This window comes from Brevibacillus sp. LEMMJ03 (genome assembly GCF_007197875.1).
GTDB classification, from domain to species: Bacteria; Bacillota; Bacilli; order Brevibacillales; family Brevibacillaceae; genus Brevibacillus; species Brevibacillus thermoruber.
Genome location: NZ_VKJN01000008.1, coordinates 112997 through 167823 on the forward strand (window position 1 = coordinate 112997; position 54827 = coordinate 167823).

61 protein-coding genes, 1 other RNA gene and 2 pseudogenes (1 of these 64 cut by a window edge) are annotated in these 54827 nt (G+C 59.6%); 15 read left to right on the plus strand and 49 right to left on the minus strand.

All coding sequences use genetic code 11. From position 1 onward, the window contains the following. Nucleotides 1–130: 130 nt before the first annotated feature. The 6 genes and pseudogenes from FOI68_RS12100 to FOI68_RS12125 form a co-directional block, all read right to left on the minus strand. Entirely contained in the window at nucleotides 131–625 is a 495-nt protein-coding gene (locus FOI68_RS12100; RefSeq protein ID WP_143863327.1) for a hypothetical protein, read from the minus strand. 271 nt (nucleotides 626–896) lie between these two features. Continuing rightward, entirely contained in the window at nucleotides 897–1148 is a 252-nt protein-coding gene (locus FOI68_RS12105; protein ID WP_035294930.1) for a spore coat associated protein CotJA, read from the minus strand. 18 nt (nucleotides 1149–1166) lie between these two features. After that, nucleotides 1167–1670, minus strand: coding sequence for a manganese catalase family protein (locus FOI68_RS12110; RefSeq protein WP_035295585.1), 504 nt, complete (start codon nucleotides 1668–1670; stop codon nucleotides 1167–1169). An 87-nt stretch (nucleotides 1671–1757) separates the two neighbouring features. Further along, nucleotides 1758–2160 (minus strand): annotated as a pseudogene (locus FOI68_RS12115) (NUDIX domain-containing protein); the annotation flags it as partial. Between the two features lie 41 nt (nucleotides 2161–2201). Continuing rightward, nucleotides 2202–2681 carry a DUF4188 domain-containing protein gene (locus FOI68_RS12120; RefSeq protein ID WP_143863328.1) on the minus strand — a complete coding sequence of 160 codons (480 nt, stop codon included), beginning with the start codon at nucleotides 2679–2681 and terminating at the stop codon, nucleotides 2202–2204. A gap of 196 nt (nucleotides 2682–2877) precedes the next feature. Next, on the minus strand, nucleotides 2878–3075 hold the full coding sequence (locus FOI68_RS12125; protein ID WP_065066759.1) for a hypothetical protein: 198 nt from the start codon (nucleotides 3073–3075) through the stop codon (nucleotides 2878–2880). Nucleotides 3076–3290: 215 nt separating this feature from the next. Between FOI68_RS12125 and FOI68_RS12130 the strand changes: the two genes are divergently transcribed. Beyond that, the gene (locus FOI68_RS12130) at nucleotides 3291–3836 is read left to right on the plus strand and encodes a YdcF family protein (protein ID WP_143863329.1); all 546 of its coding nucleotides are present in this window, start codon (nucleotides 3291–3293) and stop codon (nucleotides 3834–3836) included. Nucleotides 3837–4097: 261 nt separating this feature from the next. On the opposite strand, the gene FOI68_RS12135 is transcribed toward FOI68_RS12130, so the two are convergent. From FOI68_RS12135 to FOI68_RS23465, 4 genes are all read right to left on the minus strand, one after another. After that, entirely contained in the window at nucleotides 4098–4697 is a 600-nt protein-coding gene (locus FOI68_RS12135) for a hypothetical protein (protein ID WP_143863330.1), read from the minus strand. Next, entirely contained in the window at nucleotides 4679–5269 is a 591-nt protein-coding gene (locus FOI68_RS12140) for an RNA polymerase sigma factor (RefSeq protein ID WP_143863331.1), read from the minus strand. The genes FOI68_RS12135 and FOI68_RS12140 overlap by 19 nt, the downstream gene beginning before the upstream one ends. A gap of 286 nt (nucleotides 5270–5555) precedes the next feature. Then, the gene (locus FOI68_RS12145) at nucleotides 5556–5771 is read right to left on the minus strand and encodes a hypothetical protein (RefSeq protein WP_029100086.1); all 216 of its coding nucleotides are present in this window, start codon (nucleotides 5769–5771) and stop codon (nucleotides 5556–5558) included. A 230-nt stretch (nucleotides 5772–6001) separates the two neighbouring features. After that, complete coding sequence (locus FOI68_RS23465) at nucleotides 6002–6175, minus strand: hypothetical protein (RefSeq protein WP_185973935.1); 174 nt, start codon at nucleotides 6173–6175, stop codon at nucleotides 6002–6004. A gap of 272 nt (nucleotides 6176–6447) precedes the next feature. Between FOI68_RS23465 and FOI68_RS12150 the strand changes: the two genes are divergently transcribed. After that, the gene (locus FOI68_RS12150) at nucleotides 6448–7917 is read left to right on the plus strand and encodes a recombinase family protein (RefSeq protein ID WP_044899498.1); all 1470 of its coding nucleotides are present in this window, start codon (nucleotides 6448–6450) and stop codon (nucleotides 7915–7917) included. Between the two features lie 16 nt (nucleotides 7918–7933). Here FOI68_RS12150 and FOI68_RS12155 read toward each other — a convergent pair. The 7 genes and pseudogenes from FOI68_RS12155 to FOI68_RS12185 form a co-directional block, all read right to left on the minus strand. Further along, nucleotides 7934–8032 (minus strand): annotated as a pseudogene (locus FOI68_RS12155) (manganese catalase family protein); the annotation flags it as partial. Between the two features lie 11 nt (nucleotides 8033–8043). Continuing rightward, a complete protein-coding gene (locus FOI68_RS12160) occupies nucleotides 8044–8295 on the minus strand; it encodes a spore coat protein CotJB (RefSeq protein ID WP_029100084.1) in 252 nt (83 codons plus the stop codon). A 231-nt stretch (nucleotides 8296–8526) separates the two neighbouring features. Then, the gene (locus FOI68_RS12165; RefSeq protein ID WP_029100083.1) at nucleotides 8527–8808 is read right to left on the minus strand and encodes a hypothetical protein; all 282 of its coding nucleotides are present in this window, start codon (nucleotides 8806–8808) and stop codon (nucleotides 8527–8529) included. A gap of 223 nt (nucleotides 8809–9031) precedes the next feature. Beyond that, complete coding sequence (locus FOI68_RS12170; RefSeq protein WP_029100082.1) at nucleotides 9032–9799, minus strand: C39 family peptidase; 768 nt, start codon at nucleotides 9797–9799, stop codon at nucleotides 9032–9034. 66 nt (nucleotides 9800–9865) lie between these two features. Next, the gene (locus FOI68_RS12175; protein WP_143863332.1) at nucleotides 9866–10216 is read right to left on the minus strand and encodes a YolD-like family protein; all 351 of its coding nucleotides are present in this window, start codon (nucleotides 10214–10216) and stop codon (nucleotides 9866–9868) included. Then, nucleotides 10213–10656, minus strand: a complete 444-nt coding sequence (locus FOI68_RS12180; protein WP_143863333.1) for a YhjD family protein — start codon at nucleotides 10654–10656, stop codon at nucleotides 10213–10215. Before FOI68_RS12180 ends, FOI68_RS12175 begins: the two co-directional genes overlap by 4 nt. Beyond that, nucleotides 10653–11894 carry a DNA polymerase IV gene (locus FOI68_RS12185; RefSeq protein ID WP_044899495.1) on the minus strand — a complete coding sequence of 414 codons (1242 nt, stop codon included), beginning with the start codon at nucleotides 11892–11894 and terminating at the stop codon, nucleotides 10653–10655. The genes FOI68_RS12180 and FOI68_RS12185 overlap by 4 nt, the downstream gene beginning before the upstream one ends. Nucleotides 11895–12253: 359 nt before the next feature. Here FOI68_RS12185 and FOI68_RS12190 point away from each other — a divergent pair, with 359 nt between their 5' ends. Continuing rightward, nucleotides 12254–12739 carry a GNAT family N-acetyltransferase gene (locus FOI68_RS12190; RefSeq protein WP_143863334.1) on the plus strand — a complete coding sequence of 162 codons (486 nt, stop codon included), beginning with the start codon at nucleotides 12254–12256 and terminating at the stop codon, nucleotides 12737–12739. Between the two features lie 36 nt (nucleotides 12740–12775). Here the strand turns inward: FOI68_RS12190 and FOI68_RS12195 are convergent, their stop codons facing one another. Further along, nucleotides 12776–13093, minus strand: coding sequence for a hypothetical protein (locus tag FOI68_RS12195; RefSeq protein ID WP_143863335.1), 318 nt, complete (start codon nucleotides 13091–13093; stop codon nucleotides 12776–12778). Between the two features lie 866 nt (nucleotides 13094–13959). Between FOI68_RS12195 and FOI68_RS12200 the strand changes: the two genes are divergently transcribed. Further along, a complete protein-coding gene (locus tag FOI68_RS12200) occupies nucleotides 13960–16491 on the plus strand; it encodes a cadherin-like beta sandwich domain-containing protein (protein WP_143863336.1) in 2532 nt (843 codons plus the stop codon). Nucleotides 16492–16678: 187 nt separating this feature from the next. On the opposite strand, the gene recG is transcribed toward FOI68_RS12200, so the two are convergent. From recG to FOI68_RS12230, 6 genes are all read right to left on the minus strand, one after another. After that, on the minus strand, nucleotides 16679–18733 hold the full coding sequence (gene recG, locus FOI68_RS12205) for an ATP-dependent DNA helicase RecG (protein ID WP_029100077.1): 2055 nt from the start codon (nucleotides 18731–18733) through the stop codon (nucleotides 16679–16681). After that, a complete protein-coding gene (gene sdaAA / locus FOI68_RS12210) occupies nucleotides 18730–19617 on the minus strand; it encodes an L-serine ammonia-lyase, iron-sulfur-dependent, subunit alpha (protein WP_044899490.1) in 888 nt (295 codons plus the stop codon). Before sdaAA ends, recG begins: the two co-directional genes overlap by 4 nt. A 30-nt stretch (nucleotides 19618–19647) precedes the next feature. Further along, nucleotides 19648–20313: an L-serine ammonia-lyase, iron-sulfur-dependent subunit beta gene (gene sdaAB, locus FOI68_RS12215; protein WP_143863337.1), complete on the minus strand. Its 666-nt coding sequence runs from the start codon at nucleotides 20311–20313 to the stop codon at nucleotides 19648–19650. 131 nt (nucleotides 20314–20444) lie between these two features. Continuing rightward, a complete protein-coding gene (locus FOI68_RS12220; RefSeq protein WP_035294950.1) occupies nucleotides 20445–21299 on the minus strand; it encodes a DegV family protein in 855 nt (284 codons plus the stop codon). Nucleotides 21300–21335: 36 nt separating this feature from the next. Further along, nucleotides 21336–23030, minus strand: a complete 1695-nt coding sequence (locus tag FOI68_RS12225; RefSeq protein WP_029100073.1) for a DAK2 domain-containing protein — start codon at nucleotides 23028–23030, stop codon at nucleotides 21336–21338. A 13-nt stretch (nucleotides 23031–23043) separates the two neighbouring features. Further along, entirely contained in the window at nucleotides 23044–23409 is a 366-nt protein-coding gene (locus tag FOI68_RS12230) for an Asp23/Gls24 family envelope stress response protein (RefSeq protein WP_029100072.1), read from the minus strand. A 250-nt stretch (nucleotides 23410–23659) separates the two neighbouring features. Here FOI68_RS12230 and rpmB point away from each other — a divergent pair, with 250 nt between their 5' ends. Continuing rightward, nucleotides 23660–23848, plus strand: coding sequence for a 50S ribosomal protein L28 (gene rpmB, locus FOI68_RS12235; RefSeq protein ID WP_081656570.1), 189 nt, complete (start codon nucleotides 23660–23662; stop codon nucleotides 23846–23848). Nucleotides 23849–24092: 244 nt separating this feature from the next. On the opposite strand, the gene spoVM is transcribed toward rpmB, so the two are convergent. From spoVM to FOI68_RS23790, 5 genes are all read right to left on the minus strand, one after another. Beyond that, nucleotides 24093–24176, minus strand: coding sequence for a stage V sporulation protein SpoVM (gene spoVM, locus FOI68_RS12240; protein WP_035286689.1), 84 nt, complete (start codon nucleotides 24174–24176; stop codon nucleotides 24093–24095). 447 nt (nucleotides 24177–24623) lie between these two features. Beyond that, nucleotides 24624–25190 (minus strand): energy-coupled thiamine transporter ThiT, encoded by a 567-nt coding sequence (gene thiT / locus FOI68_RS12245; RefSeq protein WP_035294954.1) that lies wholly within the window; start codon nucleotides 25188–25190, stop codon nucleotides 24624–24626. 238 nt (nucleotides 25191–25428) lie between these two features. Continuing rightward, nucleotides 25429–26151, minus strand: a complete 723-nt coding sequence (locus FOI68_RS12250) for an amino acid ABC transporter ATP-binding protein (protein WP_029100069.1) — start codon at nucleotides 26149–26151, stop codon at nucleotides 25429–25431. Further along, a complete protein-coding gene (locus FOI68_RS23785) occupies nucleotides 26144–26800 on the minus strand; it encodes an amino acid ABC transporter permease (protein WP_029100068.1) in 657 nt (218 codons plus the stop codon). The genes FOI68_RS12250 and FOI68_RS23785 overlap by 8 nt, the downstream gene beginning before the upstream one ends. A gap of 30 nt (nucleotides 26801–26830) precedes the next feature. Continuing rightward, entirely contained in the window at nucleotides 26831–27649 is an 819-nt protein-coding gene (locus FOI68_RS23790; protein ID WP_221935120.1) for a transporter substrate-binding domain-containing protein, read from the minus strand. A 309-nt stretch (nucleotides 27650–27958) separates the two neighbouring features. Between FOI68_RS23790 and FOI68_RS12260 the strand changes: the two genes are divergently transcribed. The 3 genes from FOI68_RS12260 (at nucleotide 27959) to FOI68_RS12270 (ending at nucleotide 31063) form a co-directional block, all read left to right on the plus strand. Then, a complete protein-coding gene (locus FOI68_RS12260) occupies nucleotides 27959–29089 on the plus strand; it encodes a M20 family metallopeptidase (protein ID WP_143863338.1) in 1131 nt (376 codons plus the stop codon). A gap of 54 nt (nucleotides 29090–29143) precedes the next feature. Then, nucleotides 29144–29578, plus strand: a complete 435-nt coding sequence (locus FOI68_RS12265; RefSeq protein WP_143863339.1) for an RDD family protein — start codon at nucleotides 29144–29146, stop codon at nucleotides 29576–29578. Nucleotides 29579–29704: 126 nt separating this feature from the next. Further along, complete coding sequence (locus FOI68_RS12270; RefSeq protein ID WP_143863340.1) at nucleotides 29705–31063, plus strand: TrkH family potassium uptake protein; 1359 nt, start codon at nucleotides 29705–29707, stop codon at nucleotides 31061–31063. Between the two features lie 54 nt (nucleotides 31064–31117). On the opposite strand, the gene rpe is transcribed toward FOI68_RS12270, so the two are convergent. The 14 genes from rpe to FOI68_RS12340 all read right to left on the minus strand — a co-directional run bounded on the left by rpe (nucleotide 31118) and on the right by FOI68_RS12340 (nucleotide 45297). Next, entirely contained in the window at nucleotides 31118–31765 is a 648-nt protein-coding gene (rpe, locus tag FOI68_RS12275; RefSeq protein ID WP_143863341.1) for a ribulose-phosphate 3-epimerase, read from the minus strand. Next, nucleotides 31759–32649, minus strand: a complete 891-nt coding sequence (gene rsgA, locus FOI68_RS12280) for a ribosome small subunit-dependent GTPase A (RefSeq protein WP_143863342.1) — start codon at nucleotides 32647–32649, stop codon at nucleotides 31759–31761. Before rsgA ends, rpe begins: the two co-directional genes overlap by 7 nt. A gap of 18 nt (nucleotides 32650–32667) precedes the next feature. Then, complete coding sequence (gene pknB, locus FOI68_RS12285; protein WP_143863343.1) at nucleotides 32668–34623, minus strand: Stk1 family PASTA domain-containing Ser/Thr kinase; 1956 nt, start codon at nucleotides 34621–34623, stop codon at nucleotides 32668–32670. A 5-nt stretch (nucleotides 34624–34628) separates the two neighbouring features. Next, on the minus strand, nucleotides 34629–35390 hold the full coding sequence (locus FOI68_RS12290) for a Stp1/IreP family PP2C-type Ser/Thr phosphatase (protein ID WP_029100060.1): 762 nt from the start codon (nucleotides 35388–35390) through the stop codon (nucleotides 34629–34631). Between the two features lie 4 nt (nucleotides 35391–35394). Beyond that, entirely contained in the window at nucleotides 35395–36465 is a 1071-nt protein-coding gene (rlmN, locus tag FOI68_RS12295) for a dual-specificity RNA methyltransferase RlmN (protein ID WP_044899481.1), read from the minus strand. A gap of 199 nt (nucleotides 36466–36664) precedes the next feature. Further along, a complete protein-coding gene (gene rsmB / locus FOI68_RS12300) occupies nucleotides 36665–38011 on the minus strand; it encodes a 16S rRNA (cytosine(967)-C(5))-methyltransferase RsmB (RefSeq protein WP_035294969.1) in 1347 nt (448 codons plus the stop codon). A 3-nt stretch (nucleotides 38012–38014) separates the two neighbouring features. Continuing rightward, the gene (gene fmt / locus FOI68_RS12305) at nucleotides 38015–38965 is read right to left on the minus strand and encodes a methionyl-tRNA formyltransferase (protein ID WP_029100057.1); all 951 of its coding nucleotides are present in this window, start codon (nucleotides 38963–38965) and stop codon (nucleotides 38015–38017) included. 6 nt (nucleotides 38966–38971) lie between these two features. After that, the gene (gene def / locus FOI68_RS12310) at nucleotides 38972–39448 is read right to left on the minus strand and encodes a peptide deformylase (RefSeq protein WP_029100056.1); all 477 of its coding nucleotides are present in this window, start codon (nucleotides 39446–39448) and stop codon (nucleotides 38972–38974) included. Nucleotides 39449–39463: 15 nt separating this feature from the next. Next, nucleotides 39464–41899 (minus strand): primosomal protein N', encoded by a 2436-nt coding sequence (gene priA / locus FOI68_RS12315; RefSeq protein WP_143863344.1) that lies wholly within the window; start codon nucleotides 41897–41899, stop codon nucleotides 39464–39466. After that, nucleotides 41896–43131: a bifunctional phosphopantothenoylcysteine decarboxylase/phosphopantothenate--cysteine ligase CoaBC gene (coaBC, locus tag FOI68_RS12320; RefSeq protein ID WP_143863345.1), complete on the minus strand. Its 1236-nt coding sequence runs from the start codon at nucleotides 43129–43131 to the stop codon at nucleotides 41896–41898. The genes priA and coaBC overlap by 4 nt, the downstream gene beginning before the upstream one ends. A gap of 148 nt (nucleotides 43132–43279) precedes the next feature. Beyond that, complete coding sequence (rpoZ, locus tag FOI68_RS12325) at nucleotides 43280–43486, minus strand: DNA-directed RNA polymerase subunit omega (RefSeq protein ID WP_029100053.1); 207 nt, start codon at nucleotides 43484–43486, stop codon at nucleotides 43280–43282. Nucleotides 43487–43489: 3 nt separating this feature from the next. Continuing rightward, nucleotides 43490–44104 carry a guanylate kinase gene (gene gmk / locus FOI68_RS12330; RefSeq protein ID WP_029100052.1) on the minus strand — a complete coding sequence of 205 codons (615 nt, stop codon included), beginning with the start codon at nucleotides 44102–44104 and terminating at the stop codon, nucleotides 43490–43492. Nucleotides 44105–44123: 19 nt separating this feature from the next. Beyond that, complete coding sequence (remA, locus tag FOI68_RS12335) at nucleotides 44124–44384, minus strand: extracellular matrix/biofilm regulator RemA (RefSeq protein ID WP_015891999.1); 261 nt, start codon at nucleotides 44382–44384, stop codon at nucleotides 44124–44126. Nucleotides 44385–44409: 25 nt separating this feature from the next. Continuing rightward, nucleotides 44410–45297 carry a YicC/YloC family endoribonuclease gene (locus FOI68_RS12340; RefSeq protein WP_029100051.1) on the minus strand — a complete coding sequence of 296 codons (888 nt, stop codon included), beginning with the start codon at nucleotides 45295–45297 and terminating at the stop codon, nucleotides 44410–44412. 192 nt (nucleotides 45298–45489) lie between these two features. On the opposite strand from FOI68_RS12340, the gene FOI68_RS12345 reads away from it, so the two are divergent. Genes FOI68_RS12345 through FOI68_RS12355 form a run of 3 tightly spaced genes read left to right on the plus strand, consistent with a single transcriptional unit; the run spans nucleotide 45490 to nucleotide 48052 of the window. Next, nucleotides 45490–47229, plus strand: a complete 1740-nt coding sequence (locus FOI68_RS12345) for an Rqc2 family fibronectin-binding protein (protein WP_143863346.1) — start codon at nucleotides 45490–45492, stop codon at nucleotides 47227–47229. Between the two features lie 34 nt (nucleotides 47230–47263). After that, nucleotides 47264–47608 (plus strand): DUF2512 family protein, encoded by a 345-nt coding sequence (locus tag FOI68_RS12350; RefSeq protein WP_044899476.1) that lies wholly within the window; start codon nucleotides 47264–47266, stop codon nucleotides 47606–47608. Between the two features lie 33 nt (nucleotides 47609–47641). Beyond that, nucleotides 47642–48052: a hypothetical protein gene (locus FOI68_RS12355; RefSeq protein WP_143863347.1), complete on the plus strand. Its 411-nt coding sequence runs from the start codon at nucleotides 47642–47644 to the stop codon at nucleotides 48050–48052. Between the two features lie 229 nt (nucleotides 48053–48281). Here FOI68_RS12355 and ssrS read toward each other — a convergent pair. After that, nucleotides 48282–48476, minus strand: a non-coding RNA gene (gene ssrS, locus FOI68_RS12360) — 6S RNA. A gap of 237 nt (nucleotides 48477–48713) precedes the next feature. Between ssrS and FOI68_RS12365 the strand changes: the two genes are divergently transcribed. Both FOI68_RS12365 and FOI68_RS12370 read left to right on the plus strand, forming a co-directional pair. Further along, nucleotides 48714–49148 (plus strand): hypothetical protein, encoded by a 435-nt coding sequence (locus FOI68_RS12365; protein ID WP_255433455.1) that lies wholly within the window; start codon nucleotides 48714–48716, stop codon nucleotides 49146–49148. Nucleotides 49149–49356: 208 nt separating this feature from the next. Continuing rightward, nucleotides 49357–49764 (plus strand): Gmad2 immunoglobulin-like domain-containing protein, encoded by a 408-nt coding sequence (locus FOI68_RS12370; RefSeq protein WP_081904117.1) that lies wholly within the window; start codon nucleotides 49357–49359, stop codon nucleotides 49762–49764. Nucleotides 49765–49794: 30 nt separating this feature from the next. Here FOI68_RS12370 and FOI68_RS12375 read toward each other — a convergent pair whose 3' ends face one another. The 4 genes from FOI68_RS12375 to FOI68_RS12390 all read right to left on the minus strand — a co-directional run bounded on the left by FOI68_RS12375 (nucleotide 49795) and on the right by FOI68_RS12390 (nucleotide 53598). Then, nucleotides 49795–50565: an enoyl-CoA hydratase/isomerase family protein gene (locus FOI68_RS12375; RefSeq protein ID WP_143863348.1), complete on the minus strand. Its 771-nt coding sequence runs from the start codon at nucleotides 50563–50565 to the stop codon at nucleotides 49795–49797. Nucleotides 50566–50584: 19 nt separating this feature from the next. After that, a complete protein-coding gene (locus FOI68_RS12380) occupies nucleotides 50585–51751 on the minus strand; it encodes a CaiB/BaiF CoA transferase family protein (RefSeq protein WP_143863349.1) in 1167 nt (388 codons plus the stop codon). Nucleotides 51752–51873: 122 nt separating this feature from the next. Next, nucleotides 51874–52227: a DUF4870 domain-containing protein gene (locus FOI68_RS12385; protein ID WP_044899471.1), complete on the minus strand. Its 354-nt coding sequence runs from the start codon at nucleotides 52225–52227 to the stop codon at nucleotides 51874–51876. Nucleotides 52228–52653: 426 nt separating this feature from the next. After that, nucleotides 52654–53598: a GntR family transcriptional regulator gene (locus tag FOI68_RS12390; protein WP_035294989.1), complete on the minus strand. Its 945-nt coding sequence runs from the start codon at nucleotides 53596–53598 to the stop codon at nucleotides 52654–52656. A 139-nt stretch (nucleotides 53599–53737) separates the two neighbouring features. On the opposite strand from FOI68_RS12390, the gene FOI68_RS12395 reads away from it, so the two are divergent. Continuing rightward, complete coding sequence (locus FOI68_RS12395; protein ID WP_065066786.1) at nucleotides 53738–53908, plus strand: YjzC family protein; 171 nt, start codon at nucleotides 53738–53740, stop codon at nucleotides 53906–53908. A gap of 111 nt (nucleotides 53909–54019) precedes the next feature. Here the strand turns inward: FOI68_RS12395 and FOI68_RS12400 are convergent, their stop codons facing one another. Next, on the minus strand, nucleotides 54020–54253 hold the full coding sequence (locus FOI68_RS12400; protein WP_029100041.1) for a hypothetical protein: 234 nt from the start codon (nucleotides 54251–54253) through the stop codon (nucleotides 54020–54022). Between the two features lie 88 nt (nucleotides 54254–54341). On the opposite strand from FOI68_RS12400, the gene FOI68_RS12405 reads away from it, so the two are divergent. Continuing rightward, nucleotides 54342–54827, plus strand: the 5' portion of a protein-coding gene (locus FOI68_RS12405; RefSeq protein ID WP_143863350.1) for a DUF309 domain-containing protein. Its footprint extends 42 nt past the window's final position; only the first 486 of its 528 coding nucleotides appear in the window; the start codon lies at nucleotides 54342–54344; its stop codon lies off the right edge, out of view.

Below are 54827 nucleotides of genomic sequence, written 5' to 3' on the forward strand. Positions count from 1 at the left end.
AATGAGAAAGATCATCGGAACCAAACCGCTGATGAAACCGTTTCTAAAGATTTTGCCGCTATCTTTAAGGAATCCCAGGATACTCACGGCCTTCATTTTCAGCATCGCCGCACATAATAGCGCTGAGGTCTCAGTAAGGAGGTTGCTCGACTTTATACCAATCCGTTTTCCCAAGCAGGGCAATCAGTCTCTCCGCATCTTCCTGCTTGTACGCGTCACGGTCAAAAGCTGGCTTCATGTCGAACGGCTTGATGTAGTACTCCCCTTCTTTTGTCTGTACGTACATGAGGTATTTCCGCTGTGTGACGACCTCGTTCGTTCCGTATTCCACAATCCATACGGAAAGGGAGTTTACCGTTCCGACAAGGTTTGTTTTGGTTCCTTTGTTCACCCCATCCACCAATTGATTTCGTTTCGATTCTTCGGAAATGGTTGAAATCAGTTCCGGTTGAGCTTTTTCCGAGCCTTCTCTATACATGAGAATCGAAACCGCTGTCAGGTTTTCGTGCGGCAGCACGGATTCCGGCCGGCTCTCTGATAACGGCGATACCAGTTTTCCGGAGCATCCCGTCATTACCACCAAACAAGAGATCAACAGCAAAAAAACAGGTAGATTTCGAATCATGTACGTTTGTCCTCCTCTTTTCGGAAGAAGCAACCTTCACAAGCAGGGACGGCTGCTTTGGAATCTTTTCGCCAAAACCGCACCGGCTCCTACTAATTGTACGCTACGTTCACGCCTGGCCTTTGCCTCATCGATTGGTCCATCCTCTTCACAAACCGGGGAGAAAGTAACGAACCCCTCAGACATGGCGGTCACAAGCTCCCCCCTGCAAAAGCAAAAAGCCATCCGCTGCCTGAACGTGGATGGCTCTCCGATATGCCCAAACGCTTTTCTACTCCCGGTACGGATTCTCATACGGATCATACAGCCACCGAAACAGCGTGCCCGCTACCAGCGCTTCCGGCAGCGAAAACTGGTCCATGTACGGGTCGGGCGGGTACGGTTTGACCGGAGGCAGGTTCACGGGCGGATAGCCCCCCGTCCCCGGCGGGTAAAAGCCGACCCGCGGGGGAAAGTGGCCTGCCCGGGTGACCGGATGCGGGCTGCCTTTGGCGGCGGCTTCGCGGGATTGTTCCTTCTTCATGCGCGCATCCCTCCTTCGTCAAAAATACTTTTTCGTCTTGTAGTGTTCTTCCACGATGCACAGCGCTTCGCGGAAGCGTTGGGAGTGGACCACTTCCCGCTCGCGCAGGTATTTTAAGACCTGGATCACATCCGGGTCGTCCGTCAGGTTGATCAGCCATTGGTAGGTGGCGCGGGCCTTTTCCTCGGCGGCGATGTCCTCCGCCAGGTCGGCGATCGGGTCGCCCTTGGCCTGGATGTACGCCGCAGTCCAGGGATTGCCGTTGGCGTCCGTATAGAACAGCGCCTTTTCGTGATCGGCATACATCGATCCCAACCCGGCCGCCCGCATCTGCTCCGGCGTGGCGTCTTTGACCAGCTTGTGGACCAGCGTGGCGATCACTTCCAGGTGCCCCAGCTCTTCCGTGCCGATGTCCGTCAGCAGCGCCTTGGCCCGCTCGTTCGGCATCGTGTAGCGCTGGTTCAGGTAGCGGAGCGCCGCAGACAGTTCGCCGTCCGGCCCGCCGTATTGTCGCAAAGGGATGAGTTTCCCGGAGACAGCATGAGCGCCCTCTTTGAAGCGAAGGGTTTCGTCGTTTGCGCATGTGCTTGTCCCGTTTTGCTGTACAACTCAATCGCCCACTCGTCCGAGGAGTTCATGGGGATTCACGGTCCATGACTCATATGGCACCATACTCTTCTTTCGCCATCGCGTCCAGCGTTCGGGATCGAAAATGAGGTCGTGTGATGTACGCGTCTATGTTTGATTCGTGCAACGCTACAAATTTGGCTTCTTGGATTTCTTCCGGTTGAATCTGGATCGTACCGCTTACATATTCGCCGTAGAACACAACGGTAAGAATATGACTGGCAGCATTATAGTAAACACCTGTGATGCCTTTGGGCTGTATGGTTACATTCGTTTCCTCCAAACATTCCCGAACAACCGCTTTGTCCAAAGGTTCTCCTTCTTCCACCTGGCCTCCCGGAAGCTCCCACGTATCCGAACGCCGATGGGTCTTCACCAATAGTACGTGCCCTTACACCTTCATCCGAATGAATGATCGATTTCCGTTCACTCAAAAAATGAAGTACGCTCCATACGTTTTCTTGCGGTATTAAGTTCATTGGTAATTCGCACATGCGAGAATGCTTTAGCCAAACCATATATTGGCATGTTAATATAAAGGGATTCATTTTTTTCAACTTTGTAGGTTTCATGATATAAACCTACCGCTCCGCTTTTCTCCATTTTTTGGTAAAACATTTTCATCGCTTTTGAGTGTGTGGTTCCATATGTATATGCTTCCAAGTGTTCATACGACTTCCAGTATTGAATCGTCGTTACTGTACGCCAGCCAATGACAGTTGTCTCTCGAAGGAATCCTAACTCTGGATTTTGATAAAGTTCCTTAAGCATTGGTGTCATTGCCTGTATGGCTGATATCCATTTAAAAAAACCAGAAAGTTTATTTAATCGCACACCGATAATAAATACTACAAATCCATCTTCGGTTTTTGCGGTGAACGCACCCTTATGTATACTTGTCGACATAGTTGGTCATCCCCATTTCTAAGAAATTTTGGATATATCATAGCATAAAAATCAGATAAAATTTTAAATATTACTTATTTTTATACCACTCTCTCCTTAAACAAGATTGACCGTTAGCGAAATGAAAAAACGGCTGCCACAGCAACCGCTATCCCGCTATCGGTCTCCGTTCGTGAGAAATGTTAGGTGGCGCCTATTACGATTTGTCTTTCTCGTCGTCTTTCTGTTCCAGAAACGGCTGCAGCGGATCTCCGCCAACACGCCCGGACATCATATCGTCGAAAGGGGTGTAATTGGTTCTGTTTGGCAGCCTATTTTGTCGGATCGAGGTAAAAATCACCCAAAACAAGCCAGCTGCCATAACAACGGCAACTATGATAACGATTGCGCTCATCCGCATCACCACGTTTCGTATTTATTGATAAGAATTTTTCCATAGCATCCATATCCCGTTCTTTCTTGATTGTTTTCCAATCCCCTCCCCTTTTTATTGCGAGAAGAGATACTTTGCAAAAAAAATCCTATCACTCAGAAGGGTTCCACTCGTTTCATCCGTAATACTAATCGCACAGACTTGCTTGAAACGGTAAAAATTGGAGTGACGAAAACATGATCACGTATCAAGCGTTGTCCGATTTCATTTTTGCGGATCGCCGTCATCTCTTCTCCTGTCCTGATCTCGTGATTTACCATCCAGGTCACTATACCGAATGCAACAACGCGATCATCAAGCTGTACCAAGAGGAGGGGTTCGCAAAGATTACGCTATCCGCGGCCCCCAATCGCTTCATGGATGGACAATCGGAGTATGACGTACATAAACCGATTCTTATCGAAGGGGGCATCCCGGAACACGACATTATCCGCATCTCAGAGGGAACCACGATTGAGGAGATCATCAAACACTCATTTCAAATTCCTCAGCAGCAGGGATTCCCCATCCATAAGGTCCTGTTGGTGGGAAAGACCTTTTTTGCGAGACGGTTTCTCCTTTTGGGCGAACGGTATGCTCCTCAGGGTACCGTGGTCGACGTACTGGGACTTGTCGATCATCGAGGTATCACGAAGGACAATTGGATGAATTCCCCCCAAGGAAAGCAGAGGGTCATTGGCGAACTGGAGAAAATAGCCAAAATGTTGGGCAGCAGCCACTAATCTTCTGACACATTTCGTATATACACGTCTCGATGATTCGTACATTTGTTTGCGTTGATTTAACTTTTGATTCGCATGTGATGGAAAAACAAAAGACGGGAGATATTGGGCCTACTGTTTTCTAAATGCCTCCGAAGGCAAGGGTTCTATCCCAGAAAAAAAATCGGATGGCACTCGGGTGATTTTCCTGCTTAACTCTGATGAAGACGGTTTGTGGAAAGCAAAATATACTTGTAACGAGTGGCAATACCTCTCCAACATTTATTGAATTGGCTTTATTACCTTTCCCTTCCCAGACCGTATGTCTGTGATCACCCATCTCCCCTCCTGATCTAACTCTAAAAAATAAACATGGTTGGAACCATCCGAATGCTTTACAAACACGTAACCTCGCTTATGATCTTCATGTAAATATACACTTGGTTTAAAACTGCCGACCTCTTGGGCCCCAAGGATCGCCCCGTAGATTGATGTTAGGGGATCATGATCCAACTTTCTTCTACGTTCTACCATGTCAATCTGTTTAAACCCCTTCATATTAACAGGGAGCGATTCGACAATATCTTCGTCGATCATGTTTTGTTGTTCCGCAAGTTGCAGCTCTATCTCCTTTTGTGCTTGCCGTTGTTCTTCATTTATCGGTATTTTAAAGAAGGGAAACGCGTTCGTAGCATAGCCCACGCCCCCCAGGCCGAGAACGAACAGCATGCATCCCATTATGACAGCCACTTTCCTCTTCGGAAGCAAAATCGACTTTGGTTTCCTTTCCTTGTCTTTTATCGTTTGTAGAAACACAGATGTATCGTCCTCTATCATGCTCGCCTGTTGACGTAGAAACATTTTCAGTAATTTGTCTGGCATTCGTTTTTCCTCCTCTTGAAGTAATCAATTGATCGGGAGAGGGCGTCTGATTGCCGCAAAACGATTTCCAGTTTTTTACGAGCATGAAACATCTTGGATTTTACAGTTCCCTCCCGGCACGCCAGTACCGTCGCTATTTCTGATAATGGCATATCGTTAAAGTAATACAGGATGACAACAGTTCGTAATGCCGGACGAAGTTGATTGATTGCCTCATAAAGAGCTAGATACAGTTCATTTTGGTTGTTCGCCATTTCCTCATAGTTGAAACCGTTTATTTCCAAGTCGTCACGGAAGCTAAGGAACGTCAGCCACTTTTCCTTCTGTAATGCTTTTTTACTCATCCTTACCAGGATTTTGTAAAACCATGTTTGAAAACACGCTGGATTTCGTAATAAGTGAAGCTTTTGATAACAAATCAGAAAAGCATCTTGCACGATCTCTTCAGCCAATTCCTTATTCTGTGTAATCAGGTATGCCGTTTGTTTGGCTTTGTAGTAGTGCGTTGAAACCAACTGATCAAATGCGGAGAGATCGCCCTCTTGAAATCGTTGAATCAACTCACTGTCCATCTTTGCCTCCCCCCTCCAGTTCTTCAGCTTACACTATATATAGAGGCAAAGAGGCTGCCATCCGGTTCACTTTTTGAAAAAATATTCCATGAATGGTTGATGTTATGGAGGAAAATAAGTTGAACGCTACTAACAATTTTTTCGGGACATTTAGTGGGCAGGCGATGAACCAGGGACACTTAGGATAAGAATCAATTTGCACGGATCGATTACGATGACTCTTAAACGAAAATCGTCGTACGCAAATGCGAGAAAAACCATGACACGAAATCGCCTATGTGACTCATTACTCGTCTCCACGTCTGTTTATTTTTTTGCTTAGGAATTGGACACTCCTGTGGAGTCTGCCCACTTCCTCGTAAAACAACTGGGTGAGAAAGAGTAATGTCCCGATGATGATCCCACCGGCGATGATGACCCCAACCATTCCTGCAAAGGTTAACACAACGCAAACGAACGTACTGAGCAGGACAAAACCAAACCATTTTCCAAATACACGCATCGAATCCCCTCCTACCAACATGGTAACATTCACCAGAAACAAGCGGTATTACCAATTTGGTTGCTTTCCCCATCCCGATACGACCGTCGATCGGAGGGCGATGCGCGATCAAACGCATGGTGTTTTCCAACATTCCGCTTCAACCAAATCCGCGTTTTTTCCTGTATCCGCCATCCTGGTGCCGCCTCTCCCATCCCCCTCCTGCCAGGGGTTGTCCCATCCGGCATCGGTCACCCGATGCCCAGTTCCTCCATCACGGAGGCTTTTGCCCATCGCAACAGGACGTCTGCACACTTCTTGCTGACTTGTTTTCGAAGGTCAGGGGTCATGTCCACCGTTTCACCTGCTGCCCGGATATAGACCTTGTGCGGCAAGACCACAAGCGGTTTTGGCTTTCTTGCCACACCATCACCCCCTCTCCGTACTCTTTGTATGCGGGGTGGACACGTGGACGGGACTGTTTGCTGCGAACACCTCGACGAGGCGCAGATCGCCCGACGTCCCGGCATATACCTGTTCTATGAGGCCGCTTTGCGTATGGCGTACGCGTCTGGCCGTTTCAAAAGCATCACGATCGTTGGCATGCTTCCAGTGAAAAGACGGCGCGAACGCCCCTTGTCTTTGTGTTGATCGCGGCGGCCGAGGAGGAACCGACTGGCGAGGGGGGATTGCACCCATGACGATTGCTCTTTACATCCGCGTTTCCACGGAGGAACAGGCCCGCGAAGGGTTTTCCATCCCGGAACAGCAGGAACGCCTGCGTGCCTTTTGCACCGCGCATGGATGGACGGATTACGCGTTCTACATCGATGACGGTTACTCCGCCAAAGACACCAACCGACCGGCCTTCCGACGGATGACGGATGACATTCGGGCCGGCCGCATCCACATGGTCATCACGACCAAAATCGACCGGCTGACGCGGCGACTCATCGATCTCCTTACGTTCGTCGATGAACTGGACATGTACGAGTGCACCTACAAGTCGGCATCCGAGACGTTTGACACCGGCACCGCCGTCGGCCGGATGGTGCTGCAGCTCCTCGGCGTCTTCGCCGAATTTGAACGGGAACGGATCGCGGAGCGCGTTCGTGAAAACATGTACCACGCTGCCAAACAGGGCAGGCCGGTCACCGCTCCCTGCTTTGGGTACGACGTGGCGGACGGTCAATTCGTCATCAACGAGGAAGAGGCGCACTGGGTACGAAAAATGGTAGACATGACGCTAAACGGCCACGGCACCTGGAGCGTAGCCAAGATGTTGAACGAAAACGGTGTACGGACCAAACGGGGACGGGAGTGGACATTGAAGGCCGTCCGGGTCTTCCTCTGGAAAAACGAAATGCTGCGGGGCAATACGGTGTGGAATCAGCATGCGCGGAAAAACGGCAGGCTGATCCAACGCCCTCCGGACGAGTGGCTGCTGGTTGAGGGAACCCACGAGCCCATCCTTGACCAGGAGACGTACCGGAAACTCCAAGACGTCCTCGACCGCAGCCAGCGTGCCGCCCCGCGCTCCAAAGGGAGCCGCTATCTCCTCTCCGGGCTCGTGTTTTGCGGCCACTGTGGAGCGAAAATGTACGGCATGGACACCACCTGCAAAAAGAACGGCAAGGAGTACCGTCCACCGGCCCGATACCTGTGCGCGGGCTACACCAAGAAAGGCCAATGCTTTTACCACTACATCCCGTGTTCCGCTCTGGACCAACAGGTCATTCGGGAAATCGTCAGCCTGAGCCAGACTGACCTGGACGTTCCGCTGCATGCCGTCTCCGTGCAAGAAAACCACATCCGCGGGGAGCTTTCCCAGTCCAAACGGCAGCTCGCCTTCATGGACGAAAGGTTCCAGCGGCAGATTCGCGCATTCGAGCTCGGGATTCTGGACGAGGCCGACCTGCTGGAAGCCAAGACAAGGCTGAACGAGGAAAAACGGGCATTGCGTGAAAAGATTCGGACGCTGGAGGAACGTGTGGAGGCCGAGGTATCCCCGGAGGCGGTACAGGCGAAGATACGAAACAAGATCACCACCCTCCAAGAGGCCGTGGAAAACGACGACCGGGAACGGCTGAAAAATGGAATCCGGGAGATCGTTCACCAGGTCACCGTATACGACGGCAGCCGGATCGAGATCAGCTTTTGGGTGTAGTCATACCTTTGCGCCGGTCCGGCCCGCCGTACTGGGTGATCAGAAATTTGGCCATTTGCAGGTCCGGCCTGCTTACGCGGACGGGGATTTCCAGCTTCTTTTCATAAATCCACATCGCCGTTCACCTCAATACTCGATTTCCCACGGCCACGGCGTGGCGGTCCACACCCAGCGGCTGGGGGAAGACGAAAAACCGTACTGCATCAGCGGGCCGCACTTCGTTTCATACTCCGCTTTCAAGACCATCAGCTCTTTGGACAAGCAGTTGTATTGATGAACGGCGCGCTGGTCTCCCGGGTTCACGTCCAGATATAATTGCAGCTCGACGAGCGCAAACTGCACCTCCTGCAATTTGCGAAGCGCATTGCTGGGCTCCATGAGACTCCTCCTTTTGCTTCCCGCTGCCTCTGCCGGTGACGGGGCGAGCTTGTTTGCTCCGCACGTGCCCGGCGGGCGCTTTTTCTTCTCGTTACCACCGTATGCATCTAGGCGTTTGTCGGTCCCTCCCGCCGCGGCACAAACAAAAAACCTTTCGTCGTCCCGCTTCCGGGATGAGAAAGGTTTGCGTGTGCGTATTCGTCTCTGTACAGCGGCCGTGCGGTCTGCCCGCTAGGTGGTGACGGCCTTGGCCTTGGGTTTGGTGATAATGTGATGGCCGCGCGGCAGGCCCCGCTGCTGCAGTTCTTCTTCCGTCAGGATATGGAGCGTCTCGTCCTTGCACGGCATCGGCACCAATCCGCCAAACGGGCTCATGACCCGCCCGTTCGTGTCCGTTTCGATGACCACGTACAGTCCCTTGTTCTCCAACTGCTGAATGAACTCCGTCCAGCGTTTGGCGGTCATCTGCTCCGCGTGCCTGGTAAAAATGACACCCATTTCTTGTGCTAACATGTACAATCTCCTTTAACGTACGCATCAGGTCTTGATCGGAAAGATATCCTAACGATACTCTGAAACGTCCTGTTCTGGCAAAAAGCATTTCGCGCAAAAAACAGCGAAAAAATGCTGATTTTCCCCGCCTACCGTTTCAGGAACAGCACGTCACCACCGCGCACGGCATTTCACCGTGCCACGCTGTTTTTTGCGGCTTGCCTTTTCCTGGCTGCCCGTGCTGCTAGCGATAGGTAATGGCCTGTCTCCCCAGGGCTTCCCAGCTTCTTTTCAGGGCCTGGTGGGAGACGCGCCGCTGCTTGTCGCCGGACAGCGGATCGTTGACGTAAGCGTACCGCTGGTCATAGCCGACCAACAGCACGACATGTTCGTCAAAAGGGGCGGCGATTGGCCTGCCGTCCTTGTGCCATCTCTCCCATTCGGTCGGCAGGGTAAAATCGCCGGTCGTCCATATGACCACCGGCCGCCTCGCAGCCACGCTGTCCAGCAGCGCCTGATAGGTCCGCCCCGTCAAGTTCACCGTCCGTTCTCCCATGTAGCGGCGCAGCAGTTCTTCCAGGGGCTTGTTGTAGACCGCAAATCCCTTTCGTTTGCCGGTCATATCCCCGACGAATCCTTTGTTGGGATCGCCCCATTCCTTGATGTCGCCGTTTTTCTGCACCAGCGGCTCGGGGTCCTTTTTCACCTGGCGGGCCAGTGTCAGTTTATCCACATCGCGGCCGGCATACCGCAGCAGCATCGCCAGGCTGGTCACCTCACAGCCGTTCTTCAGCTCCGGCTTTTGGCTGATGATCGGGACATCGAGGATCATGTTGGACGGCCGGGGAGGCTGGGGAGCGGCAGGAGATGCCCCTGCGTACGGGGATTGTTCCGGAGCCGGCGCGCTCTGCACCCGGGGCGGCGGTGTACGCTCCCCGGCCTGGGGAGCCGTACAGCCCGCTGCGAAGGCGAGGGCTGCTGCGATCACAATCGGCCTGATGCGTTGGTTCACGCTGAATGCCTCCTTTGGTTTTATCCAAAGGGTGCCCCGCCAGCCGGCCGGCCATGTCCCCTCCGCTCAGGAGATTGCTGTCAGTTCCGCGTCCAGCAGGCGGGCAAACGGAATCCGCAGCGTCTTCTCCCCGCTCTTCAGCTTCAACTGCCGGCTGGCCGGATCGATGTGAACCACCCGGCCGCTCAGGCGGCGGGCCGCCTCACCGTCGTAGTAGGTCAGGCTCACGACGCCGCCCGTCTGGATCGCTTCCCAGATCCGCTCGCTCACGGCCGCCAGTTGTTCCTCGTCCAGTTCCGGGGGGATGTAGCGTCGCTCTTCCGCCTTGATCCGCAGGTACATCTCCCGATGCTCGGGCAGCACAAAACGGCTGGCCGCAAACAAATTGTCCTTCTTCGACACGCGTTTTTCCCTCATGTTGCCTTCTCTCCTTCTTCGCGGCCGATCCGCCGCGCATGACGTTCCGGCACCATCGCGCCCGGGTCCTGGCGGGGGGCTTGCTGCCGCATGATCCACAGCCGGGCCAGTTCCTGGCATTCGGCGCGCAGCACCTCAATGGAGTAGACCGCCTCCCGCACGTACCCGCGCTGCCGGTACTGCACCACGTAGACGCCTCGCTCCCGGCGGGCGCTCAGCAGGACGCATCCCCGCTGCCGCAAATGGCGGCGCAGTCTGTGATGCTGCCGCTCCGCCCAGCGGGACAGTTCCTCGAAAAACCAGTGGTACGACAGCTTCAAGGGAACCTGCCGCACCCGCCCCCAATCCGCCATGGCGGCGCGAAACAGCAAACCGAACAGGATGTACAGGCGCAGCAGCTCCTGTTCTCCCTCCGCCGCCTGCCCGTCCCGCTCCGTCACTTGTAGTGCCCCCCGATCTTGCGGGCACGCTCCCGCGCCTGCCCCGCTCCCAGCAGGGAAACGGCCCGCAAAATGGCATCCTGTCCGTAGCGGGCGCGGATGTCGTCCATGGCGCGGGCGAGCGAACGCTGCCTGTGCGTGTCGGTAAACAGGTTGAGCTGAACCACATTGTCGGGCACCAACTGTTCCAGGCTGACACCGACGCTGCGCACCGGCGTCTGCTGCCAGTGCCGGTCAAACAGGCGGCAGGCCGCTTCGTACAGCGTCATCGCGTCATGGGTCGGCTCCGGCAGCTTCAACTGCCGCCCAAAGCCGGCAGGGGCATCAAAATCGGCCCCGCGGCATCCGACCGAGACGACCGATCCCATCAGCCGCTTGCTCCGCGCCCGGCGGCATACCTCCTCGCACAGCTCCAGGAGCACCACCTTGATCTCGGCGGCGGTGTGATAGTCGCGCGGCAGCGTCATGTGATGGCCGATGCCCTTTTGCGTCTCGTGGGTCTGAAGCGACACCGGCGAATTGTCCAGGCCGTGAGCCGTGCGCCAAAGCACCTCGCCGTTTACGCCCCAGCGGCGGGCGAGCACCGCCGGAGACATGCGGGCGAGCTGCCCGATCTGGTAGATGCCCATGCGGTGAAAATGGCGCTTCATCCGCGAGCCCACCCCGAACAGCTTTTCGATCGGCAGCTTCCAGAGCGTGTCGGCCAGCTCTTCCCGCTTCAGCCAAAAGATCCCCTCCTCCCGTTTTTTGGCGAAGTTGTCGCAGGCCATCTTGGCGAGCACCTTGTTCTCCCCGATGCCGATCCGGGAGTTGATCCCCGTCTCCAGCCGGACGCGGCGGCGGATTTCCTCGGCGATCCGCCAGGGGTCGCCGAACAGCCGGACGCTTCCCGTCACGTCCAGAAACTGCTCGTCGATGGAATACGGCTCCACCAGATCGGTAAACGACTCAAAGATGCGGGTAATCTGCACGGAGACGCGGAGGTACGTCTCCATCCGCGGGCGAACGACCACCAGATGCCGGCACTTTTGCTGCGCCTGCCACAGCGCCTCCGCCGTGGTGACACCGTACGACTTGGCAATCGGGCAGGCGGCCAGAACCACACCGCTGCGCCGTTCGGGATCGCCGGCCACGACGACCGGTTTGTCCCGCAGCTGCGGATGGGCCGCCTTTTCAATACTGGCGTAAAAGCTCTGCATGTCAGCCAGGAAGATGATCCGCTTGCTGTCCTTGGTCATGATGTTCATCCCCCAACAGGAACATTTGTTCTCATCTTAAATCTGTTCTTAGTATAGCAAACAGATGTTCGCTTTTATACTCCCTGCTTGCAAAAAAGGCGCTGGTAATTTTTTCTTCCGCTTTCTGCCGAACGGCAGGGAGGACGGCGACCGGCAGAGAATCCCGATAAGCAGGAAGCCGAGAGGATAGCTTCGTCCACACGGCTGTAAAAGGCGCCCCAGGAGCAGGCGGCGGGCGGCGCGGGACGGAACCCCTTCGCCCGAGGCGAACACGATCCGGCATGCGTATCCGATCCCGAATGCCCCCACGCTGCAGCGAGCCGGTGGAAACCCCGACCGATCAGAAAGGAGAATCGCCCATGAGCGTTCAGCTTCGGCCAACCCGTCCGGCCGACATACCGTTTGTGTACGAGACCGAACACGCGGCGGAAAATCGCCCGTTTCTCCTTCCATGGACGGAGGAACGGCACCGGCAGGCCCTCGCCCATCCAGACATCCGCCACCTGATCGTGGAGGAAACGGAGAGCGGCAGAGCGGTCGGCTACGTTATCATCGCCGGGCTGACCAACCCGCACGGCAGCATCGAGCTGATGCGCATTACGATCTCCGCGAAAGGGAAAGGATACGGCCGCCGGGTCCTGCGGCAGGTCAAGCGCTGGGCGTTTGAGGAACAGCAGGCTCACCGCCTCTGGCTGGACGTGAAGGAGGAAAACGAACGGGCCCTGAACCTGTACCTGTCCGAGGGATTTGTCATCGAAGGCAAACTGCGGGAATGCCTGAAAACCGGCGAACGGTACGAGTCGCTGCTCGTCCTGTCGATGCTTTCGTCCGAGTACAGGGACTGACGCTGGGAAGCAGCCATCCGCCTTTTCCCTGCCTGATCAAGCATGCGAAGCGGCCAGGACCCCGAAACCATCATCCGCCCTTCGCTCCTTGCCGGACAAACGGGACAAACGGGAATTACACGCGCAAAAGAGACGTGAAAAGCCGTACTGAAAATCGTTCTGAAACATTACAATGTTGGTAACGATCAAGGCTTTGGCTTTGGCCCGTCCTTGGTCGCGCAGCACATCCAGAAAGGAGTTGACATGACGTTGCGACACATCAGGATGACCGCAGGTTTGCCTCCTTTCGCCCGTGTTTTTCTCGTTTCCCTGTTGGCCTTGTTTCCCTTTTTCAGCGCTCCTCCGCCCGCTCATGCCCAAGCCTCGATCACGATCGACTCGCACGCGAACGGAGATCAAATCAAAGCGGGAACCATCCGGGTGTCCGGCACATACGTGGACGGTGCGCGACGTTCCTGGACAATCCGCTTAGAAATGGGCGGCAAAACCAGGGGGCTCCCCGCTTCGGGAGTCTAACTCTGTATCCGATTCGGCGGGGGAAGCGCCCGCCCGGAATGAAAGTCGGCATTCCTGCCTGATCCTCCGACATGCGCGGCCGATTTGCCTCGGACGCGTATGAAGCTCGGTGAAGCGCGGCGTCTTTGCTTCGGACAAAGGTGCCGGGGGGCCATAAAGCTGCTATGCCCAGGAGAACGCCTCGGCGTTGGCACGAATCCTCGGAAGAACGACCCGTCCGGCGGGGACATGTCGATCCCCTCCTCCCCGCGTTGCGCGGGGCAGTCGCGGAAGGAACTTCGTCCGCGTTCCTTCTGTTCCACTCCGGTAAGGGAATGGAGTTCCCCCGCCCTTCCGACTGCGGGCGGGTGAACGGCTGACGGGTCAGAGAGGAGGGCTACGGCAGCAGATGCAAGGCTAGGGTACAGGGAACGTCGGAACTTCGGACGAAGATGCCAAGCGGGGCAAACCGCGATGCTTCGAAACGGCAGGAAATGGCCGTTGCATCCGAAGGACAGCAGCCCGTAGTAGCGAGGAAGCAGGGTAATGCCTGTGGAGCGAAGGGGCATAGCCATGCGCTCCGCTGGGGAGAACATGGCGGAACGCCGTGTGCGGTGAAAGCCGCATGCACGGTGTGACGTGGGGGAAAAGGGGATCCGCACGATGCGCGCCCCGCGCAGGCGAGGACGCACCCTTACCTATCACGGTCGTACGAGCTAATGCTCGTGATCAACGCCGAGACACTCGCAGACGTTCACACGGACGATCCTGACGGAGACGGATCCGGCACGTGGTACTGCGACATCGACGCCAGCCGGTACGACGGACCCGTCGAGATCGCCGTGAAAGGCTGGGACGCGGGGACCCGCTACGGGGTCTGGTCCCCATTTGTCACGCTGCAGGTGGAGAATCCCGCGGCCAGCAAACCGGTCGTCACCATCGACAGCCCGGCGGATGGCACACAGGTGGACGGGGCGGTGATGATCGAAATGTCGGTGCAGGCGAAAAACCCGCTCTCCTCCGTGGAAGTGAGGATCGACGGAGGGAGATGGCTCAAGGCCAAGGCAGACGGTTCCAGCGGCCGCTACAAGTACCTCTGGAAGCCGCCGGCCGGAGCCTCCGGAACGAGCCGGATCGAAGCGCGGGCCAGCGACCGCCGGGGAAATGTCGGCACCAGCCTGACCACGTACGTCCGCCTTGGCGGCGCCGCAGCCGAACCCGTCACCGTGGAACCGCAGGACCGGGCCATCTGGATCTGGGAAAAAGCGTCGTACAACCTGTTTTACAACGACGGCTCCAAGGAGGTGCTGGACGCCCTGGCGCAGGACACCGCCACCTTCCAGTCGGATCCCGTCACGACGTTTTACCTCGGCATCGACCAATTGTACGGAACGCACGTGATGCGGGAAGCGCCCGAGAAGGTGCGGGCGTTCGTCTCCTGGGCCCACTCCAGGGGGTACAAGGTGCACGCGACCATCGCGGGCGGAACGATCCTGCCCTACATGGGCGCGTACAGCCGCTACCACGAGATCGCCGTCCGCACGATGGAAGACGTGATCAACTACAACCTCTCCGCCGCTCCCGACGAACGCTTTGACGGCGTCAACGTGGACATCGAGCCATACATTCTGCCCGATTTCAAAACCGCCCAGCCTTCCGTCCAGATTCAGTACCTGGACGGTCTCTCCAAGATGATTCAGCGAAGAGACGCTGCCGGGATCAACCTGCCGTTTGGCACCGTGATCCCCAGATGGTACGATTCAGCCGCCCAAGCGCAGAACATCCCCTGGAGGGGAACGGCGACATGGCTGTCCGAACACGTCCAGAACATCAGCGACTACGTTGCCATCATGGACTACCGGGACACGGCCGACGGATCGGCCGGCATCATTCAGGGAGCGCTGGGAGAACTGGCCTACGCCAATGCCATTGGCAAGCCCGGGTCCGTCGTGATCGCGGTGGAGACGCTGGACATCGCCGACGGGGGCGATCCCGAGACGATCACCTTCCGCGAAGAAGGGCGCACGCACATGGAAAGCGAACTGGACAAAGTGTACGCGGCAGTCGGGAGCGATCCGGCTTTCGCCGGCATCGCCATGCACCACTACGATCCGCTGCGCCAGCTCCCCTCCGACTGGGGGCCGGACCGGATCACGTGGGAGCCGCCGGCCGACGACAGCCCGCCTTCCGCTGTGAGCGTCCGGCCGACCGCCGCCGCGTTTGATCACCAGCGGATCGACGTCACCTTTGGCCGCGCCTTTGACAACACGGAAGTGGAGGAATACTACGTCTACCGCAGTACCGACAGCGGGTTTGAACCCGACGAGTCCAACCTGGCGGGCAGTACGAGAGGCCTCCTCTTCTCCGATACGGGGCTGTTGCCCAACACCACCTACTACTACAAGGTGGCCGCCGTCGACGTGAGGGGCAACCAGGGCCCCGCCTCGGACGAAACGTCGGCCGTCACCGGCGACACGCCGCTCGCGCCGATGGTCGTGCGCGGCATGGAGATCACCCATACCGGCACCAGCGCCAAGGTCAGCCTGCGGGTCGTCGACAGGGAGACGAACGCTCCGATCCCGGCCGCCATTGTCCACGGCCGGTTCGCGTACGGAGCCGGAAAGTTTGTGGACATCGTGACGGATGCGGACGGCATGGCGTCGGCCACCTCCGAAGCGGTCGCCGCCGACCGGCAGGTGGACTTTATCGTGCAGCGGATCACCGCCCCCGGATACTACTGGGCGAAAGCCTACGACGTGCGGGAGCCGCTGTCGGCATACGACCAGCAGGCGGAGACGCCGTCGGTACTGCCGGAGGAGGAGCATGCCGTCGACGGGCCGCATCAGGAGGGCAGCGCCGTCGACGGGCCGCATCAGGAGGGCAGCGCCGCCGACGGCTCGCGTCAGGAAGGCAGCGCCGCCGACGGGCAGCCTGGGCATTCCCTCGCCGGACTCCTCGCGCTGACGTTCGGCCAGGGCGAGTTAAGTCCCGTTTTTTCTCCGGACATCACCCGCTACACGCTCACCGTCGAGCGAGATGTAAGCGCTGTCAACATGACGGCTGCCGCTGCCCCGGAGACGGCGGTCGCCGTAAACGACGTGCCGCTGTCCGCCGAGCAGCCGTCCGTGGAAATTCCGCTGGACACCGACGACACGACGGTCGTGATCGCGGTCACCCCGCCGGGCGGCCAGACCGTCACCTACACGGTCACCGTCGTGCGCCAGGGGGCAGAGGCGGCCGCTCCCGCGGGTCCATAAATCCGCCGGTCCGTAAATCCACCGGTCCTCCTAAAAGAGAAAAAGCCTGCCGAGGGCAGACTGGGCAGGCTGCTGCGAGCGGCGCACTTCCCGGGTGAACGCCGCGGGACTGGCGCAACCACGGGCGGACAACGCCAACCCACCTGACCGCTTGCAGGCAGGTGGGTTGTGTGCCGCGCAGCCCGATCTAATCGAACACGATTCCGTCCAGCACGCCCTCGCGCTTCAAGTAGCCGCGCAGCCACGCGTACTGGTCGTCCCGCCAGAACCGCTCGTCCTCCACCAGGCGGGCCGTTTCCTGGCGGGCCACCTCCAGCGCCTTGTAGTCACTCAACAGATCAGCCACCTTGAACTCCGGCAGGCCGCTCTGCTTGGTGCCGAAAAAGTCGCCGGGACCGCGCAGCTCCAAATCGCGCCGGGACAGCTCAAAGCCGTCCGTGGTTTCGCACATGACGCGCATCCGCTCTTTGCCGATCTCCGTCTTGGGGTCGGCGATCAGGACGCAGTAGGACTGCTCGGAGCCGCGGCCGACACGCCCGCGAAGCTGGTGCAGTTGGGCGAGGCCAAACCGCTCGGCGTCGTAGACGATCATGAAGGTGGCGTTGGGCACGTTTACCCCTACCTCCACCACTGTCGTGGAGACGAGCACGGCGTACTCGCCGGCGAGAAACGCCTGCATCACGGCGTCCTTTTCCTTGGCGGGCAGGCGGCCGTGCATCAGGCCGATGCGGTATTCGGGAAAATACTGCGTGAGTTGGGCGTGAACGTCAATCGCGTTTTGCACGTCCAGCTTTTCCGACTCTTCGATCAGCGGGCAGATCACGTACGCCTGCCGCCCCTTGCGCAGCTCGCCGCGCATCTGCTCCAGCACGAGGTGAAACTGCTCGTGCTTGCGCCAGGTGGTTTCGATCGGCTTGCGGCCGGCCGGCATCTGATCGATCGTGGAGACGTCCATATCGCCAAAGGCCGTGATCGCCAGCGTCCGCGGAATGGGCGTCGCCGTCATGAAGAGCACATCCGGGGACAAGCCCTTGCTGCGCAGGATGCGCCGCTGCTCCACGCCGAAGCGGTGCTGCTCGTCGGTGATGACCAGCCCCAGGTTGCGGAAAAAGACGTCTTCCTGGATCAGCGCGTGCGTGCCCACGACGACGTCGATCAAGCCCATCTGCAGGGCGGAAATCACGTCCCGCCGCCGCTTGGTCCCAAGCGAGCCGGACAAAAGCGCCACCTGGATGCCGTGCGGGGAAAGCAGTCCCGTGAGCGACTGCAGATGCTGCTCGGCGAGAATCTCCGTCGGCACCATCAGCGCTCCCTGATAGCCCGCCTTGACAGCGGCAAACAGGGCGATGGCGGCCACCACCGTTTTCCCCGAGCCGACATCCCCCTGCAGCAGCCGGTTCATCGCGTAGGGGGAGCGCATGTCGGCAAGGATCTCCCTGACGACCCGCTTCTGTGCGTCGGTCAGCGGAAACGGCAGGGAGGCGACGAACCGGCGCACTTCGTCCATCGGCACGTCCAGCGCCCTGCCCTCCGTCTGCTGCCGGGTGATGCGTCGCAGCGCCTGCATTTTCAACTGGAATAAAAAGAGTTCTTCAAACATGATCCGGCGACGCGCCTGCCGTCCGTCCTCGGCGCTCCTCGGAAAGTGAATCGCGTGAAACGCCTCCGCCCGCGGCATGAGCCGGTAGCGGGCGATGATGTCGGCGGGCAGGATCTCCGGAATCTCGGTCCCGTACTGCTTGAGCGCCTGCTGGATCGCCCTGCGCAGGAGCGAATGCGTGACGTCGCCGCCAAGCGGGTAGATCGGTGCCAGTTCGCCCCGCTTTTGCGCCCGGTCGGAATCCGCCTCCGTCATTTCGCTCACCGTGATCTGCAGCTTGTGCCTGTCCCATTTGCCGGTAACGAGAATCTCCTTTCCGGGAGACAGCCGGCTTTTGACAAACGTCTGGTTGAACCAGACGGCGGTCACCACCACTTTGTCGATGACCAGCTTGACCGCGATGCGAGACTTTCGCCTGCCGTAAAAACGAACAGAGGGTTCGCCGTACACCGTCCCCTGCAGCGTCACCCTCTCCCCGTCCTTTGCTTCTGTCACGTCGCGCACGCGGTAATCTTCATAGCGGGAAGGGAAATACTCCAGCAGGTCGCCCACGCTGTGTATGCCCAAACCGGCCAGCGCTTTTGCCCGTTCCTCGCCTACCCCGTGCAGAAGCGAGACGGGCGTTTGATACACGTCCGTCATTTTGCATCCAACCGCACGCCGAAAATCTTGGCTTCGATTTGCCGGCCCGTCTGGGTGGCGGCCAGACCGCCCTGCGCCGTCTCCTTCAGCGCGGTCGGCATGGAACAGCCGATGCGGTACATCGCTTCGATCACCTCATCCGTGGGCACGACGCTCTTGATCCCGGCCAAGGCCATGTCCGCCGCCACGGTCGCGATGGCCGCTCCCATCGCGTTGCGCTTGACACAGGGGACCTCCACCAGTCCGGCCACGGGGTCGCACACCAGACCGAGCATGTTTTTGAGCGCGATCGCGACAGCCTGAGCCGACTGCTCCGGCGTGCCGCCCGCCATTTCCACGATCGCCGCCGCCGCCATCGCCGTCGCCGATCCTACCTCCGCCTGACAGCCGCCGGCGGCGCCGGAGATGAAGGCGTTGTTGGCGATACAGTAGCCGATCGCTCCCGCCGTAAACAGGAAGTTGACCATTTCTTCGCGGCTCGGCTTCAGCCTGTCGGAGACGGCAAACAGCGTCCCCGGCACAATCCCGCACGCCCCCGCCGTCGGCGTCGCCACGATCGTGCCCATCGCCGCGTTTACTTCGTTTACGGCCACCGACATCGACACTGCGTTCAAGAGGGTCGGGCCGGAGAGAAACGGCTTGGTCTTCATGTATTCCTGCAGCTTCTTGGCGTCGCCGCCGGTCAACCCGCTGTGGGAGCGGATATCTTCCGTCAGGCCGCGCCGCACTGCCTTTTCCATCACGTCCAAATTGGCGTACATGTCGTTTAAGATCGCCTCCCGGCTGCGCTGGGAGACTTCCATTTCCGCCTCGATCATCACCTGGGAGATCTTTTTCCCTTGGGATTCCGCCAATTCCACCAGTTCGGCCACATTGCGAAACATGTTGTCGGGTTCACTCCTCTTCATCCCGCTTCAGCCAAGCGAAAGCAGGGAGACGTCAAAGATGTGGGGAATCTGCCTGATCTCGTCCAGCACCTGCGGCGATACCACCGCGTCGGTCTCGATCGCCATCAGGGCCCGCGAACCGCGGTCGTGCCGGGAGACTTCCATGTGGCCCACGTTGATGCGGTGCTGCGTCAGCACCTTGGCCACGCCGGCAATCATGCCGAAACGATCCTCGTGAAGCACCATCAAGGTCGGGGTGTCAAAGCCAAGCTGAAAGGAAAAGCCATTGATCTCCGAGACTTCGATTTTACCGCCGCCGATGGAAATGCCGACTACTTCGATCTCCTGATCGTCGTCGGCCAGCCGGATGCGGGAGGTGTTGGGATGGCCGGTCAGCTCGTCAGACGTCTTCACCTGTACGTCGACGCCCAGGTCTTTGGCAATCCTGAGCGAATCCTTCAGGCGCAGGTCGGACGTCTCGAAGTCGAGAATGCCGGCCACCGTCGCCACGTCCGATCCGTGTCCCTTGTACGTCTTGGCAAACGAGCCGTAAAAGGTGATCTCCGCCCGCTTCGGCTGACGGCCGAACAGCTTCCGGGCCACGCGGCCGATGCGGGCCGCGCCGGCTGTATGGGAACTGGACGGTCCGACCATGATCGGACCGATAATGTCAAACACGCTTTTGTATTTCACCCGGTTCTCCTCCTGAATGGCAAGGGGTCACATCAGCAAGATTCACTCTCATTGTATCGTACCACTTTCGAAAGCGCTACATGAAGGGAAAGTGAAAAACCTCCCTGAACTGCTCAGGGAGGCTGTCGCCTTTACGCTTTTATCATCATGACGGCTAATAGACCCGGTCCCGCGTGGGTGCCGACGATCGGGCCAATTTGCTGCAGGTAGGCATCGGCCACGTTGAACTCCTGCTTGATCCGCGCCAACTGCTCCGCCGCTTCGTCGGGGATCGCGCTGTGCAGCACGGCCACCTTGACCGGATCGTCGCCGGCGTACTCCTTCAGCGTCTCCATGACGCGCGCCAGCGCCTTTTTCGTCCCCCGCACCTTGTCGTACGGTGCGACGTACCCGGCCGGGTCCAGCGTGAGGATCGGCTTGATGTTCAACAGCGAGCCGATCAGCGCCGACGCCTTGCCGATCCGGCCGCCTTTTTGCAGGTATTCCAGCGTGTCGACGATGAAGAAGACCCGGACCTCATCCAAAAAGTGGTCGATCATGTCCAGGATCTGCTGCTTGGACTTCCCTTCCCGGGCCGCCCGGGCCGCCTCCACGCAGATCATGCCGTAGACGAACGACGCCTTGCGGGAGTCGATCACCGTGATGTCCGCCTGTTCCTCCAGCATCGACCGGGCAATCAGCGCGGACTGGTACGTGCCGGACATCGCTCCGGACAGCATGATGGCAATAATCTGGACGTCTTTGCCGTGCGTGTCGATGATCGCCTTGTACGCCTCCACAAAATCGAGCGGCGACGGCTGCGACGTGGTCGGCAGCGTCTCGGACTGCTTCAGCTTTTCGTAAAAAGCGGAAGCGGTAATGGTGACCCCGTCCGCGTAGGTCTCCTCGCCAAACATCACCTTGAGCGGCACGGACACGATACCGAGAGACTCGCGCAGCGATTGATCGATGTCCGATGCGCTGTCGGTCAAAATCACGATAGACATTTCGCGCAAAACTCCTCTCACAGCACACGGCTGCGGTTATTCCACGGAGAAGATGAACGGGTAGAGCGGCTGGCCGCCGACGAGGATTTCCACTTCCACGTCCGGATGCGCTTCAGCCAGCGCCTGCTGCAGTTCTTCGGCCTGCTCCTCCCCGGCCCCTTCGCCCAGAAAAACGGTCACGATGCCCGTCTCTTCGTCGACGAGACGGTCCAAAAGCGCCTTGGCGCTCTCCAGCAGATCGGTGCCGGCGGTGACGATTTCCTTTTCGGCAATGCCGATAAAATCGCCTTCCTTGATCTCCACATCCCCCATCCGGGTGTCGCGCACGGCGCGGGTGACCAAGCCGGTCTTGACCTGGCCGATGGCGGCGGTCATCGCCTGGGTGTTGGTTTCCAGGTCCGCTCCCGCGTTGAACGCCACCAGTGCGGCCATCCCTTGGGGAATGCTCTTGCTCGGAATCACGGCCACCGGCTTATCCGCCAGCGCGGCAGCCTGCTGGGCGGCCATGACGATATTGCTGTTGTTCGGCAGGATGATCACCTGCTTGGCGTGCAGTCCCTCCACCGCCTTGACGAAGTCTTCCGTGCTGGGGTTCATCGTCTGGCCGCCTTCCACCACGACGTGGACGCCCATGCTGCGGTAAATCTCGGCGATGCCGTCTCCGGCGGCGACGGCGACCAGGCCGTAGGGAAGGGGCTCCGCCGGTTGGGCTTTCGCTTCACTCACCTTTTTCTCCTCTTCACGGAGGATGTTGGCGTGCTGCTCCCGCATGTTTTCGATCTTGATCCGATGCAGGCTGCCAAACTGCTGGGCGTACTGCAGCACGCTGCCCGGGTGTTCGGCGTGTATATGTACCTTGACGATTTCGTCGTCGGAGATGACCAGCAGGGAATCGCCCATCTGGTCCAGTTGATGGCGGAAGACCGTTTCCGAAAACGGCTTTTTGTTCGGTTCCGTGCTGTTGACCAGCCGGATCATGAACTCCGTGCAGTAGCCGAACGTGATGTCCTCCGTTTTCAGGTGCACCTGCGCGCTGTGCTGCTCGTGCACCAGTTCGTCCAGATTGACCTGTGCAGCGGATCGTTTGGACTCTGCCTCACGCTCTTCCGCCGTCTCGCCGCGCAGGGCGCGGAGAAAGCCCTCGTAGACGAACAGCAACCCTTGGCCGCCCGAGTCGACGACCCCCACTTCCTTTAGCACCGGCAGCATGTCCGGTGTGCGCAGCAGCGCAGCCTGCGCCTGTTCGTAGGTTTTTTCCATGACCAGCAATACGTCGTCTGTGGCGCGCGCCGTGCGAACGGCCATCTCCGCCGCCTCGCGGGCAACGGTCAAAATGGTGCCTTCCACCGGCTTCATGACTGCCTGATAGGCGGAATCCACCCCGGCCTTCAACGCCTCGGCGAACTGGCGGGCGCTGATCACGTCTTTTCCGCTGACCGCTTTGCTGAAGCCGCGGAACAACTGGGACAGAATGACCCCGGAGTTCCCCCGAGCGCCCATCAGAAGCCCCCTCGCCAGCGCGGCGGCCGCCTCTCCGATCGACGCCGATTCCCTGCGCGACAGCTCCTCCACTCCTGACGTGAGCGTCAAATTCATGTTTGTCCCCGTATCGCCGTCCGGCACCGGAAAGACGTTTAATCCATCCACCACTTTGGCGTTGCTTGACAGCAGCCTGGCCCCCAGATGAACCATCCGGCTAAACAGCACGCCATCGAGACGCGTATGTACCAACTGATGTTCCTCCTTACGAATCCCTGTCTGTACGGACTCCCTGTACATAGATATTAACCGCAGCCAAATCGACGCCAACCAACTGTTCCAGCGTGTACCGGACGCGCCGCTGCACGTTCCCGGCCACCTCGGAAATCTTCACGCCGTAGCTGACGATGATATGCATGTCCAGTACCACTTCACCGTTCTGGTTGTGGACGACGACGCCTTTACTCAGATTGTCCCGCCCCAACAGTTCGGCAATTCCATCTTTCAGCGCCTTCCGGGAAGCCATGCCGACGAGGCCGAACACTTCCATGGCGGCGCCCCCGGCAATCCGCGCAATTACTTCTTCTGCAACGTCAATTTTACCCAGAGGTGTGCTCATTTCCACTGTCATGCAAGGACTCCTCCTTTTTCAACGGCGTCGCCGTTCTAGTCAGGCACGTATATACCATGCTTCTCCCAATTCTACACCATGAAAAGCGAGAAATGAAGCGTTTTGTCGAACGCGGCGGGGAAAAGCGGAAGCCGGGCTTTTCCTCATGTCAAGTATTGCAATTGACAGGGGGGTGTGCTACTATAAGCAAGTGTTTGTATTTCTCACACCGGGTATCCCGTTTATATGCAGCTAAGGGAGGTGGATCGCAATGGCACGTCGCTGCTTTGTAACTGGCAAGTCTGGCAAAGCTGGAAACGCTCGCTCCCACTCCATGCGCGCTACTCGCCGCAAATGGGGTGTTAACGTTCAAAAAGTGCGCATTCTCGTAGATGGAAAACCGAAGCGCGTTTACGTCAGCACCCGAGCGCTGAAATCCGGTCTCGTAACCCGCGTGTAACGCGATACGGGACAACGCGAAAAAAAGCACCCGCGAGGTGCTTTTTTGCTTTTTCCCTGCTGTTTTCCCAACCCCTGAAAGCGGGTCGCTGCCTGCTCGCGCGTCGACCGCCCTGCATGAAACGTCCCGGAAACGACTGACGCACCGCCGCGCGCGCCCGCTTCCGGCCTCCCCTGCATGAACAGCTTCCCCGGGCCGGCTTCTTCCGAGGGCGCCGTCAGATGTGTGCACAGCGATGCCGCCGTCACTTTTTCCGGTTGAACGCCTCAATGACGGCGCGAATCATGCCACCCAGGAACTTCGGCAACTTGATGGTGTAGAACCGCATGCGTACCCCTCCTTACCGAAATTACTTCACGTGATACAGATACCAGCCAGCCCCCACGAGGCCCAATCCCAACAGGCTATACCAAACCCACGGAGGTGCCGTGTACAGGAAAATGGTGATCCCTCCGACAGCCAACGCAACCCCGAGAACACGTCGCAAGGCGCCCCCCTGTCGCAGGCGAAAGGAGCGCAATCCCATTTACTGCCGCACCTCCTTCAGGCGTACTGTTCAAACGTGCATATTACATCATATTCCGCCGTGGGGCAAACATGTGTCTCCCGGTGTCGAAATGAAAAAAATTCAGGCAACGCATTGCTGCCTGAATACCATATGCGGATGGCTCCGCCGATATGACCCTTTTTTCGCCCGTGTACGAAAATGGGCGCGGCACGCCGCCTCGTTCCCGCCGAGACGGCAGCCGAAACCCGTCTGACTCCTGGCGCTCCCTTACGCCATCCGCCTCCGTTCCCCCGCCGGAAACAGCAGGTGCGGCGCGCTGGTCAGCACCACCGTCAGCACGATGCCGGCAATGATCATCTCCGGCAGCAGATAGGTGATGTTGTAGAGGAACGAGTAGAGCGCGACCGGCGTCCCCTCCGGTGCGTATTGGCCGAACCAGACGATGCCGGAGATGAAGTGGCAGACAAACCGTCCGATCACGCCGACAAACAGGGCGCTCCACAGCGCCGCAATCCGCCTCGTCGCCCCCTGCAGACCGGACAGCGGGATCACGCCGGACAGTCCCAGGGCGGCAAACGCCAGCGGGTAGTCGAGCAGCACCTGAACGGGAGCAACGATCGTGCCCCCCAGCAGCGTTTGCAGCAGCCCGACGATCAAGCCGGTCACCACGCCCGGCAGAATCCCGCGCCGCACCGCGATGAGGGCGATCGGCACCATCACCAGGGAGACGGACCCTCCCTGCGGCATTTCCAACACCTTGATTTCGCTGAACACAACCGCAAGCGCTGCCATCATTGCCATTTCCAGCAAGACGAGCAGTCGTTGTCGAGCCATGCGCGTTCACTCCTTTTTACCCGAAGTACCAATGGAAAAAGACGGAAGCCAAAGAGCGGCTGCTGCTAATTCTAACGGAAGCTGTCCGGTCTGTCAAAATCGAGAGCAGAGAAAAAGCCGCGGAGCGCTTCTGGCCCCGCGGCTTCGTCCCTTGCGTCATGGTGTGCCCCGCTGTGTTTGCCCTCAAGCGGCGACATCGTCTTGAACACGGTTTTTGTCCGGGACAGCCTCTTGTCCCTCACAGCATTTTTTCCAGGAACTGTTTGGCCCGCTCGCTGCGTGGACTGGTGAAAAACTCCGCCGGCGGCGCCTCTTCCACCAGCCGTCCCCCGTCGAGGAAGCAGATGCGGTCGGCCACTTCCCGGGCAAAGTTCATCTCGTGCGTGACGATCGCCATCGTCATGCCGGAATCGGCCAGCCCTTTCATAACCTCCAGCACCTCTTTGACCATCTCCGGGTCGAGCGCCGAGGTGGGCTCGTCAAACAGCATGATCTCCGGCTCCATCGCCAGCGACCGGGCGATGGCGACGCGCTGCTTCTGCCCGCCGGACAGCCGCGCCGGAAAGACGTCCGCCTTGTCGGAGAGGCCGACGCGGGCCAGCAGGTCCCGGGCCTTGGCTTCGGCCGCCTCCTTGGACACGCCCTTCACCTTGACCGGCGCGTAAGTCAGGTTGTCCAGCACGGTCATGTGCGGGAAGAGGTAAAAGTGCTGAAACACCATGCCGATTTTTTGCCGGATCTTCATCACGTCCGCTTTGGGAGCGGTAATCTCGTCCCCGTCGATGAAGATGCTGCCCTTCGTCGGGGTCTCCAGCAGGTTGATGCAGCGCAGCAGCGTCGATTTCCCCGAACCGGACGGACCGATGATCGCCACCACGTCGCCGCGGCCGATCTCGGTGGAGATGTCGTGCAGGACGTCGAGCGACCCGAACGACTTGCTTACGTTTTGAATCTTAATCACTGCGTCTGAGCCTCCTCTCCAGACCGTGCGCCAGCCAGGTGAGCAGCATGACCATTACGTAGTACAGCGCGCCGGCAATCAGGTACGGCTCGAAGTAGCGGAAGATCGTTCCCTTCACGATGTTGGCGTTCTGCATGATGTCGGCCAGCCCGATCGTGGAGACCAGCGCCGATTCCTTCAACAACGCGATCGTTTCGTTCACCAGGGCGGGCAGGATGTTCTTCAGCGCCTGCGGCAGAATGATGTCGATCATCATCTGCCGGTACGGAACGCCAAGCGCCTTGGCCGCCTCCCACTGCCCCTTGTCGACAGCCAGAATCCCTGCGCGGATCGTCTCCGAAATGTACGCGCCGGAGTTGAGCGTAAAGGTGAGCACGGCCGCCTCGAATTTGGAAATGTTATAGCCGAATATCTGCGGTGTCGCAAAATAGATGAACGTCAACTGCAGAATCAGCGGCGTGCCGCGAAACACCGAGGTGTAGGCGACCGCCAGCCATTTCAGTATGCGAATGTTGGAAATCTTGATCAGCGCCAGAATCGAGCCCCAGATAAACCCCAGCACGACCGAGAGGAGCGTTACCTGTAATGTGACCTTTATCCCGTTCAAGATAAACGGGATATAGGGCACAATTTGTGCAAAATCAAACATGCCCGTTTTCTACTCCTTGTCAGGGCCCGGTTATTGGCCGAACCACTTCTTGATCAGCTTGTCCATCTCGCCGTTTTCCTGCATCTGTTTGAGCACCTTGTTGAAATCCTCCACGTACGGAGAACCTTTCGGGAAAGCGACGGCGGAACCGTTCTTTTCGGCTTCTGGCATCGTGGTGAACTGGAGTCCCGGATTGGCGTCGATGTACCCCTTGGCCACGGTGTCCTCCAGGATCGCGGCGTCGACGCGTCCGGTTTTTACCTCTTCGATGATTTCGCCCGTCTTGTTCAGCGAGACGATTTCCAGCCCCTGGATCGTCTTGGCCAGTTCCTTGGCCGCTTCTTCCTGAATGGAGCCGGTCTGCACGGCCACTTTTTTGCCGGCCAACTGCTCCGGCTTGGTGAGCTTGCTCTCCTTCTTGGCGACAATCGAGTTCTTGGCGTCGTAGTAGATGACGGAAAAGTCCACGTTTTTCTGCCGTTCCTTCGTCGGCGACATGCCCGCCATGACGAAGTCGGCGCGCTTGCTTTGCAGCGCAGGGATCAACCCGTCAAAGTTCATGTCGACCACCTGCACCTCGAAGCCCAGTTCTTTGCCGATGTGCTTGGCGATGTCGATGTCAAAACCGACGATCTCGTCCTGGCCGCTGGACAGGTCGTGGAATTCATACGGCTTGTAGTCGGCCGACGTGGCCATGATCAGCGTTTTCTTTCCGCCGGAGGAAGCTTGTCCGGCCGGCTGTTCCCCTGCGGGCTGCGCGCCGGGCTGGCTGCCGGTGCCGCATCCCGCCAGTACCGCTACCGCCAGCAGCGTGGAGACGGCGAGCGAAAACAAGGACGTCTTTTTCATCGGAATACCCCCTAGACATGATGTGAGTAAAGTACCTTCGCTTGCCATGGATCATTGGCTGCGGAAGTGCCAAGCTGCCGGCTGCTTCTCCGACAACTTATATTTATTCATCATAATGCTTATTTTAATCATAACCGAAACAATTTCAACTAAATTTTATTTATCATGCAGCAGCAGGCGGTGTGATTCGGTTTTCCGCCGCGTCCGGACGTCCTCTCTGCTTTTTTTCGGAAACGCGGCCGCCCGCTCTGGCAGTATTCTTCCCCACGATGTATCATGCAGGTGGAAACCGTTAGGAGGAGGGCGTGTATGAACACGAATTGGACCGAATATTTTCGCCGGCTGCTGCCGGATGTGCTGGAAGAACTGCGCACCTACGTGGAAATGGAGACACCCACGCACGACAAGGCGGCGGTCGACAGACTCGGGGCGTACATCACGGCCCGTTTTCGCGAACTGGGCTGCCGCGTGGAGGCGATTCCACAGCGCGAATACGGCAGCCAACTGCGCCTGGAATACGGAAGCGGCCGGGAACAGGTGCTCGTTCTCGGCCATTTTGACACAGTCAAGGAGATCGGCACGCTCAACCGGGAGCCGTGGCGCATCGAGGACGGCAAAGCGTGGGGACCCGGCACGTACGACATGAAGGCGGGAATCGTGTTCAGCTATTTTGCCCTGCGCGCGATCATCGAAGAAAACCTGCCGCTGGCAAGCAAGCTGGTCTTTTTCTGGAACACGGACGAAGAGGTCGGCAGCCCGTCCTCGGAGGCGCTGATCAAAGAAGAAGCGAAGCGGAGCAAATGCGCGCTGGTGCTCGAGCCTGCGGCGGAAGACGGGTCGTTGAAAACCAGCCGCAAAGGCGGCGGCGATTTCGTGTTGAAGGTAAAAGGACGGGCGGCCCACGCCGGCAACGACCACGCCAAAGGCGTCAACGCCATCGCCGAGCTGGCCCATCACGTCCTCGCCGTCCAGTCCTGGACCGATTACGCCGCGGGCACCACGCTCTCCGTCGGCACGATCAAGGGGGGCACCGCCTCCAATGTCGTACCGGACAGCGCGGAAGCCGTGGTAGACGTGCGCGTGAGCACGTCGGCCGAAGCGGAACGGATCAGCCGGCTGATGCGCTCGCTCTCCCCCGTCCTGCCCGGCGCCGAGCTGGTGGTGGAGGGGAGCATCAGCAAACTGCCGATGGAACGGACCGGCGAGACGGAACGCCTCTTTCTTCACGCCCGCTCGCTGGCTGCCCTGGAGGGGCTGGACTTGACCGAGACCGGCGTCGGCGGCACCAGCGACGGCAATGTTGCGGCAGCGGTCGGCACGCCCACGCTGGACGGACTGGGACCTGTCGGCGACGGGGCCCACGCTCCCCACGAACACGTCGTGATTGACGCCATTCCGCAGCGGATCGCGCTGCTGCTGCGCTTGTTCACCACCTTGTAATATTTTCATGATTCTGCATATAATGGAAAGATGATCAATAAGGAGGTGAGCAACATGGAAACGGTCAAACCGCTGCCGAGCAACCCGGTCGGCTTTTGGGCCCGACTGGGAGCCAACCTGCTGGACGGACTCATTTTCGGAGTTCCTTTGCTTTTGATCAGCTACTGGATTACGGGAAATTGGTCAGGCAATCTTGTGACCAATCTGATTTCCACACTCTACTCGCTTTTGCTCCCGGTCCTCTGGTACGGCTACACGATCGGCAAAAGGATTGTGGGCGTGCGCATCGTCAAGGTAAACGGCGAGCCCGTCGGCATCGGCACGATGCTGCTGCGCCTGGTCGTCGGGATGTGGATCGTCTACGGCCTGACGTTCGGGATCGCGGCGATCATCAGCGCAATCATGGTCGTCGTCCGCGACGACAAGCGGGCGATCCACGACCTGATTGCCGGCACCTACGTGACCTCCAACCAACCGTCAGCCTTGTAGAAAACAAAACAACGCACGGCAGGGCCGGGACGGCATCTTCGCTGTCCCGGCCCTCTTTTGGGCATTGCGAACCGCCCTCCCATTCGATATGATAGTCCGTATGATGTTTTACGGGAGGCAGTTGCTTTGGCTTTGACCGACAAACGACGTCGTTTCAGTTCCGTACAAATTATTGTGCTCTTTTACCTGAGTGCCGTGCTGATTTCCACCCTGCTTTTGATGCTGCCGTTCTTTCACCAGCCCGGCGCCCGGCTTACGTTTATCGACGCGCTGTTTACCGCGTCAAGCGCCATCAGCGTGACGGGTCTGACCGTGATCGCGATTCACGAGGTGTTCAATCACTGGGGGATTCTCCTGCTCACCCTGCTCTTTCAGATCGGCGGCATCGGCATCATGACGCTGGGAACGTTTTTCTGGCTGGTTCTGCGGCAGCGAATCGGGCTGGAACAGCGCAAATGGATCGCCACCGACCACAACCGCCCCACGCTTGCCGGTCTCGTCTCCCTGATGCGCAGCATTCTCCTGCTCGCCATCTTCATCGAGCTGGCCGGAACGGTCATGCTGGGGAGTTACTTTTTGTCGGCAGGGTACCACGACGATTGGTACTCGGCCTATTTTCACGGTTTTTTCGCGTCGGTCAGCGCCTTCACCAACGCCGGATTTGACATCTACGGAAGCTCGCTGGTCGGCTTTTCCCACGACTACGTGTTCCAGCTCATCAACATGGTCTTGATGGTCTTGGGGGCCATCGGCTTTCCCGTGCTGGTCGAGGTGAAGGACTACGTCGCGCATCGGCGGCTCAACCAGCGGTTTACCTTTTCGCTGTTTACCAAAATCACCACGCTGACCTACTTGATCCTGAGCGTGGCGGGCACCCTGTTTTTCCTGCTCTTTGAATGGGACGGGTTCCTTACGGACAAGAGCTGGCACGAATCGCTTTTTTACGCGCTGTTTCAATCGCTCTCCACACGCAGCGCCGGCTTGACGACGATGGATGTCAGCCTGCTGTCCACGCCGACGCTGGTCATGCTGTCCGCGCTGATGTTCATCGGGGCCTCCCCCAACAGCGTGGGGGGCGGGATCCGGACGACCACGTTTTTTGTCATGATCGCCACGGTGGTCTCCTACATGCGCGGCCAGAAAGACGTCAAGGTGTTCGGCCGGGAGCTGGAGCAAGACGACATCATGCGCTCCTTTCTCGTCTTCTTTGTGGCCATCAGCCTGGTCTTCGCCGCGATCGTCCTGCTCGTCTGGATCGAGGGGCTGCCCATCCAGCAGGTCTTCTTTGAGGTGTGCTCGGCGTTCGGGACGACCGGAATGTCCATGGGGATTACATCCGAACTGAGCACGTCCGGCAAACTGATCCTGATCATCGCGATGGTGATCGGCCGGATCGGGATTGTCAACCTGCTGCTCCTGCTGAAAAAGGACGAGCGGCAGATTCGCTACCACTATCCGAAAGAACGGGTCATCATTGGACAGTAACCAAACGACAAAAGCCATCCTCATGATGAGGATGGCTTTTTGTTGCGGTTCGGGTCAGCCGCGAATCGCCGCGATGGCCTGCGCGCGGTCGGCCTGGTTGAAGACGGCGCTTCCGGCGACGAGCACCGTAGCCCCCGCTTCCTCGCAGAGGCGGGCCGTCTGCGCGTTGACACCGCCGTCAATTTCAATTTCCACGTGGTCCAATCCGCGCTCCTCCAGCATCCGGCGCAGCTCTTTGATTTTCGGCACGACGCTGTGAATGAACTTCTGGCCGCCAAAACCGGGGTTGACCGTCATCAGCAGCACCATGTCCAGATCCTCCAGCACCGATTCGATCGTCACCAGCGGGGTGGCCGGGTTGAGCACAACCCCCGCCTTTACCCCCTGCTCCTTGATCAGGTACAGCGTGCGGTGCAGATGGCGGCACGCTTCCTGGTGAACCGTGATCCAGTCCGCGCCGCTCTTGGCAAACTGCGGGATGTAGCGGTCCGGCTCTTCGATCATCAGATGCACGTCCAGGGGCAGCTTGGTCACGGGGCGGATCGCCTCCACGATCAGCGGTCCAATCGTGATGTTGGGAACAAAGCGGCCGTCCATCACGTCGACGTGAATCCAGTCGGCGCCGCCCCGCTCGACGTCGCGAATTTCTTCGCCCAGCCGGGCAAAGTCGGCGGACAGGATAGAGGGTGCGATTTTTACCATGGCTTGTTCCTCCGTTGGTATTCTTTCAGTTCCTCGCGAAATTGCTTGTAGTGTTCGTAGCGCTCGGCGTCCAGCTCGCCCGCTTGCAGTGCCGCGAGGACGGCGCAGCCGGGTTCGCTTACGTGCAGACAACCGCGAAACTTGCACGGGACGCCCAGCGCACCGAAGTCGCGGAACGCCTCCGCCAGGTCGAGCTCGTCGATGCCGATAAACTCCAGGGAACTGAAACCGGGGGTGTCCGCCACGTACCCCCCGCCGGGAAGCGGGATCAGCTCCACGTGGCGGGTCGTATGCCGGCCGCGCCCCAGCTTCTGGCTGACGTCGCCGGTCTGCAGGCTGATGCCGGGAAACAAGGCGTTGATCAGCGAGGACTTGCCTACGCCCGACTGGCCGGCGAAGACGGAGATGGAGTCGCGCAGCGCTTCGCGGAGAGCTTCGACGCCGCGCTTGTCCAACGTGGACGTGGGGATGACGCGGTAGCCGATCTTCTCGTATTTGCGCACGACCGCTTCCACGTCATCGTCCGCTGCGAGGTCCGCCTTGGACAGCACGATCACGGAATCAATCCCGGCGTGCTCCGTATGCACGAGAAACTTGTCCAGCAAAAACGGACTGAACGCCGGCTCCACCATGGAAAAGACGAGCACGGCCTGATCGACGTTGGCGATGGGCGGGCGAACCAGCTCGCTCGTCCGTTCGCCCACCTCCATCACGTACCCCTCGCCGTCGCTGATGACTTCGTACACCACCCAGTCGCCGACGAGCGGATTCACTTTCGCCCCTTTTTTCTTGAACAGTCCCCGGGCCCGGCACTGGTAGACTCGATCCCCGTCGGCCACGTAGTAGAATCCGCTTAATGCTTTCACGATCCGTCCTTCTGGCATCCATGTCCCCCCAACTGCTTATGGCACACTGTCGTAGGTGATGGTGATTTTCTGATAATCCGGCACCCCGTTGCGGTACACACGGATCACGGCGTTTTTCTGCGGCGACAGCACAACCGGCACGTCGTAATTCTTGCTCTCGGTGATTTTTTCATCGACGACAACCTGATTGTCGCCGCGCGCGTCGCTCACCGTAATCTTGACCGACACTTCTCCCTCGCCGTCCAGCACCTCCATGTAGATCGGCTGGGAGGCGAACCGGGCTTCCGCCGGATATTGGCCGTTGCTTACGATCAGCGGAATCGCCGTTCCCTTGGTCACCCGGGTGCCCGGCTCGTAAGGCGAAGGCATGCCGATGACAATGCCCGGCGTGTCCGTATAGGCCGGTTCCTGCCTGATGTTTTGCTGGTCGACCAGAAGCCCCTTCTTGAACAGCTCGATCTGGGCCTGTTCCAGGGACTTGTTGCGCACGTCCGGAATGGTTACCTGCGGCGGTCCCGTGCTGATCTCCACCCGCACGTCGGTCTGGTTGGGAACGACCTTCTCGTCCGCCGGCGGGAACTGGTCGATCACATGGCCGGCCGGCACCTTCTCGTCCTCTTTTTCCACGAAGGTATTGTCCGTGATGGCAAACCCTTTTTCTTTCAAAGCCTCTTCCGCTTCCTCCCGACTCAGGTTGACGAGGTTGGGCATCTCCACGGCTTCCTGCCCCTTGCTGACGTAGATCGTGACGATGCCGTTTTCCTTCAGCCGCATCGGCGGCGCCGGGTCCTGCCGGATCACGATGTCCTTCTCCACGCTGTCGTTCGGCTCGTAGACCACCTGCGGGACCAGTTTGGCTTCGCGGATTCTCTGCTCCGCCAGGGTGCGGTGCGTCCCTTCCACGTGCGGCACCTGCACTTCGGGCACAGACGGGAAGAGGTTTACCACCAGGTTGAACCCGAGAAAGGCCAGAACCATGAACAGCCCGATCGCCCCGACCCACCCCGCCGGTTTGACCCACCATCGGCGCCGCTGCGGGGTTTCTTCCTCCTGCCGCTGCTGCCCGGCCTGCCCCTGACGTCCCTGGCCTTCCAGCATCTCCGGCGTGATGGCCGGATACACCTTCGTCTGCTCGTCGTCTTCCGGGAATTGGATCTTCTCCTCGTCAAGCCGCTCCGGCAAGAGGCAGGTCTCCAGGTCCTCCAGCATCTCCCGCGCGGAGGCGTAGCGCAGTTGCGGGTCTTTTACCAGCGCTTTGAGAATGACGTTCTCCACGCTTTGCGGAATGTCCGGATTGACCTGCCGCGGTTCGGGCAGGGGTTCCTGCAAATGCTTCAGCGCGACGGAAATCGGCGAATCGCCGGAAAACGGCAGTTGGCCGGTGACCATTTCGTAGAGCACAATCCCCAGCGAGTAAATGTCCGACTTTTCCGCCGTCACGCCACCGCGGGCCTGCTCCGGCGAAAAGTAGTGGACCGAACCGAGCACGGCGTTGGTGTGCGTGATGGTGGTGGACGTCACCGCACGGGCGATGCCGAAATCGGTCACCTTCACCCGTCCGTTTTTCCCGATCAGGATGTTGTGCGGCTTGATGTCGCGGTGGATGATCTGGTTTTGGTGGGCGTGGTCCAGCGCGTCGCAGATTTCCGCAGCAATCCGCACGGCCTCTTCCACCGGAAGCGCTCCGTGGCGGTTGATCAGATCCTTCAGCGTCGAGCCTTCCACGTACTCCATCACCATGTAGTGGGTGTCCCCGTCCTGCCCCACGTCGTACACGCCGACCACGTTGGGGTGAGACAAGCTGGCCACCGCCTGCGCCTCCCGCCGGAAACGGGTGACGAAATCTTCGTCCGTTCCGAACTGCGAACGCAGCACTTTGACCGCCACCTGACGGTTCAGGACCAGATCCTTCGCCTTGTACACGATGGCCATTCCGCCCCCGCCGATGCGGGCTTCCAGTTGGTATCGTCCCCCCAGTCGTTGACCTTCCATCTCGCTCACCCCTCTCTTTGGCCGGTGACGGGCTTGGGTCTGTTGCGAACGGCTACCAGTGTGATGTTGTCCTCGCCGCCCGCCTCCAGGGCGTGTTCGACCAGACCGTCCACCTGTGCCTGCAGCGATACGGGACGCTTCAGCCACTCCACCATCACCGAATGATGTACTTTGTTGCTCAACCCGTCAGAGCACAGCAGCACCACGTCGCCCTCCGACCAGTTGAACTGTCCCAGGTCGATGCGCACGTCCGGCTCCGTGCCGAGGGCGCGCATCAACACGTTGCGCTGAGGGTGAACCGAGGCTTCCTCGGCCGTGATTTGGCCGCTTTTCATCAGTTCGTGCACGAGCGAGTGGTCTTCCGTCTTCAACTGCAGACCATCCGCGTTGAAATGATACAGCCGGCTGTCGCCGATGTGCGCCGTCACGCCGCCGGTCTCTCCCAGCAGCGCGGCCACGATCGTCGTCCCCATGCCGCTGCACTCCGGGTGCTCCTGGGCGTACCGGTACACTTCCTCATTGGCCATGAGGAGCGCGTGCATCAGCCGCTCGCGGGCGTCTTCCCCGCTCAGTTCGCTGTCCAGATGACGCAGTTCTTTTACTATTCGCTCAACGGCGAGGCGGCTGGCGATATCGCCAGCCTGGTGGCCGCCCATGCCGTCGGCGACCACGGCCAGAACGCGCCCGTTCAGGTCGGCAATGCAGGCGAAGTAGTCCTCGTTGACCTGACGGACGCGGCCGACATGTGATTTCATCGCAATTTCCATGAGATCACCCCGCGGTTTCCTTTGCGTATTGTGCCCGGAGCTGTCCGCATGCGGCCGCGATGTCGCTGCCGTGCTCGCGGCGGATCGTCACGTTGATCCCTCTCTCCTCCAAAATGCGTTTGAACCGGAAGATTTCGTTGCGCGGGGTACGCACGTAATCGCGCTCCGGCACGTAGTTGACCGGGATCAGGTTGACGTGGCAGAGCATGTCGCCGATCAGGTCGGCCAGTTCTTCCGCGTGCTCGGGCTGGTCGTTTTTCCCTCCGAACAAGCCGTACTCAAAGCTGATGCGGCGTCCCGTCTTGGCGATGTAGTAACGGCAGGCCTCCAGCAGTTTCTCGAGCGGGAAGCCCCGGTTGATCGGCATCAGCTTGGTTCTCAGCTCCGTGTTCGGGGCGTGCAGGGAGATGGCCAGGTTCACCTGGCCTCCCTTGTCCGCAAATTCGTAGATCTTGGGCACGATTCCGCTGGTGGAAACGGTGATGTGACGGGCCCCGATGTTCAGTCCGCGGTTGTCGTTGATAATCCGCAGGAAGGCGATCAGGTTGTCAAAATTCTCGAACGGCTCGCCAATGCCCATGACGACGACATGGCTGGCGCGCTCTCCTTCTTCGTCCAGCTTCCGCTGGGCCATCAGCACCTGGGCGACGATCTCGCCGGCGTCCAGATTGCGCTTCAGACCGCCCAGGGTGGAGGCGCAGAACGTGCAGCCGATGCGGCAGCCCACCTGGGTGGTGACGCAGACGCTGTTGCCGTAGTTGTGCCGCATGATCACCGTCTCGATCGCGTGGCCGTCCGCCAGTTGGAACAGGAACTTGACGGTTCCGTCCTGTGACACCTGGCGCGTAATTTCCCGCAGCGGATCGATGCGGAAGGTTTCGTTCAGCTTTTGCCGCAGATCCTTGGACAGGTTGGTCATCTCGTCAAACGAATGGACGCGCTTGACGTACAGCCAGTCAAAAATCTGCTGGGCGCGAAACGCCTTGTCTCCCGCCCCGACGAGCCACTCTTTCAACTCGTCCTGGGTCAGGCTGTAAATGAGCGGTTTTTCGCCCGTATACGATGAAAATGGCATTTGTATGTTCACATCCTCAAGTAGTGGCATAGCGAGAAATCATCATTCTATCATTGTACCTTGCATCGCGCGCCGCATCAAACAGGAAATGGCGCGAACCGCGCAATATGCGTCGCTTTTCCTAGTGTAAACCAAACGGCAGGGACGCAAACAACAGCGAAGGAGCGGCCATCCGCTGACGGAGTGCCACCCCTTCACGCTACCCTTTTCGTTTCAGACGGGCGATAAAAAATCCGTCGCTGTCAAAGTGATGCGGCAGCACCTGCACGTATCCCGCGCGGCCGTCCAGACGCTCCCGCGCCGCTGTCGGCAGGTCCTGGGCCAGCGTTTCGTCCAGCGCGAACTCCGGATGCTCGGCCACAAACCGGCGCACCACCGACTGGTTTTCCTCCGGTTCGATGGTGCAGGTGCTGTACACCAGGAGGCCGCCCGGCGCCAGCATCCCCGCCACCCGTTCCAGCAGCCGGTACTGCAGGTCGGCGATCGCCTCCACGTCGGCCGGGGTTTTGTTCCATTTCAGGTCAGGCTTGCGCCGGATCACGCCAAATCCGGAGCACGGCGCGTCCAGGAGAATCCGGTCAAACGCGCCCAGCCCCCTGTCCGGCAGTTCGAGCGCGTCGCTCGTGATCGGCGTAATGATCGAGATGCCCAGCCTGTCGGCGTTCTCCGCAATCAGCTCCCGCTTGTGCGGATGGACGTCGCTCGCCACGATCTCTCCCCGGTTCTGCATCAGCTCCGCCAGATGCGTCGTCTTTCCGCCCGGAGCGGCGCAGGCGTCCAGCACCCGCATGCCCGGCTGGACGGCCAGCGCCGGCGCGACGAGCATGGAGCTTTCGTCCTGCACGGTGAAGTACCCTTCGCGGAACCAGCGGGTCCCCGCCGCATGCCCGCCGGGAAACAGGATGCCGTGCGGGCTGAGCGGCGACGGGGCGGCGTCCGGATACTCCTCCCGCAGCCGTTCCAGCAGTTCGTCCCGCGTCAGTTTCAGCGTATTGACGCGAACGGACGCCCGCGGGGGGCGGTTGTTGCTCGCACAGATGGCCCGCGTCTCCGCTTCGCCGTACGTCTCGATCCAGCGGCGCACCAGCCATTCCGGGTGGGACTCTTCTACCGCCAGCCGGCGCGCAGCGTCTCCCTCCGGCAGGCGCTCCCACACGTCAGGCTGCCGCAGCACGTTGCGCAGCACGCCGTTTACCATCGACGCGATGCCCTGGTGCCCTCTCCGCTTGGCGATTTCCACCGCTTCGTGCACCGCGGCCCGCGCCGGAATCCGGTCCAGGTAGCGAATCTGGTACAGGCTAAGCCGCAGCAGGTTGCGCACCCAAAGCTGCACCTTTTTGCCGCGGACAAAGTGGGCGAGCACCTCGTCCAGCGTCAGCCGCCGCTGAATCGTGCCGTAGACCAGCTCCGTCACCAGTCCGGCGTCGGGAGCGCGCAGCTCCCCGCGCTCCAGGACGTGCTTCAGCTCCAGATTGCTGTACGACTTGTGTTGCTCCACCCTGTTCAGGACGTCCAGGGCGATCTCGCGCGCTCCCTTGTGTGCCACGTGTTATTCTCCTACCTTTGTGCCGATTTCAATGCCGCTGCCTGCGCCGCGCAAAAAGTCGCGCGCGCTCATCCGCTTCTTTCCTTCCGGCTGCAGTTCGGTAATCTTCACCGCGCCGCTGCCGCAGGCCACGACCAGCCCGTCCTCTTCCCGGGCGACAATCGTGCCGGGCTCCGCCAACTGACCGTCGTCCGCCTGCATTTCCACCCACCAGAGCTTCCACACCTTGCCGCCATAGGTGGTAAAGGCGACAGGCCAGGGGTTGAGGCCGCGCACCTGGTTGTACACCTGCCGCGCCGTCCGGGTCCAGTCGACCCGCTCATCCGCCCGTTTGAGCGTAGGCGCATACGTCGCGGCCTCGTGATCCTGCGGCTCAGGCACGATCTCTCCGGCCAACAGCTTCGGCACGGTCTCCACCAGCAGCTTGGCGCCGGCAGCCGCCAGCTTGTCAAACAGGGTGCCGGCCGTATCCCGTTCGTCAATCGGCACGACCACGCGGGAGAGCATGTCGCCCGCGTCCAGCGCCTCCACCATGTACATGATCGTCACGCCCGACTCGGTTTCGCCCTCCACAATCGCCTTGTGGATCGGCGCTCCTCCCCGGTACTTGGGCAGTAGCGAGGCGTGCACGTTGATGCAGCCGTAGCGGGGCGCGTCCAGCAAACGCTTCGGCAAAATCTGGCCGTACGCGGCCGTCACGATTAGATCAGGCTCCAGCGCGAGCACCTGTGCCAGCGCCTCGTCCGCCTTGATCTTCTCCGGCTGCAGCACCGGGATGCCGAGGCGCAGCGCCGCTTCCTTCACCGGCGGCGGCGTCAGCACCTGCTTGCGCCCCACAGGCCGGTCAGGCTGCGTCACGGCGGCGACGACCCGGTATCCCTCCGCCGCCAGCGCTTCCAGGCTGGGGACGGCAAAGTCGGGCGTTCCCATAAACAGTATGCGCACGTCTTTCAAAACGGTTTATTCCCCTTCCTCTTCCTTGCTGATCGGATAGACGCGGTCGGCGATGTCGATGAACAGGACGCCGTTGAGATGGTCGATTTCGTGCTGGGCGCAGCGGGACAAGAGGTCGTCCGCTTCCATTTCAAACACGTTGCCGTACCGGTCCTGTCCCCTGAGCTTGATCCATTTGTGACGGCGCACATCGCCGCGCAGACCGGGGATGCTGAGGCAGCCTTCCGGGTAGTCGAACTGCTCCCCTTCGAAGGCGATGATCTCCGGATTGACCACCTCGATCAGGCCGTCCCCGCAGTCCATGACGATGACGCGCTTCGAAACGCCCACCTGGGGCGCGGCCAGGCCGACGCCGTCCGCGTCGTACATGGTCTCCGCCATGTCGTCCAGCAGCTTGTGCAGGTTGGCGTTGAATTTGGTGACCACTGCCGCTTTTTCCCGCAGGATCGGATCAGGGTGTTTGACGATTGTGCGAATAGCCATTGGTTGTAATCCTCCCTAAAGCAGTACGTGCGGATCGACGTCGATCGTCATCAGCACCTTCTGCTGTTTGTTCCCTTCTTCAAAGACGTCCACGGCCTGGGCCAGCAGGTCGGACAGCCGAGGCTCATCCCGATATTTTAACATGATCTGGAACCGAAATCTATCTTTGATCCGCGGAATCGGCGACGCCACCGGTCCCAGCAGGATCGTCGTCTCCGCCAGCCGCGGCCGGAGAAAATCGGCCACGGTATGAGCCGCCCGGATGACGACGGGCACCTCTTCATGCGAAAAGGTGAGCAGCACCAGCCGGTAGTACGGCGGATAGCCGGTCCGCCTGCGCTGCATCATCTCCTCGCGGTAAAACGACGGGTAGTCGTGCCGGGTGGCATGGACGATGCTGTAGTGCTCCGGCGTGTAGGTCTGGATGACCACATCCCCTTCCAGTTCGTGCCGCCCGGCCCGTCCGCCCACCTGGGTCAGCAGTTGGAACGTCTTTTCCGCCGCGCGGAAATCGGGCAGGTGCAGCGACGTGTCCGCCGCGATGACGCCGACCAGCGTCACGCGGGGAAAGTCCAGCCCCTTGGCAATCATTTGCGTGCCCAGCAGCACGTCTCCCTGCCCGGTGCGAAACTTGTGCAGAAGCTCCTCGTGCGCCCCTTTGCGGGAGGTGGTGTCCACGTCCATGCGGATGACGCGGATGCCCGGGAACAGCCGGGCCAGCTCCGCCTCCACTTTTTGCGTGCCCGTCCCGAAAAAGCGGATGTGCTCGCTCTGACACTCCGGACAGTGGGCGGGCTGCACGATCGTATAGCCGCAGTAGTGGCAGCGGGCGGTGTGGTTGGTCTTGTGGTACGTCAGCGAAATGTCGCAGTGCACGCAGCGGAGCGTGTAGCCGCAGGAGCGGCACATGACAAAGGTGGAAAAGCCGCGCCGGTTCAAAAACAGCACCATCTGCTCCTGTTTGGCCAGCCTGTCGCCGATCATCTCGTACAGCAGGCGGCTGAACATCGACCGGTTCTCCGCGCGCAGTTCTTCCCGCATGTCGACGACGTGGACGCGCGGCAGCGGCCGGCTGCCGACCCGCTCCGGCATCTCCAGGAGCGTGTAGCGGCCGCGGGCAGCCAGCGCGTACGTCTCCAGGGAAGGCGTGGCGCTGCCCATCAGCACCACGGCGCCGTTTTCCCGCGCCCGCCAAAGCGCCACCTCCCGCGCGTGGTAGCGCGGCGTCTCCTCCTGTTTGTAGGAACTCTCGTGCTCCTCGTCGATCACGATCAGCCCGACGTTTTGAAACGGGGCAAAGACGGCCGAGCGCGCCCCCACCACCACTTTTACCTGCCGGCGGATGATTTTGCGCCACTCGTCGTACCGCTCTCCCTGGGAAAGCGCGCTGTGCAGCACGGCCACGTCGGCCCCGAACCGCGCCTTGAACCGTTCCACCATCTGCGGCGTCAAGCTGATCTCGGGAACGAGAAAAATCGCCTCCCGCCCCGCGGCCAGCGTCCGTTCGATCGCTTCCAGGTACACTTCGGTCTTGCCGCTGCCGGTCACCCCGTGCAGCAAAAACGCACCGTACGCGCCCGCTTCGATCTGATCGCAAATCGGCTTCAGCGCCGCCTCCTGCTGCGGGGTGAAGGACGGCTTTTCACCGCCGGCAAAGCGCTTGTGCGCATACGGGTCGCGGTAGACCTCCACCTGCTCGATCGCGACCCAGCCCCGCTGCTCCAGACTTTTCAACGGGGAGCGGGTGATGCCCAGCTCGTCTCGCAGCGTCTGCACGGAAAACGACTGCCCCTCGTGCGCGGCAAACAGCTCCAGCACCCGCCGCATCTGCTCCGCCCGCGCCGGCAGGGAGCGGATCGCGGAAGCCAGCTCCGCTCCCTCCAGCAGGCAGCGGACAAACGACTGCTGCTTGCGGGTGATCCGGTCCCTCACCTGGTATTCCGTCGCCAACAGGCCGCTTGCGATCCACCCCGGCACCAGCATCGCCTCGTCGGGAAAGCGCTTTTCCGCCTCGGCGAGCGGCAGCTGCCGCTTTCGGTACACTTCCCACAGCAGGGCGGACTGTCCGCAGGCCGTCTCATCCAAGAGGTCGGTGGCCGCCAGCCACTTTTCCGATCGGCCCTTCAGCACGGCGGGAATCATCGCCTGCATCGCCGTCACCCACGGACACAAATACTGGCGGGACATCCACTCGCCCAAGCGGATCAGCTCGGCGGTCAGCGGCGGCGTATCGTCCATCACCTGTTCCACATCCCGAAGCCGTCCGGCCGCGGCCGCCTCCTCCGGCTGGTCGGTTACGTCCACCACATACCCCTGCAGCTTCCGGGGGCCAAACGGCACGACCACGCGGCTGCCGACCCGCACCAGTGGACGGAGCCAGGGCGGTATCCGGTAGTCAAACGGGCGGTTGGTGCGGTTGACCGGCACGTCCACCACGATCCGGGCGATCATAACGCGTCAGACAGCGGCCGGTGCGCCATTTTGACCAGGATCGCGTCGAACAGTTTGTCCGCCACGTCCCGCTTGCTCAGCTTTTCCAGCGCCGCCTGCTCCCCTTCCCGCGTCAGCAGCGTGACGATGTTGGTGTCGCTGCCCATGCCCGCGCCTTCCATCAGCACGTCGTTGGCCACGATCATGTCCAGGTTCTTCCGCTCCAGCTTGGCCTTCGCGTGGGCCAGCACGTCCTGCGTCTCGGCCGCAAAGCCGACCACGTACTGGTCCGTCTTCCGCCGGCCCACCTCCTGCAGGATGTCCGGCGCCTTTTCCAGCTCCAGCACCAGCGGGCCGTCTCCTTTTTTCATCTTATGCGCATGGACCGTCTTCGGCCGGTAGTCGGATACCGCCGCCGACTTGATCACGATGTCGGCGTCCAGCAAATACCGCATGACCGCGTCGTACATCTCCTGCACCGATTCCACCGGGACAAACTCGACACCGGCCGGCTTGGGCAGCGACGTCGGTCCGCTGATCAGCACCACGTCCGCCCCTCTGTCCCGCGCCGCTTCCGCGATGGCATATCCCATCTTGCCGGAGGCGTGGTTGGTGATGTAGCGGACCGGGTCGATTTTTTCCCGCGTCGGCCCCGCCGTCACCAGCACCCGTCTGCCGGCGAGGTCGCGGGGGTTCTCCTTCTGTTCGGCAAACAGGCGGATGACCGCTTCGACGATCTCCTCCGGTTCGGCCAACCGCCCTTTGCCGATCCAGCCGCATGCCAGCAAGCCTTCGCCCGGCTCGACGAAGCGACAGCCGTACTCCGCCAGCCGCCGCATGTTGGCCGTCACCGCGGGATGGCCGTACATGTTGACGTTCATCGCCGGAGCCAGCATCACCGGCGCTTTGGTGGCGAGAACGGTCGTCGTCAGCATGTCGTCGGCGATGCCGTTCGCCATTTTGCCGATGACGTTGGCCGTGGCGGGGGCGATCAGCACGAGGTCGGCCCGGTCGGCCAGCTCGATGTGGCTGATCACCGCGGGGTCCGGCTCCTGAAACATGTCGGTGTACACCTGCTGGTGGGAGAGCGCCTGAAAGGTGAGCGGCTGCACAAACTGCATGGCGCTCGCCGTCAGGATGACGTGTACCTGCGCTCCCGCCTGGGTCAGCTTGCTGGTCAGCGCCGCCGCCTTGTACGCGGCGATGCCTCCCGAAACGCCCAGCACGATTCGTTTTCCTTGCAGAGGAAGCATGTCTCGGTTGTCCTCCCTTTTTAGTCGGTCGGCCAAACGGCCAGACCGGCGTGGTTGCGTCCGTCACGACGAAAGACCGGTGCCGCTGCGAAAAAAAACAACCTGCGTGAGGTTGTTTGTAAGCAAAAACGCGGTAACAAGGCCGCTCTTATTTGCGGACGTCGGTGTATTCGTAGATGACCTGGTCGGCGATCAGCTCTTCCAGCGCCAGGCCGACGAACTTTTTGGACTTCGGTTTTTCCACCTGGACGGCGCTGTTTTCGCGAAGCTGGCGGGCCCGTTTGGACGCGATGGTGACCAGGGTGTACTTGCTTTCCACTTTTTCGGTCAGTTTGTCAATCGACGGATACAGCATGGATTATTTGACCTCCTCAAGCCATTTGCGGTACTTGTGAATTTGGCGTTCCTTTTTCAAGTGCTCGGCGGTGATGATCGACCGGATGCGTTCGCAGGCGCAGTCGATCACGTCGTTGACCACCACGTAGTCGTACTGATCCATCAGCTCGATCTCCTGGCGGGCCATCTCCATGCGGTGACGGATCGTCTCTTCCGTCTCCGTTCCCCGTCCGACGATCCGGTTTTCCAGTTCGGCCAGATCGGGCGGCGCGAGGAACAGAAAAACCCCCTGGGGAAACTTTTTCTTCACCTGCAGGGCGCCCTGCACCTCGATTTCCAGAATCACGTCGCGCCCTTTTGCCAGCATCTCTTCCACAAACAGGCGCGGCGTACCGTAGTAATTGCCGACGTATTCCGCCCACTCCAGCAGTTCGTCCTGCTCGATCATCCGGCGGAACTCTTCTTTTGTTTTGAAAAAGTAGTTAACCCCTTCCACTTCTCCGGCCCGCGGCGCCCGCGTGGTGGCGGAAACGGAATAGACCAGATCCGGCATGCGCTCGCGAAGCGCTTTGCAGACCGTTCCCTTGCCGACGCCAGACGGCCCCGAAAGAACCAAAAGGAGACCGCTATCGCCCATCGTATGTCTTCACTCCTGCCTATTCGTCCGATTCGTCGTCTTTTGTCGTCAGCCGCTGCGCCACGGTTTCCGGCTGGACCGCGGACAGGATGACGTGATCGCTGTCCGTGATGATGACCGCCCGCGTGCGCCTCCCGTACGTCGCGTCCACCAGCATGTTGCGGTCGCGCGCTTCCTGGATGATCCGCTTGATCGGCGCTGATTCGGGACTGACGATGGATATGATGCGGTTGGCGTTGACGATGTTGCCAAACCCGATATTGATCAGCTTGATTGCCATGACGGCCCCGTCCATCCTTTCATCGCTACTCGATGTTCTGAACCTGCTCTCTCATTTTTTCCAGTTCCGTCTTGATCTCGACGGCCAATCGCTGGATGGGCAGGTGATTGGCCTTGGAAGCGATCGTGTTGGCTTCCCGGTTCATCTCCTGCAGCAGAAAGTCCAGCTTGCGCCCGACCGCTTCTTCCCTGCCCAACTGTTCCGCAAACTGGGAGCAGTGGCTCGTAAGACGGGTCACTTCTTCACTGATGTCGGAACGGTCGGCCAAAAAGGCCGCTTCCTGCGCAAGGCGCTGCGCGTCCAGTTCAAACGGAGCAGTTTCGGCCCATTCGGCCATGCGCTGATGCAGACGGCTGCGGTACTCGTCGACGACCAGCGGCGCCATTTGTCCGATTTCCTGTGTCCAGGCGGTGATCCGGGCAAGCCGCTGTTCCAAATCCGCCTGAAGCTGCAGCCCTTCCTTCCGCTTCATGGACAGCAAGTCTTCCGCCGCTTCCCGGCACGCCGCAAGCAGCCACTCGGCCGCCTGCTCGGCGTCCGCTTCCGCCACGTCCCGGTTTTGCACCACACCGGGCAGGAGCAGCAAGTCCTTGGCGGTTAACGGCGACTGCAGCGAAAAGCGCTCGTTCATCTCCCGCGCCGCCGACACGTACTGCTCCGCGACGGCCCAGTCGATGGCAATTCCCTGCCCCGTCAGGCCGCCGGCATCCACGGTGACGGCCACATCGACGCGGCCTCGCCGGACGTATTGGCCCACAAGCTTGCGCACCGGCTCCTCAAGCATGCCCCAGGCCTTGGGCAAGCGAACAAGGATTTCGCAGAAACGATGGTTCACCGCGCGCATCTCCACAGTGAGCCGCAGCGAACCGTACATCCCTTCTCTTCGGCCGTACCCGGTCATGCTTCGGACCATGGTTCTCACTTCCATAGACGTAAAATCGTTAATTTATTATAGGAGACAACTCTTGACAGTGTCAACCGAAGCCGGGGCGGGGACAAGCCGATTCCGCCGTGGTACGCTTTGTGATACACTGTCACTGACGCTTTTGAGACAGGCGCGAAAGTGGATTCGTGCAGGATTTCTGCACACGTGAGGTGAGCACTTGTGGCATTTGACGGAATTGTAACCCGTGCCGTCGTGCGGGAATTGCAAAAACTGGCGGGCGGACGGATCGCCAAAATCCATCAGCCCCATCACAGCGATATCGTCATGCAGATCCGGGCACAGGGGGAGACGGTGAAGCTGCTGCTTTCCGCCAACCCGACCTATCCCCGGCTGCATGTGACCACCGAAGAGTTTACCAATCCGCAGGAAGCCCCGATGTTTTGCATGCTGCTCCGAAAGCACTGCGAAGGCGGGCTGATCGAGGCAATCGAACAGGTGGACATGGAGCGGATCGTCCACATCGACATTCGCACCCGCGACGAACTGGGAGACACGGCGCGGCGGCGGATCGTCATGGAAATCATGGGCAAGCACAGCAACATCATCCTGCTCGATCCGGCCAGCGGCACCATCCTGGACAGCGCCGTGCACGTGACCCCGGCGATCAGCCAATACCGGCAGGTCCTGCCCGGCCGTTCGTACGTCTCCCCGCCCAGCCAGGAGAAGCGGGACCCGCTTGCCGTTACGGAACAGGCGTTCATCACGGCGATCGACTGGAACGGCGGTCGGCTGGACCGACAGTTGGTGGACGCCTTCACCGGGATCAGTCCCCTTTTGGCGAAAGAGATCGTCCACCGGGCGGGCCTGCCGACGCGGGAAGCGTTGTGGCGCGCCTTTTCTTCCGTGATGGAAGCGGTCAGACAGCACCGCTATGCGCCGATGATCGCGGAAGGCCGGGAGAAAACGCAGTTTCACGTGGTGGAACTGACCCATCTGACGGACGCCTCCACGACCTCCTTTTCCTCCGCAAGCGAATGCCTGCAGGCGTTTTACGCCGTCAAGGCGCAGCGGGACACGGTCAAGCAGAAGGTGCACGACCTGATCCGCATCGTCACCAGCGAACGGAACAAAAACGAGAAGAAAATCGAAAAGCTGGAGCAGACCTTGGCGGAAGCGAAGGATGCGGAGATTTTCCGGCTGTACGGCGAACTGATCACCGCCCACATGCACCAGCTCAAGCGGGGCGATACCGTCCTGGAGGCGGTCAACTGGTACGACGAAGCGGGCGGCACAGTGACCATTCCGCTCGACCCGTTGAAGACGCCGTCGGAAAATCTGCAGGCGTATTACAAACGGTACAACAAGGCCAAAAACAGCCTGCAGATCGTGGAAGACCAAATCCGGCAGGCGCGCGAAGAGATCGTCTATCTGGACGGCCTGCTCGTCCAGTTGGAGCACGCCTCGCTGCAGGAAGCAGAAGAAATCCGCGAAGAGCTGGCGGAACAGGGGTACGTGCGCAGCCGGCAGAAACGGGCGAACAAAAAGAAAAAGGACGCCCGCCCCGAACTGGACGCCTACACGTCCAGCGACGGCACGGAGATTCTCGTGGGCAAGAACAACAAGCAAAATGACTACCTGACCAACAAGCTGGCCGCGCCTCACGACACGTGGCTGCACACCAAGGAGATCCCCGGTTCCCACGTCGTCATCCGCTCCCGCCAGGTCTCGGAACAAACCCTGCGGGAAGCGGCCGTCCTCGCCGCTTACTACAGCAAGGCGCAGCACGGCAGCCAGGTGCCGGTCGACTACACGCTGGTCAAGCACGTGAAAAAACCGAGCGGCGCCAAGCCCGGCTTCGTCATCTACGAACAGCAGCGGACGCTTTACGTCACCCCCGACGAAGCGCTGGTCCGCCGGCTGAAGGCGAACAACCGCGCGGCGCATAGCGAGACTAGCTAGGTTCATACTAAGAGCATGAAAGGAGGGTTCGTTCTTGAACATCCTGCTCAAGCTCTTGGTAAACGGCATCATCGCGGTGCCGGGGCTGCTGTGGTCGGGAACGTCGCTTTCGTTTGCGCTGGTCACCAGCGCCGTCGTCAGCCTGGTGGCCTACGGGCTGGGTGATGCCGTCATCCTGCCGCGGACCAACAATACATTCGCCAGCACGGCCGATTTCGCGCTTGTGTTTGCCCTGTTCTGGCTGGCCGCGTTTGTGTTTGCGCAGCCCTTTCGGCTGTCCGGACTGTTTTTGACGGCCTTTGCCATTTCCGTTGCGGAATACTTTTTTCACGACTATTTGCAGCGACACGGGGTCCATCACACCAAGCACCCCGGCTGACGCCCCACCATTGACATGCGAAGGAGGATCGGGATGAACGTCATCGGGATCATCCAGACAGATTTGAACGAGTTTAACGTTCTGTTTGTACCGGACCAGAACAGCGGCCAGAACGGAGCACAACAGGGTCAGCAGGACCAGCAGAGTCAGCAGGGCCAGCAGAACCAGGCCAGTCAGGACAACGACTCCCTGTTTCTCGATTTCCTGGAGGACCAGACTGGCGGACAGAATCAGGGGGCAGCCGGAAATCAGCAGAGCGGTCCGCAGGAAATGACCGTCCGGATCAAAGGCATTCCGGAGGGGCAAAAAGCGAACTTTTTGCAGATGTACCAGATCCTTCAGGACGCCAAGGACACCCGTGATCTGGAACAGTCGCTGACCATCGTCAACCAGGGAGACCCGCAGCAGAATCAGGGAGCGGGCGGCTCCGGCGGACAGCAATAAGCCCGATCCCCACAGGACCGGGTGCTCGAAGGAACCGCGACGCCTCCGGCAAACACCCCGGCCCGCTGCCTGCCAGGAAACCCTTCCGGCCCATTCCAGTCGGACACGCGGTTTCTTTTATGGGCAGCAGGACTTCCTTGCGGATCACGCAAAAAACCTGGAACGGTAACGTCCCAGGTTTTTTCGTGATCGAATCGTATATGTCCAGCTACTGCCGTTTTCCAAAGGAAAAGCCCCCGCTCTGCCGTCCGGCCTCATGTTTCTGTAACCTGCTCTCACACAGGTGGGTGACCCGTCCGCGTTTCTGCCTTCCCATGCGTCCCAAGACGGGAGGTGGGCCTGACATACGGCGCGAAGTTCTGTCTCCCTCGAAACACTCATAAGGTTAGAAACATTCGTGGCCTCACGTACATCGCAGGATCTTTACATTTCTAACTCTACCACAGATGGCTTCACTTCTCAACGGATAATCTTTCACCTTTTGCATATTCGCCGAAAGACTTGGTTGCGCCGTGCACGATGCCGTTCTTTCAGGAAAAGCGGCCATGTGCAGGAACGCTGCTGATTTTTGATGGGACCAAACGAATGTCCTATCATTTATTTAGGAGAAAAACGCGTTGGGAGGTTTTTCACAAGACGCGCATCAAAGAAGGAGGATTCCATGCGAAAAAAGGTGGAAAAAACGTTATTCGGGTTATGGGCAGGTGAATTATTCGCTGTTGTTTGTTTTGCCTTGCTGTGGTTGATCTATGCACAACAGTTTGAGTGGGCAGAACCCTATGTAACGTCATGGCCGTCTGTCTATGCGTTTGCCTTGCTGGAATTTATCTTGCTTCAAGGAAGTTATTATTGGTTTGTTAAATGGAAACAAGTGCGGCGAGGCTGTTTCTCCCATTTGCCTGATCGTCACCTTCGACTTTTCCATGTCTTCAAAAAAATCAACCTTTTCCTGATTGCGATCGGACTGCTGTTCTTGATTTATCATTGGAAGGTTTTTCCCGTTGATTTTTATTGGTTTGTCTTTCTCTACGTGTTTGCCATTCTTGAATATATCAATTACTACCGCATGCGGCTGTCCTATCAAACCATAGACTAAATAAAAGATTTCCTCCGTCAACGGGGATTCCGGCGTTCGAAACTGGCAAGTGAATGGAAAACCCGCTCATGATGTGATCCGGAGTTTTCGCTCAACATGATTCTACCATCGCCTCTCTGTTCGGGCGGACGCCGCGCATCAACCGGATAGGAACGGGACAAACGGGTCATGCTACAAACAAAACCCACCCGTATGGAGGCATCACGCGATGAAAAAGAACGTGTTTCGTGCGTGGTTGATCGTCTGCTGGCTGGGATGCGTCTCTGCGCTTCCCCCGGCCGCCGGTGCCGCCGGCATTCCGCCAGCGCCAAGGAGCCAACAGGGGTACGGCAACGATGCGTTCCGCAATATCACGGTCAGCAAGACCGACGCCCGCCAATACGTCGTCAAGGGAGAAGCCCGCGTCTTCGAAGGCAATGTCCGCTACGTGGTCACGGACGGGGCGACCACCCTGATCAACAGTTTCGTCACGGCCAGCCGCGGCGGCCTGGCATGGGGCTCCTATGAACTCAACCTGAACCTGCCCGGAAGCAAGCAGCCGCTGACCTTGATTCTGTTTGAAGAAATCGCGCAGACGGGCGCCCGCCGTCACGAACTGAAAATTCCGCTTCCCTGACGAAAAAAACGCCGAGGCTTCGGCGTTTTTTCACGTTCGCTTCATTTTTGCCCGAACCAGCGATTCAAACGCGGGATGCATGATCAACGCGGGCTGCTGCTCCTTTTCCCAGGCCAGCGACTGCGCCAGATTCATCTCCAGGCAAGCGGTCAAACCCGCTTTGGTGACGGCCAGCGCATGACGGGGCAAGCGGCGAAGGGCACTGATCAACAGCTGCGCCTCCTGCTCGATCTCGGCCGCATCCACGGCTTTGTAAATCAAGCCGATCCGCTCCGCTTCGCTGCCGGAGATCTTTTCGCCGAGCAGCGCCAATCGTTTGGCCTGGGCCATGCCAACCAGGCGCGGCAGCAGATAGGTGCCGCCGAAATCGGTGGTCAGGCCGATCTGGACAAACGGCTCCTGCAGCACGGCTTCCCGGGCGGCGATGACAAAGTCGGCGTGAAGCGCCAGATTGAGGCCCGCCCCTACCGCCGCCCCTTCGATCAGGGCGATGACCGGCTTGGGCATGTGATGGAGCTGCGTCAGAAACGCGTTGATCACCGTCAGCGACTCGTCCGCCTGGGCGGGGTCGCGCAGCGCTCCCAGTATGCTCAAATCGGCCCCCGAGCAGAAGTTGCCACCGGCGCCGCGCAGAAGCACCACCTCGGCAGCCGGTTCAGCGGCGGCTCGGGCAATCGCGTCTCTCAGCAGCGAAAACATCTCCAGCGTCAGCGCGTTCAGCACCCGCGGACGATTGAGCGTAATCGTCCAGACGCCCTCCCGCAGGTCGGTTTGGATCGGCAAGTCTTGTCTGTGTTCCATCACGGGTTTTCTCCTTTCGTTACGACGTACGCCGCGGGATGACGCCTTCCTGTTCCAAGCGGGTCAATTCGTCATCCGTCAGGTTCAGCTTGGCTTTCAGCACGTCGCGGGTGTCTCCCCCGCAGCGTGGAGGAGGCATCATGCCGTCCAGCGGGCGGGTTCGTTCCACGCGCACCTGCAGCGTCTCCGCCCCGGCCCCGTACGGCAGGGTAAAGGCGGCTTCCCGGCTGGCGACATACGCGCTGCCGCTCCAGGTGTCCATCTCCTCCACGGCGGTCAGGCAGCAGTCTACTTCGCTCCCCAGCTCGCTCCACTCCGCCTGTGTCCGAGACAGAAACAGGGTTTTCATTTCCTCAAATACGTCCGGGTGGTCGGCAATCAACGCGCCGTGCAGGGTCTCCCAGTCTTCCCGTCCAACCGCCCGGCAGAAGTTGTGCCAGAACTTTTCTTCCAGCGCCGCCAGCGCGACGTACTTGCCGTCCGCGCTCTCGTACACCTGGTAGGCCAGCATTCCCTTCAGGAATTGGCCCATCGCCTTCGCCTGCCCGTCATGGGCGAGCAGGGCGTGCAGTCCCATCCAGGAGGAGAGCACGTCCACCGAAGCGACGTCCAGGTAGGCGCCCTGTCCGTGTCGGCATTGCCGAACCAGCGCGGCACAAATCTGCTCGGCCGCGTACAGGCCCACGGCGTAATCGGCGATCGGCACTTCCGAGGGGACCGGCCTGCCCTCGCTGTCGCGGGTCGCCGAAAGAAACCCGCTGATCGCCTGGTAGTTGAGGTCGTGGCCGCCCAACTGGTGCATGTCCCCCGTCTGGCCGTATCCGGTAACCGAGCAGTACACCAGCGAAGGATGGACAGCGGACAGGCTGTCGTAGTCCAGCCCGAGGTGGCGCATCACGCCCGGACGGAAGCTCTCCACCACCACGTCGGCACGGCTGGCCAGGGCAAAAGCCAAGGCCCTGCCCGCTTCGGTATGCAAGTTCAGCGCTACGCTCCGCTTGTTGCGATTGGAGCTTAAAAACAGCGCGCCCGTCTCCCCGATCCGCGGCCCCAGCGAACGGCCGGGATCTCCCGCAGGATGGGCTTCCACCTTGATTACTTCCGCCCCCAGGTCGGCCAGCCTCATCGTGCAAAACGGCCCGGGGAGATGGCGTGAAAAATCGACAACCGTGATCCCTGTCAACATGCGGTTACCGCCCCCTTCCACCCTTGGTACATGCATGGTATTTCGTGATGGGCGGGCCGCATTCCTTCATTGTCAGAAAAATGCCAACACGTTTGCAGCCGTTCAAAACGAACGGCTGTCTGCTAGGTGATGAATCGCAGCGTGAGTGGATAGCGGTAGGGGATGCCGTCGTTGGCGCTTACCGCCGCCATGATCACGGCCACCACCCAAAAGACGAACAGGGCGAACAAGAGCAGGACGCCAACAAACAGGAAAATCAGCAGCATGCTGATCGCACCGTAGATCGTGACGCTGATGGCAAAGTTGAGCGCCTCTTTCCCTTGGCTGTCGACAAACGCTCCCTCTTCCCGCTTGATCAGCCAGACAATCAGCGGCCCCAGCACGTTCCCCAGCGGGATGACCAATCCGGCAAACGCAGCGAGATGGGCAGCGATCGCCCACATCCGCTCCTGTTTGCCGGGCCGTTCCTGATTCATGAATAACGCCTCCTTGCTTTTTCCTATTCCCTTCCACATGTACGGCAGCCCTTTCGTAAAGTTGCCAAGAGAGAAAAAAAGCACCCCCTGTAGAGGCGCTTTTTTTCGCGTTAGTAATGGCTGTCGTACCCGTAATAAGACATAGACGAGGATCCGTACCCGCCGTATCCTTTCCCGTGGTGCTCTTTCCTGTAGTGATGGCAATCGTACTTGTAGACGGGTTTGTAGTAACATTTTTTCTTATAGTATTTCTTCTTACAGCATTTTTTGTGGTAGCATTTGTGCCCGTAATCCTTATGGCATCCGCAGCTCATGAGCTCACCCCCCTTTGAGTTGGTACAGTTACATGCTATGTCGCAGGGGTGGCATTGGCATGGTACACTTGTCTAAAGTGAACGCAAAATAAACGGATATCCATGTGGGTCGTTACTGCGTGACAATTTTCCGCAGTTCGTTGATTCCGTGATGATCGGGTATTTCCTGAAACTCCTTTACCTTGGGCAAGGTCAACAGATGCGGACGGGTCATGTAACCCGGTTTGGAGATGTAGACCACGTCACAGTTGGCAATCAGCTCAAACACGTCGGGGTGGTTGGCCTCGATCGTCCGCAGGTCCAGATGGGTGATCCCGGCGTTGTACAAGTCGTCGATCATTCCCTCCGCTCCCCGGATGGTGGCGCAGATCAGGCCCACCTTGGTGTGGCGGGGGTACGCTTCCAGGGCGGGAATGACGATGGTCGGGTCGGGGATGAAGTCCAGGCTGACCACCGGAGGCGCTTCCCGCGGGAGCGCCTGCTTTATTTTCAGATTGACGCTGGGATGGGTGACAATCGCCTTGTACTGCTGCAAAAAGCCGGCGTCCTCTCCCAGCCGCTCCCAAAATTCGTCAAACGTGCGCCCCTCCACCATCGCGCTCGGCAGGTGATACTGCACCAGCCGCAGATACTCGGCCAGCTCCAGTTCCGTAAAGCGGAGAAACAGCACGGGGGACTGGTTGATCTCCTGCATGACGGCGGACAAGACGCGCGTAAACTCGTCCATCGAATACCCCATCGCCTTAACCTTGTGCAGCGTTTCCTTGGCCAATAGCGCGAGGTGGGCGGGGTTGCGGGTCAACAGGGGGTCGTTCACCACGTTGCTCACGATCGTCCCCCGTCCCTGCCGGGAGTCGACCAGTCCCTCCTGCTGCAGGCGCAGGTAGACGCTGCGCACCGTGTTGTAGTTCACCTTGAGATGGGCGGCCAACTGCCGCACAGTCGGAAGCTGTGTGTGCGGCGGCAGTTCCCCGCTGCGGATGAAGGCGGCGATTTGCTGATACAGTTGTTCGTGGTACGAGATGTTGGAATCTTTTTGCAGAGACAGACGATGCACGGTACAACCCCCCGGAATTGTGGTGTTCCTATCGTAAATCAATTCTGAATCGAGCGTCAATAGAGACACAGGGGTTGAACCCGCCCTTCGGGGAGATACTAAACGGGACACTACATGGGAAGAAAGCGGGGTGACCCTTATGGGCGAGCGCAGCCGTTTTCGCGAAGGCGACAAGTCCCCGAAAAACGCGGTCTACATGGAAATCGGGGAGTCCGGCGCCAGCGTGCAGGACCCGATGATCATCGAGCTGGGCAGAGGGGACAAGTTTCCCCCCACCCGCAACAAGAACCGCGTCTGGACGCAAAAGTAGCCGATTGTCACGGACAAAGGGGAAAACGCGGCTCCGCCACGCGATGGGGCGGAGCCTGCCATTCCCTTTGCCTTGGGAGAACCACCCCGCCAGCGGCTGGGGTTGGCCTCGTCACTCCTCTTCGTCCTCGCCGTCCTCTTCGTCGCCTTTCAGGTAGATGATCGTAACCCCCAGGCTTTCCAGGAGCTGCAGCACTTCCCGGTTCAGCTCCTCGTCCCGCAGCAGCCCCAGGCTCTCCACCAGTTCCAGCTCTTCCAGATCGCCCGATTCGGCATCCTCGATCAGTTCGATTACTTCCGTCATCTCCCTTTCCTGCAGAATGGAGAGAAGTTCCTCTTTGGTCATTCTGTTATCTGCACCTCGTTTTCTGCTTGCTTGTTCCTTTATAATAGTACATGGATGAATCGGAAAACAAAAGAGCGAGGAGCCAGTCATGTACCCGCACCCCTACCTGGAATACCTGGTCCAGTTCCACGCCGAACGGGACTACTTCGAATGTCACGAGATTTTGGAGGAGTATTGGAAAAGCGAGGCCGGACAGCGCAGCCCCGTCTGGGTCGGGCTGATTCAGATCGCCGTCGGGCTGTATCACCACCGCAGGGGGAATCGGGCCGGCGCCGTCAAAATGATGAACAGCGCCCTCCGCCTGCTGCGGCAGCAGCAGGATGCTCTCAGCCGTCTCGGTCTGGACCCCGCCGCCCTGCTTCAACTCCTCGCCGCCGTCGTCGCCGAGATGGAGGCGGGCGCTCCGTACCACAGCATCTCGCTGCCGATCGCCGATCCGGAGCTGCGCCGACGTGTGCAGCAGATGTGCGCGGAACGGGGGCTGCCATGTGAACGGCCAAGCGACATGGCCAACCGGTATCTCCTGCACAAGCACACCTTGCGCGACCGCAGCGGCGTCATCGCCGAGCGGGCC

What these genes read in the sequence shown, in the direction of transcription:
- FOI68_RS12100 (WP_143863327.1), bottom strand. Translation starts at nt 625, where the DNA reads ATGATTCGAAATCTACCTGTTTTTTTGCTGTTGATCTCTTGTTTGGTG.
- FOI68_RS12105 (WP_035294930.1), bottom strand. Translation starts at nt 1,148, where the DNA reads ATGAAGAAGGAACAATCCCGCGAAGCCGCCGCCAAAGGCAGCCCGCAT.
- FOI68_RS12120 (WP_143863328.1), bottom strand. Translation starts at nt 2,681, where the DNA reads ATGTCGACAAGTATACATAAGGGTGCGTTCACCGCAAAAACCGAAGAT.
- FOI68_RS12125 (WP_065066759.1), bottom strand. Translation starts at nt 3,075, where the DNA reads ATGAGCGCAATCGTTATCATAGTTGCCGTTGTTATGGCAGCTGGCTTG.
- FOI68_RS12130 (WP_143863329.1), top strand. Translation starts at nt 3,291, where the DNA reads ATGATCACGTATCAAGCGTTGTCCGATTTCATTTTTGCGGATCGCCGT.
- FOI68_RS12135 (WP_143863330.1), bottom strand. Translation starts at nt 4,697, where the DNA reads ATGCCAGACAAATTACTGAAAATGTTTCTACGTCAACAGGCGAGCATG.
- FOI68_RS12140 (WP_143863331.1), bottom strand. Translation starts at nt 5,269, where the DNA reads ATGGACAGTGAGTTGATTCAACGATTTCAAGAGGGCGATCTCTCCGCA.
- FOI68_RS12145 (WP_029100086.1), bottom strand. Translation starts at nt 5,771, where the DNA reads ATGCGTGTATTTGGAAAATGGTTTGGTTTTGTCCTGCTCAGTACGTTC.
- FOI68_RS12150 (WP_044899498.1), top strand. Translation starts at nt 6,448, where the DNA reads ATGACGATTGCTCTTTACATCCGCGTTTCCACGGAGGAACAGGCCCGC.
- FOI68_RS12160 (WP_029100084.1), bottom strand. Translation starts at nt 8,295, where the DNA reads ATGGAGCCCAGCAATGCGCTTCGCAAATTGCAGGAGGTGCAGTTTGCG.
- FOI68_RS12165 (WP_029100083.1), bottom strand. Translation starts at nt 8,808, where the DNA reads ATGTTAGCACAAGAAATGGGTGTCATTTTTACCAGGCACGCGGAGCAG.
- FOI68_RS12175 (WP_143863332.1), bottom strand. Translation starts at nt 10,216, where the DNA reads ATGAGGGAAAAACGCGTGTCGAAGAAGGACAATTTGTTTGCGGCCAGC.
- FOI68_RS12185 (WP_044899495.1), bottom strand. Translation starts at nt 11,894, where the DNA reads ATGACCAAGGACAGCAAGCGGATCATCTTCCTGGCTGACATGCAGAGC.
- FOI68_RS12190 (WP_143863334.1), top strand. Translation starts at nt 12,254, where the DNA reads ATGAGCGTTCAGCTTCGGCCAACCCGTCCGGCCGACATACCGTTTGTG.
- FOI68_RS12195 (WP_143863335.1), bottom strand. Translation starts at nt 13,093, where the DNA reads ATGAGCGGGCGGAGGAGCGCTGAAAAAGGGAAACAAGGCCAACAGGGA.
- recG (WP_029100077.1), bottom strand. Translation starts at nt 18,733, where the DNA reads ATGACGGACGTGTATCAAACGCCCGTCTCGCTTCTGCACGGGGTAGGC.
- sdaAA (WP_044899490.1), bottom strand. Translation starts at nt 19,617, where the DNA reads ATGTTTCGCAATGTGGCCGAACTGGTGGAATTGGCGGAATCCCAAGGG.
- FOI68_RS12220 (WP_035294950.1), bottom strand. Translation starts at nt 21,299, where the DNA reads ATGTCTATCGTGATTTTGACCGACAGCGCATCGGACATCGATCAATCG.
- FOI68_RS12230 (WP_029100072.1), bottom strand. Translation starts at nt 23,409, where the DNA reads ATGACAGTGGAAATGAGCACACCTCTGGGTAAAATTGACGTTGCAGAA.
- rpmB (WP_081656570.1), top strand. Translation starts at nt 23,660, where the DNA reads ATGGCACGTCGCTGCTTTGTAACTGGCAAGTCTGGCAAAGCTGGAAAC.
- spoVM (WP_035286689.1), bottom strand. Translation starts at nt 24,176, where the DNA reads ATGCGGTTCTACACCATCAAGTTGCCGAAGTTCCTGGGTGGCATGATT.
- thiT (WP_035294954.1), bottom strand. Translation starts at nt 25,190, where the DNA reads ATGGCTCGACAACGACTGCTCGTCTTGCTGGAAATGGCAATGATGGCA.
- FOI68_RS23785 (WP_029100068.1), bottom strand. Translation starts at nt 26,800, where the DNA reads ATGTTTGATTTTGCACAAATTGTGCCCTATATCCCGTTTATCTTGAAC.
- FOI68_RS23790 (WP_221935120.1), bottom strand. Translation starts at nt 27,649, where the DNA reads ATGAAAAAGACGTCCTTGTTTTCGCTCGCCGTCTCCACGCTGCTGGCG.
- FOI68_RS12260 (WP_143863338.1), top strand. Translation starts at nt 27,959, where the DNA reads ATGAACACGAATTGGACCGAATATTTTCGCCGGCTGCTGCCGGATGTG.
- FOI68_RS12265 (WP_143863339.1), top strand. Translation starts at nt 29,144, where the DNA reads ATGGAAACGGTCAAACCGCTGCCGAGCAACCCGGTCGGCTTTTGGGCC.
- rpe (WP_143863341.1), bottom strand. Translation starts at nt 31,765, where the DNA reads ATGGTAAAAATCGCACCCTCTATCCTGTCCGCCGACTTTGCCCGGCTG.
- rsgA (WP_143863342.1), bottom strand. Translation starts at nt 32,649, where the DNA reads ATGCCAGAAGGACGGATCGTGAAAGCATTAAGCGGATTCTACTACGTG.
- pknB (WP_143863343.1), bottom strand. Translation starts at nt 34,623, where the DNA reads ATGGAAGGTCAACGACTGGGGGGACGATACCAACTGGAAGCCCGCATC.
- FOI68_RS12290 (WP_029100060.1), bottom strand. Translation starts at nt 35,390, where the DNA reads ATGGAAATTGCGATGAAATCACATGTCGGCCGCGTCCGTCAGGTCAAC.
- rlmN (WP_044899481.1), bottom strand. Translation starts at nt 36,465, where the DNA reads ATGCCATTTTCATCGTATACGGGCGAAAAACCGCTCATTTACAGCCTG.
- def (WP_029100056.1), bottom strand. Translation starts at nt 39,448, where the DNA reads ATGGCTATTCGCACAATCGTCAAACACCCTGATCCGATCCTGCGGGAA.
- priA (WP_143863344.1), bottom strand. Translation starts at nt 41,899, where the DNA reads ATGATCGCCCGGATCGTGGTGGACGTGCCGGTCAACCGCACCAACCGC.
- coaBC (WP_143863345.1), bottom strand. Translation starts at nt 43,131, where the DNA reads ATGCTTCCTCTGCAAGGAAAACGAATCGTGCTGGGCGTTTCGGGAGGC.
- rpoZ (WP_029100053.1), bottom strand. Translation starts at nt 43,486, where the DNA reads ATGCTGTATCCGTCGATTGACAAACTGACCGAAAAAGTGGAAAGCAAG.
- gmk (WP_029100052.1), bottom strand. Translation starts at nt 44,104, where the DNA reads ATGGGCGATAGCGGTCTCCTTTTGGTTCTTTCGGGGCCGTCTGGCGTC.
- remA (WP_015891999.1), bottom strand. Translation starts at nt 44,384, where the DNA reads ATGGCAATCAAGCTGATCAATATCGGGTTTGGCAACATCGTCAACGCC.
- FOI68_RS12340 (WP_029100051.1), bottom strand. Translation starts at nt 45,297, where the DNA reads ATGGTCCGAAGCATGACCGGGTACGGCCGAAGAGAAGGGATGTACGGT.
- FOI68_RS12355 (WP_143863347.1), top strand. Translation starts at nt 47,642, where the DNA reads ATGAACGTCATCGGGATCATCCAGACAGATTTGAACGAGTTTAACGTT.
- FOI68_RS12365 (WP_255433455.1), top strand. Translation starts at nt 48,714, where the DNA reads ATGCGAAAAAAGGTGGAAAAAACGTTATTCGGGTTATGGGCAGGTGAA.
- FOI68_RS12370 (WP_081904117.1), top strand. Translation starts at nt 49,357, where the DNA reads ATGAAAAAGAACGTGTTTCGTGCGTGGTTGATCGTCTGCTGGCTGGGA.
- FOI68_RS12375 (WP_143863348.1), bottom strand. Translation starts at nt 50,565, where the DNA reads ATGGAACACAGACAAGACTTGCCGATCCAAACCGACCTGCGGGAGGGC.
- FOI68_RS12380 (WP_143863349.1), bottom strand. Translation starts at nt 51,751, where the DNA reads ATGTTGACAGGGATCACGGTTGTCGATTTTTCACGCCATCTCCCCGGG.
- FOI68_RS12385 (WP_044899471.1), bottom strand. Translation starts at nt 52,227, where the DNA reads ATGAATCAGGAACGGCCCGGCAAACAGGAGCGGATGTGGGCGATCGCT.
- FOI68_RS12395 (WP_065066786.1), top strand. Translation starts at nt 53,738, where the DNA reads ATGGGCGAGCGCAGCCGTTTTCGCGAAGGCGACAAGTCCCCGAAAAAC.
- FOI68_RS12400 (WP_029100041.1), bottom strand. Translation starts at nt 54,253, where the DNA reads ATGACCAAAGAGGAACTTCTCTCCATTCTGCAGGAAAGGGAGATGACG.